Source organism: Amycolatopsis sp. NPDC051371 (assembly GCF_040682155.1).
In the GTDB taxonomy this organism is placed as follows: domain Bacteria; phylum Actinomycetota; class Actinomycetes; order Mycobacteriales; family Pseudonocardiaceae; genus Amycolatopsis.
Genome location: NZ_JBFBAG010000043.1, coordinates 1 through 54,462, shown reverse-complemented (window position 1 = coordinate 54,462; position 54,462 = coordinate 1). Strand labels below are relative to the sequence as shown.

General features: G+C 70.2%; 63 protein-coding genes (1 of these 63 only partly in view). 18 read left to right on the top strand and 45 right to left on the bottom strand.

The genetic code is table 11. The annotated features are described in order from the left end of the window. On the top strand, window positions 1-276 hold the 3' portion of the coding sequence (locus tag AB0M59_RS39815; RefSeq protein WP_364626075.1) for an Lrp/AsnC family transcriptional regulator. It extends 201 nt beyond the left edge of the window; the window shows 276 of its 477 coding nt (coding positions 202-477); its start codon lies off the left edge, out of view; its stop codon occupies window positions 274-276. Between the two features lie 2 nt (window positions 277-278). Here AB0M59_RS39815 and AB0M59_RS39810 read toward each other — a convergent pair whose 3' ends face one another. Further along, complete coding sequence (locus AB0M59_RS39810) at window positions 279-803, bottom strand: adenylate kinase (protein ID WP_364626072.1); 525 nt, start codon at window positions 801-803, stop codon at window positions 279-281. Beyond that, window positions 787-1,251, bottom strand: coding sequence for an Lrp/AsnC family transcriptional regulator (locus tag AB0M59_RS39805; RefSeq protein WP_364626069.1), 465 nt, complete (start codon window positions 1,249-1,251; stop codon window positions 787-789). The genes AB0M59_RS39810 and AB0M59_RS39805 overlap by 17 nt, the downstream gene beginning before the upstream one ends. A gap of 93 nt (window positions 1,252-1,344) precedes the next feature. Here AB0M59_RS39805 and AB0M59_RS39800 point away from each other — a divergent pair, with 93 nt between their 5' ends. From AB0M59_RS39800 to AB0M59_RS39785, 4 genes are all read left to right on the top strand, one after another. Then, window positions 1,345-2,184 (top strand): LLM class flavin-dependent oxidoreductase, encoded by an 840-nt coding sequence (locus tag AB0M59_RS39800; protein WP_364626067.1) that lies wholly within the window; start codon window positions 1,345-1,347, stop codon window positions 2,182-2,184. Next, window positions 2,181-2,609 carry a nucleoside deaminase gene (locus AB0M59_RS39795; RefSeq protein WP_364626064.1) on the top strand — a complete coding sequence of 143 codons (429 nt, stop codon included), beginning with the start codon at window positions 2,181-2,183 and terminating at the stop codon, window positions 2,607-2,609. The genes AB0M59_RS39800 and AB0M59_RS39795 overlap by 4 nt, the downstream gene beginning before the upstream one ends. Next, window positions 2,606-3,016, top strand: coding sequence for a tRNA (N6-threonylcarbamoyladenosine(37)-N6)-methyltransferase TrmO (gene tsaA, locus AB0M59_RS39790; protein ID WP_364626062.1), 411 nt, complete (start codon window positions 2,606-2,608; stop codon window positions 3,014-3,016). Before AB0M59_RS39795 ends, tsaA begins: the two co-directional genes overlap by 4 nt. 95 nt (window positions 3,017-3,111) lie before the next feature. Continuing rightward, window positions 3,112-3,633: a hypothetical protein gene (locus tag AB0M59_RS39785; protein ID WP_364626059.1), complete on the top strand. Its 522-nt coding sequence runs from the start codon at window positions 3,112-3,114 to the stop codon at window positions 3,631-3,633. On the opposite strand, the gene AB0M59_RS39780 is transcribed toward AB0M59_RS39785, so the two are convergent. The 8 genes from AB0M59_RS39780 to AB0M59_RS39745 all read right to left on the bottom strand — a co-directional run bounded on the left by AB0M59_RS39780 (window position 3,634) and on the right by AB0M59_RS39745 (window position 11,908). Beyond that, window positions 3,634-5,403 carry a 3-hydroxybutyryl-CoA dehydrogenase gene (locus AB0M59_RS39780; protein ID WP_364626057.1) on the bottom strand — a complete coding sequence of 590 codons (1,770 nt, stop codon included), beginning with the start codon at window positions 5,401-5,403 and terminating at the stop codon, window positions 3,634-3,636. It abuts the gene before it with no gap. Window positions 5,404-5,522: 119 nt separating this feature from the next. Then, complete coding sequence (gene dhaM / locus AB0M59_RS39775; RefSeq protein WP_364626054.1) at window positions 5,523-6,197, bottom strand: dihydroxyacetone kinase phosphoryl donor subunit DhaM; 675 nt, start codon at window positions 6,195-6,197, stop codon at window positions 5,523-5,525. After that, window positions 6,194-6,823 carry a dihydroxyacetone kinase subunit DhaL gene (dhaL, locus tag AB0M59_RS39770; RefSeq protein ID WP_364626051.1) on the bottom strand — a complete coding sequence of 210 codons (630 nt, stop codon included), beginning with the start codon at window positions 6,821-6,823 and terminating at the stop codon, window positions 6,194-6,196. Before dhaL ends, dhaM begins: the two co-directional genes overlap by 4 nt. Next, window positions 6,823-7,824: a dihydroxyacetone kinase subunit DhaK gene (gene dhaK, locus AB0M59_RS39765; RefSeq protein WP_364626048.1), complete on the bottom strand. Its 1,002-nt coding sequence runs from the start codon at window positions 7,822-7,824 to the stop codon at window positions 6,823-6,825. The genes dhaL and dhaK overlap by 1 nt, the downstream gene beginning before the upstream one ends. A 67-nt stretch (window positions 7,825-7,891) precedes the next feature. Next, window positions 7,892-8,896, bottom strand: a complete 1,005-nt coding sequence (locus AB0M59_RS39760) for a DUF3558 domain-containing protein (protein WP_364626045.1) — start codon at window positions 8,894-8,896, stop codon at window positions 7,892-7,894. A gap of 47 nt (window positions 8,897-8,943) precedes the next feature. Next, window positions 8,944-9,228: a hypothetical protein gene (locus AB0M59_RS39755; RefSeq protein WP_364626042.1), complete on the bottom strand. Its 285-nt coding sequence runs from the start codon at window positions 9,226-9,228 to the stop codon at window positions 8,944-8,946. Between the two features lie 10 nt (window positions 9,229-9,238). Beyond that, entirely contained in the window at window positions 9,239-10,936 is a 1,698-nt protein-coding gene (locus AB0M59_RS39750) for a sodium:solute symporter family protein (protein WP_364626039.1), read from the bottom strand. A 195-nt stretch (window positions 10,937-11,131) separates the two neighbouring features. After that, complete coding sequence (locus AB0M59_RS39745) at window positions 11,132-11,908, bottom strand: hypothetical protein (protein WP_364626036.1); 777 nt, start codon at window positions 11,906-11,908, stop codon at window positions 11,132-11,134. A gap of 413 nt (window positions 11,909-12,321) precedes the next feature. On the opposite strand from AB0M59_RS39745, the gene AB0M59_RS39740 reads away from it, so the two are divergent. Further along, window positions 12,322-12,912: a hypothetical protein gene (locus AB0M59_RS39740; protein ID WP_364626034.1), complete on the top strand. Its 591-nt coding sequence runs from the start codon at window positions 12,322-12,324 to the stop codon at window positions 12,910-12,912. Window positions 12,913-12,915: 3 nt separating this feature from the next. Here the strand turns inward: AB0M59_RS39740 and AB0M59_RS39735 are convergent, their stop codons facing one another. Continuing rightward, window positions 12,916-13,122, bottom strand: a complete 207-nt coding sequence (locus AB0M59_RS39735; RefSeq protein ID WP_364626031.1) for a DUF1653 domain-containing protein — start codon at window positions 13,120-13,122, stop codon at window positions 12,916-12,918. A gap of 1 nt (window position 13,123) precedes the next feature. Next, window positions 13,124-13,783 carry an endonuclease NucS gene (gene nucS, locus AB0M59_RS39730; RefSeq protein WP_328449579.1) on the bottom strand — a complete coding sequence of 220 codons (660 nt, stop codon included), beginning with the start codon at window positions 13,781-13,783 and terminating at the stop codon, window positions 13,124-13,126. A 37-nt stretch (window positions 13,784-13,820) separates the two neighbouring features. Here nucS and AB0M59_RS39725 point away from each other — a divergent pair, with 37 nt between their 5' ends. Then, complete coding sequence (locus AB0M59_RS39725; protein ID WP_364626028.1) at window positions 13,821-14,366, top strand: NUDIX hydrolase; 546 nt, start codon at window positions 13,821-13,823, stop codon at window positions 14,364-14,366. Here AB0M59_RS39725 and AB0M59_RS39720 read toward each other — a convergent pair. The 4 genes from AB0M59_RS39720 to AB0M59_RS39705 all read right to left on the bottom strand — a co-directional run bounded on the left by AB0M59_RS39720 (window position 14,338) and on the right by AB0M59_RS39705 (window position 17,114). Beyond that, window positions 14,338-14,808, bottom strand: coding sequence for a DUF2867 domain-containing protein (locus AB0M59_RS39720; protein WP_364626026.1), 471 nt, complete (start codon window positions 14,806-14,808; stop codon window positions 14,338-14,340). The two genes, AB0M59_RS39725 and AB0M59_RS39720, sit on opposite strands and share 29 nt — an antisense overlap. Continuing rightward, window positions 14,805-15,305 carry a TetR/AcrR family transcriptional regulator gene (locus AB0M59_RS39715; RefSeq protein ID WP_364626023.1) on the bottom strand — a complete coding sequence of 167 codons (501 nt, stop codon included), beginning with the start codon at window positions 15,303-15,305 and terminating at the stop codon, window positions 14,805-14,807. The genes AB0M59_RS39720 and AB0M59_RS39715 overlap by 4 nt, the downstream gene beginning before the upstream one ends. 76 nt (window positions 15,306-15,381) lie before the next feature. Next, window positions 15,382-16,155 (bottom strand): enoyl-CoA hydratase-related protein, encoded by a 774-nt coding sequence (locus AB0M59_RS39710; RefSeq protein ID WP_364626020.1) that lies wholly within the window; start codon window positions 16,153-16,155, stop codon window positions 15,382-15,384. Next, window positions 16,152-17,114: a helix-turn-helix domain-containing protein gene (locus tag AB0M59_RS39705; RefSeq protein WP_364626017.1), complete on the bottom strand. Its 963-nt coding sequence runs from the start codon at window positions 17,112-17,114 to the stop codon at window positions 16,152-16,154. The genes AB0M59_RS39710 and AB0M59_RS39705 overlap by 4 nt, the downstream gene beginning before the upstream one ends. Before the next feature lie 71 nt (window positions 17,115-17,185). On the opposite strand from AB0M59_RS39705, the gene AB0M59_RS39700 reads away from it, so the two are divergent. Further along, window positions 17,186-17,740: a cysteine hydrolase family protein gene (locus AB0M59_RS39700; RefSeq protein WP_364626015.1), complete on the top strand. Its 555-nt coding sequence runs from the start codon at window positions 17,186-17,188 to the stop codon at window positions 17,738-17,740. Here the strand turns inward: AB0M59_RS39700 and AB0M59_RS39695 are convergent. From AB0M59_RS39695 to AB0M59_RS39685, 3 genes are all read right to left on the bottom strand, one after another. Continuing rightward, window positions 17,733-19,748 (bottom strand): protein meaA, encoded by a 2,016-nt coding sequence (locus AB0M59_RS39695; RefSeq protein WP_364626013.1) that lies wholly within the window; start codon window positions 19,746-19,748, stop codon window positions 17,733-17,735. The two genes, AB0M59_RS39700 and AB0M59_RS39695, sit on opposite strands and share 8 nt — an antisense overlap. Window positions 19,749-19,833: 85 nt before the next feature. Then, window positions 19,834-20,361 (bottom strand): hypothetical protein, encoded by a 528-nt coding sequence (locus AB0M59_RS39690; RefSeq protein ID WP_364626010.1) that lies wholly within the window; start codon window positions 20,359-20,361, stop codon window positions 19,834-19,836. 57 nt (window positions 20,362-20,418) lie between these two features. Next, entirely contained in the window at window positions 20,419-20,949 is a 531-nt protein-coding gene (locus AB0M59_RS39685) for a PH domain-containing protein (RefSeq protein ID WP_364626007.1), read from the bottom strand. A 150-nt stretch (window positions 20,950-21,099) separates the two neighbouring features. Between AB0M59_RS39685 and AB0M59_RS39680 the strand changes: the two genes are divergently transcribed. Both AB0M59_RS39680 and AB0M59_RS39675 read left to right on the top strand, forming a co-directional pair. Beyond that, window positions 21,100-21,723, top strand: coding sequence for a LysE family translocator (locus tag AB0M59_RS39680; protein ID WP_364626004.1), 624 nt, complete (start codon window positions 21,100-21,102; stop codon window positions 21,721-21,723). Further along, window positions 21,723-22,346: a LysE family translocator gene (locus AB0M59_RS39675; protein WP_364626001.1), complete on the top strand. Its 624-nt coding sequence runs from the start codon at window positions 21,723-21,725 to the stop codon at window positions 22,344-22,346. Before AB0M59_RS39680 ends, AB0M59_RS39675 begins: the two co-directional genes overlap by 1 nt. On the opposite strand, the gene AB0M59_RS39670 is transcribed toward AB0M59_RS39675, so the two are convergent. The 3 genes from AB0M59_RS39670 to AB0M59_RS39660 are packed head-to-tail and all read right to left on the bottom strand — an operon-like array spanning window position 22,343 to window position 24,766. Next, window positions 22,343-23,533, bottom strand: coding sequence for an alpha/beta fold hydrolase (locus AB0M59_RS39670; protein ID WP_364625998.1), 1,191 nt, complete (start codon window positions 23,531-23,533; stop codon window positions 22,343-22,345). The two genes, AB0M59_RS39675 and AB0M59_RS39670, sit on opposite strands and share 4 nt — an antisense overlap. Continuing rightward, a complete protein-coding gene (locus AB0M59_RS39665) occupies window positions 23,530-24,348 on the bottom strand; it encodes an NmrA family NAD(P)-binding protein (RefSeq protein ID WP_364625995.1) in 819 nt (272 codons plus the stop codon). Before AB0M59_RS39665 ends, AB0M59_RS39670 begins: the two co-directional genes overlap by 4 nt. Further along, window positions 24,341-24,766, bottom strand: coding sequence for a nuclear transport factor 2 family protein (locus tag AB0M59_RS39660; RefSeq protein WP_364625993.1), 426 nt, complete (start codon window positions 24,764-24,766; stop codon window positions 24,341-24,343). Before AB0M59_RS39660 ends, AB0M59_RS39665 begins: the two co-directional genes overlap by 8 nt. Before the next feature lie 93 nt (window positions 24,767-24,859). On the opposite strand from AB0M59_RS39660, the gene AB0M59_RS39655 reads away from it, so the two are divergent. Beyond that, window positions 24,860-25,453 carry a TetR/AcrR family transcriptional regulator gene (locus AB0M59_RS39655; protein ID WP_364625990.1) on the top strand — a complete coding sequence of 198 codons (594 nt, stop codon included), beginning with the start codon at window positions 24,860-24,862 and terminating at the stop codon, window positions 25,451-25,453. 1 nt (window position 25,454) lies between these two features. Here AB0M59_RS39655 and murA read toward each other — a convergent pair whose 3' ends face one another. Next, window positions 25,455-26,729, bottom strand: a complete 1,275-nt coding sequence (murA, locus tag AB0M59_RS39650) for a UDP-N-acetylglucosamine 1-carboxyvinyltransferase (RefSeq protein ID WP_364625987.1) — start codon at window positions 26,727-26,729, stop codon at window positions 25,455-25,457. Between the two features lie 61 nt (window positions 26,730-26,790). Here murA and AB0M59_RS39645 point away from each other — a divergent pair, with 61 nt between their 5' ends. After that, window positions 26,791-27,363, top strand: a complete 573-nt coding sequence (locus AB0M59_RS39645; protein WP_364625984.1) for a cob(I)yrinic acid a,c-diamide adenosyltransferase — start codon at window positions 26,791-26,793, stop codon at window positions 27,361-27,363. Here the strand turns inward: AB0M59_RS39645 and aroA are convergent. The 14 genes from aroA to AB0M59_RS39575 form a co-directional block, all read right to left on the bottom strand. Beyond that, a complete protein-coding gene (aroA, locus tag AB0M59_RS39640) occupies window positions 27,360-28,598 on the bottom strand; it encodes a 3-phosphoshikimate 1-carboxyvinyltransferase (RefSeq protein WP_364625981.1) in 1,239 nt (412 codons plus the stop codon). The two genes, AB0M59_RS39645 and aroA, sit on opposite strands and share 4 nt — an antisense overlap. A 9-nt stretch (window positions 28,599-28,607) precedes the next feature. After that, complete coding sequence (locus tag AB0M59_RS39635) at window positions 28,608-28,928, bottom strand: putative quinol monooxygenase (RefSeq protein WP_364625978.1); 321 nt, start codon at window positions 28,926-28,928, stop codon at window positions 28,608-28,610. 81 nt (window positions 28,929-29,009) lie between these two features. After that, on the bottom strand, window positions 29,010-29,444 hold the full coding sequence (locus AB0M59_RS39630; RefSeq protein WP_364625975.1) for a DUF2550 domain-containing protein: 435 nt from the start codon (window positions 29,442-29,444) through the stop codon (window positions 29,010-29,012). A 25-nt stretch (window positions 29,445-29,469) separates the two neighbouring features. Continuing rightward, the gene (locus AB0M59_RS39625; protein ID WP_364625972.1) at window positions 29,470-29,835 is read right to left on the bottom strand and encodes a F0F1 ATP synthase subunit epsilon; all 366 of its coding nucleotides are present in this window, start codon (window positions 29,833-29,835) and stop codon (window positions 29,470-29,472) included. A 114-nt stretch (window positions 29,836-29,949) separates the two neighbouring features. Next, window positions 29,950-31,377, bottom strand: a complete 1,428-nt coding sequence (atpD, locus tag AB0M59_RS39620) for a F0F1 ATP synthase subunit beta (RefSeq protein WP_285476233.1) — start codon at window positions 31,375-31,377, stop codon at window positions 29,950-29,952. Beyond that, window positions 31,377-32,321: a F0F1 ATP synthase subunit gamma gene (locus AB0M59_RS39615; RefSeq protein ID WP_364625969.1), complete on the bottom strand. Its 945-nt coding sequence runs from the start codon at window positions 32,319-32,321 to the stop codon at window positions 31,377-31,379. Before AB0M59_RS39615 ends, atpD begins: the two co-directional genes overlap by 1 nt. Before the next feature lie 11 nt (window positions 32,322-32,332). Then, entirely contained in the window at window positions 32,333-33,973 is a 1,641-nt protein-coding gene (atpA, locus tag AB0M59_RS39610; protein ID WP_364625966.1) for a F0F1 ATP synthase subunit alpha, read from the bottom strand. Between the two features lie 57 nt (window positions 33,974-34,030). Beyond that, on the bottom strand, window positions 34,031-34,855 hold the full coding sequence (locus AB0M59_RS39605) for a F0F1 ATP synthase subunit delta (RefSeq protein WP_364625963.1): 825 nt from the start codon (window positions 34,853-34,855) through the stop codon (window positions 34,031-34,033). A 6-nt stretch (window positions 34,856-34,861) separates the two neighbouring features. After that, entirely contained in the window at window positions 34,862-35,419 is a 558-nt protein-coding gene (locus AB0M59_RS39600) for a F0F1 ATP synthase subunit B (protein ID WP_364625960.1), read from the bottom strand. A 30-nt stretch (window positions 35,420-35,449) separates the two neighbouring features. Beyond that, the gene (locus tag AB0M59_RS39595) at window positions 35,450-35,707 is read right to left on the bottom strand and encodes an ATP F0F1 synthase subunit C (protein WP_284744211.1); all 258 of its coding nucleotides are present in this window, start codon (window positions 35,705-35,707) and stop codon (window positions 35,450-35,452) included. Between the two features lie 55 nt (window positions 35,708-35,762). After that, entirely contained in the window at window positions 35,763-36,563 is an 801-nt protein-coding gene (gene atpB, locus AB0M59_RS39590; protein WP_364625957.1) for a F0F1 ATP synthase subunit A, read from the bottom strand. A gap of 531 nt (window positions 36,564-37,094) precedes the next feature. Beyond that, on the bottom strand, window positions 37,095-37,538 hold the full coding sequence (locus AB0M59_RS39585; RefSeq protein ID WP_364625954.1) for a hypothetical protein: 444 nt from the start codon (window positions 37,536-37,538) through the stop codon (window positions 37,095-37,097). A gap of 226 nt (window positions 37,539-37,764) precedes the next feature. Then, window positions 37,765-38,922, bottom strand: a complete 1,158-nt coding sequence (locus AB0M59_RS39580; RefSeq protein WP_364625951.1) for an MraY family glycosyltransferase — start codon at window positions 38,920-38,922, stop codon at window positions 37,765-37,767. A 74-nt stretch (window positions 38,923-38,996) separates the two neighbouring features. Then, window positions 38,997-39,647, bottom strand: a complete 651-nt coding sequence (locus AB0M59_RS39575; protein ID WP_364625948.1) for an L-threonylcarbamoyladenylate synthase — start codon at window positions 39,645-39,647, stop codon at window positions 38,997-38,999. A gap of 192 nt (window positions 39,648-39,839) precedes the next feature. Between AB0M59_RS39575 and AB0M59_RS39570 the strand changes: the two genes are divergently transcribed. Then, entirely contained in the window at window positions 39,840-41,813 is a 1,974-nt protein-coding gene (locus tag AB0M59_RS39570; protein ID WP_364625945.1) for a M6 family metalloprotease domain-containing protein, read from the top strand. Between the two features lie 279 nt (window positions 41,814-42,092). On the opposite strand, the gene prmC is transcribed toward AB0M59_RS39570, so the two are convergent. Then, the gene (gene prmC / locus AB0M59_RS39565; protein ID WP_364625942.1) at window positions 42,093-42,959 is read right to left on the bottom strand and encodes a peptide chain release factor N(5)-glutamine methyltransferase; all 867 of its coding nucleotides are present in this window, start codon (window positions 42,957-42,959) and stop codon (window positions 42,093-42,095) included. A 96-nt stretch (window positions 42,960-43,055) separates the two neighbouring features. Continuing rightward, window positions 43,056-43,403: a MerR family transcriptional regulator gene (locus AB0M59_RS39560; RefSeq protein WP_364625939.1), complete on the bottom strand. Its 348-nt coding sequence runs from the start codon at window positions 43,401-43,403 to the stop codon at window positions 43,056-43,058. 55 nt (window positions 43,404-43,458) lie between these two features. On the opposite strand from AB0M59_RS39560, the gene AB0M59_RS39555 reads away from it, so the two are divergent. Genes AB0M59_RS39555 through AB0M59_RS39540 form a run of 4 tightly spaced genes read left to right on the top strand, consistent with a single transcriptional unit; the run spans window position 43,459 to window position 47,176 of the window. After that, on the top strand, window positions 43,459-44,256 hold the full coding sequence (locus tag AB0M59_RS39555; protein WP_364625936.1) for a TIGR03619 family F420-dependent LLM class oxidoreductase: 798 nt from the start codon (window positions 43,459-43,461) through the stop codon (window positions 44,254-44,256). Window positions 44,257-44,288: 32 nt separating this feature from the next. After that, entirely contained in the window at window positions 44,289-45,281 is a 993-nt protein-coding gene (locus tag AB0M59_RS39550) for a glycosyltransferase (RefSeq protein ID WP_364625933.1), read from the top strand. Next, on the top strand, window positions 45,278-45,709 hold the full coding sequence (locus tag AB0M59_RS39545; RefSeq protein WP_364625930.1) for a GtrA family protein: 432 nt from the start codon (window positions 45,278-45,280) through the stop codon (window positions 45,707-45,709). Before AB0M59_RS39550 ends, AB0M59_RS39545 begins: the two co-directional genes overlap by 4 nt. 18 nt (window positions 45,710-45,727) lie before the next feature. Further along, the gene (locus tag AB0M59_RS39540; protein WP_364625927.1) at window positions 45,728-47,176 is read left to right on the top strand and encodes a hypothetical protein; all 1,449 of its coding nucleotides are present in this window, start codon (window positions 45,728-45,730) and stop codon (window positions 47,174-47,176) included. Between the two features lie 14 nt (window positions 47,177-47,190). Here AB0M59_RS39540 and AB0M59_RS39535 read toward each other — a convergent pair whose 3' ends face one another. After that, window positions 47,191-47,622, bottom strand: coding sequence for a hypothetical protein (locus AB0M59_RS39535; protein WP_364625924.1), 432 nt, complete (start codon window positions 47,620-47,622; stop codon window positions 47,191-47,193). Next, window positions 47,619-48,737, bottom strand: coding sequence for a serine hydrolase domain-containing protein (locus AB0M59_RS39530; RefSeq protein ID WP_364625921.1), 1,119 nt, complete (start codon window positions 48,735-48,737; stop codon window positions 47,619-47,621). The genes AB0M59_RS39535 and AB0M59_RS39530 overlap by 4 nt, the downstream gene beginning before the upstream one ends. 106 nt (window positions 48,738-48,843) lie before the next feature. On the opposite strand from AB0M59_RS39530, the gene AB0M59_RS39525 reads away from it, so the two are divergent. Further along, entirely contained in the window at window positions 48,844-49,497 is a 654-nt protein-coding gene (locus AB0M59_RS39525; RefSeq protein ID WP_364625918.1) for a TetR/AcrR family transcriptional regulator, read from the top strand. A 10-nt stretch (window positions 49,498-49,507) separates the two neighbouring features. Here AB0M59_RS39525 and prfA read toward each other — a convergent pair whose 3' ends face one another. The 4 genes from prfA to thrB form a co-directional block, all read right to left on the bottom strand. Continuing rightward, complete coding sequence (gene prfA / locus AB0M59_RS39520) at window positions 49,508-50,575, bottom strand: peptide chain release factor 1 (RefSeq protein ID WP_364625916.1); 1,068 nt, start codon at window positions 50,573-50,575, stop codon at window positions 49,508-49,510. Window positions 50,576-50,665: 90 nt separating this feature from the next. After that, window positions 50,666-50,896: a 50S ribosomal protein L31 gene (gene rpmE, locus AB0M59_RS39515; RefSeq protein ID WP_284744227.1), complete on the bottom strand. Its 231-nt coding sequence runs from the start codon at window positions 50,894-50,896 to the stop codon at window positions 50,666-50,668. A gap of 201 nt (window positions 50,897-51,097) precedes the next feature. Further along, window positions 51,098-53,101, bottom strand: a complete 2,004-nt coding sequence (gene rho / locus AB0M59_RS39510) for a transcription termination factor Rho (protein ID WP_364625914.1) — start codon at window positions 53,099-53,101, stop codon at window positions 51,098-51,100. A gap of 399 nt (window positions 53,102-53,500) precedes the next feature. Then, the gene (gene thrB / locus AB0M59_RS39505) at window positions 53,501-54,388 is read right to left on the bottom strand and encodes a homoserine kinase (protein WP_364625911.1); all 888 of its coding nucleotides are present in this window, start codon (window positions 54,386-54,388) and stop codon (window positions 53,501-53,503) included. Window positions 54,389-54,462 lie beyond the last annotated feature (74 nt).

The window sequence follows — 54,462 nt, the reverse complement described above, 5'->3', positions numbered from 1 at the left end:
CCGCTGGAGGCGTTCCTGTTCGTCCAGGTCCGCCCGCACCGGCGGCCGCTGGTCGACCCGTTCGTCGAGCACCTGCTGTCCCTGCCCGAGGTGCGCGCCGTCTACCACCTGACCGGGCCGGACGACTTCCTCGCGCACGTCGCGACCAGTTCCGCCGGCGAGCTGCAGCGCCTGGTGCTCGACGAGCTGACCGCCCGGGACGAGGTCGCCCGCGTGCACACGAACCTCGTCTTCCAGCACTGGAGCGGCGGACCGCTGCTGCCGCCGGGCGCCTGACGTCAAAGGTTCCCGAGCCAGCGGCGGGTCTCGCGCGGAGACGTCAGCCGGACGACCGCGGGGCACGGCGGTTCGGCGGCCCAGGCCCGGATGACCGCCCGCTTCTTCGCGAACGACGTGAAGTGCCAGCGGATGATCGAGTCCGCGGAGAACATCTGGCGGAACGACTCGACGTTGCCGTTGCAGATCCGCTCGCGGGTCGCCGCGCGCCGGGCGGTGCGGCGCAGCAGGCGGCCCAGCGAAAGCCAGCGCGGGTAGTCGAGGCCGACGATGAGCTGCGTGCGGGGCAGCACGACGTCGCTCCACCTGCTGTACGCGGCGTCGAGGACCCAGCGCTCCCCGGCGCACACCTCGGTGATCCGGCGGCGCTGCTCCTCGTCGGGCACCTCGACCCAGCCCGGCAGCCACGTGAGGTCGTCGGCCGAGTGGTACGGCAGACCGGTGCGCTCGGCGATCCGGGCCGCGAGCGTCGACTTGCCCGAGCCGGTCACGCCGTAGACGACGATGCGTTCAGGCGTCGAGGTCACGGGCGGGCTCCCGCGGCCCGCGGTAGGGCAGCGTCTGGCTGTAGACGACGTTCGTGGTCGTGCTGCCGAACTGCGCCAGCTCGTCCATCGTGTGCTCGAGGTGGGCCATCGAGGCCGCGGCGATCTTGAGCGTGTAGCAGTCGTCGCCGGTGGTGCGCAGGCATTCGAGGATCTCGAGGCGCTCACCGAGCAGCTTGTGCAGTGCCTCGTGCCGGCTGCCCGGGTACTTGAGCCGGACGACGGCGAGCACCGGGTAGCCGACCTTGCCGAGGTCGATGTCGGCGCGGTAGCCGGTGATCACGCCGGCCGCCTCGAGCCGCCGGAGCCGTTCGGTCGTGGCCGACGCGCTGAGGTTCACGCGGCGGCCGAGTTCGGTGAGCGGCAGCCGGGCGTCCTGCTGCAGCTCGACCAGGATGGCCCAGTCCGTCGAATCGAGAGTCTCGGTCATCCGCCGAATGTACCGCGAGATCCACGGCCGAAGCCGCCGAACGCCGTGATCGTTCCCTTCCGATCACGGCTTTGACCTCGATAGCCTTTCGTGGTGAAGATCGGCGTGAACGTCCCCAACTTCGGTCCCGGCACCGACCCCGGCGTGTTGCGCGCTTGGGCGCGGACCGTGGAAGGCCTCGGCTACGACCTGCTGATGGTGTCCGACCACGTCGCGATCACCCCGGACGTCGCCGGTCAGTACCCGGCGCCGTTCTACGAGCCGTTCACGACGCTGTCGTGGCTCGCGGGCATCACCGAGCGGGTGCGGCTCGGCACCACCGTGCTGGTCGTGCCGTACCGGCATCCCCTGCTGGTGGCCCGGATGGCGGCGAACCTCGACGCGCTCAGCGGCGGCCGGCTCGTCATCGGCGCCGGCATCGGCTGGGCGAAGCAGGAGTTCGACGCGCTCGGCGTGCCGTTCGAGCGGCGCGGAAAGCTCACCAGCGAATACCTTCGGACGATCCGCGCGGCCTGGACCGACCGCGACGACTACCGAGCCGGCCCGATCCCGTTGTGGCTGGGCGGGCACAGCGACGCCGGGCTGCGCCGCGCGCTGGAGCTCGGCGACGCGTGGCACCCGCTGCGGATGACCATGTCCGGGTTCCGGGAAGGCTTGGAGCGCTTGAAAAACCTGGCCGGCGACCGGCCGGTGCCGGCGTTCGCGCCGCGGATCCTGCTGCGGGTGACCGGAACCCCGGTGACCGGCCCGGACCGGCGCGCCGGCGAAGGCACCCTCGACCAGATCCTCGACGACCTGGCGCAGCTGCGGGCGCTGGGCGCGGAGACCGTCGTGCTCGACCCGTTCGATGCGGACCCCGCCGAGACCCTCAACCCGGAGGTCGCGTGGCGGGACCTGGCGGCCGTGGCCGCTTCCTGGAAGGAGAACCGGTGAAGGACACCGAGGAAACCCTGTTGCGGCGCGCGATCGAGCTCGCCCGCGAAGCACGCGAGGAACACGGCAACCCGCCGTTCGGCTCGCTGCTGGCCGACGCCGACGGCAATGTCCTGGCCGAGGACCGCAACACGTCGTTGACCGACAACGACATCACCGCGCACCCGGAGCTGAAGCTCGCCCGCTGGGCGGCGCAGAACCTCGACCCCGCGACCGCGGCGACGACCACGATGTTCACCAGCACCCAGCCGTGCGGGATGTGCACCGGCGCGATCGAGCGGTCCGGGCTCGGCCGGGTCGTCTACGCGCTGTCGACGGAACAGTTCCTCACGCTGCGCCCACCGGTCACGTGGGGCGGCCACCAGCTCGACGGCCCGGCGCTGTTCGACGAAGCCCGCGTGCCGGTCGAGGGGTATTACACGTGACGAGCTACGAAGTGCGTCCGGTGGCGCGCATCGAGTCGGCTCTCCGGGACCGCGCCACGGCCCCGAAGCAAGCCGACGAAGGCGCCCCACCGGCGCGGGTGGTGTTCGCATCGGAGTTCCACCCGGCGGCGGCCGACCTCCGCCCGGGCGACCGCCTGGTGCTGCTGACGTGGCTGCACGAAGCCGACCGCGAGGTCCAGTCGGTGCACCCGCGCAGCGACCCGGACCGCCCGCGCGAAGGGGTGTTCTCGACGCGCTCCCCGGACCGCCCGAACCCGATCGGCCTCCACACGGTGACGGTGACAGCAGTGGAGAACGGCACGCTCACGGTGACCGGCCTGGAAGCGATCGACGGCACCCCGGTTCTCGACGTGAAACCGGTCCTCGGGGAGGTGGCCGGCCGCTGATCACGATCGGGGCACCGGGGTAACGACCGCCGCCATCCGGACGACCTCCTACGCACAAACGGAGCAATCCCGGACGTGCCGACGGAGGTACCGCGATGATCAGTGCGTTGGAACCCGTGCTGCCGGTCCCGTGGGTGCCGCCGCAGCCTCCGCCGCCGGTCCGGACCGGGACGAATCCCTGGCACCTACTGCTCGCGGCAGCCGGCGGCGCGGCCCTGGTAGGCGCCCTGTGGGTCGGCCTGGACCTGGCCGATTCCGGCGCACCCACCGGCATACCCGGCACGTCCACGTCCGGCGAGGCGTTCGACCTCCGCGGTACGTTCACGCTGTTCAGCACCGGGTCCGGTTACAGCACCTGCGGTGGCTCCGGCGGCTATTCGGACATCACCACCGGGACGGCGGTCACCGTCTACAACGCCGCGGGAACCGTGCTCTCCCAAGGCGCACTCGGTACCGGGCACTCGGACGGCGCCGGCACGTGCGTGTTCTCCCTTTCCGCCCCGAACGTTCCATCGGGCGAGAAGTTCTACCTGGTGGAGGTCTCACATCGAGGCCGGATCATGGTGCAACCCGACGATGCGCGATATGGACGCGTCGCCTTGAGCCTGGGGCACTGATCAGTAGTCCTTGAAGCCCTTCCCGGTCTTCCGGCCCAGCCGCCCGGCCGTCACGAGGTGCTCCAGCAGCGGCGCCGGCGCGAAACCCTCCTCGCGGAACTCGTTGTACAGCGTGCGCTGAATGGCCAGCGAAACGTCCAACCCGACCACGTCCAGCAGCTCGAACGGACCCATCGGCAGGCCGCAGCCCACCTTCATCGCCGTGTCGATGTCGTTCGCCCCCGCGTAGTGGGCCTCCAGCATCTTCACCGCGTCGTTCAGGTACGGGAACAGCAGCGCGTTGACGATGAACCCCGCGCGGTCTCCACAGTGGACCGCGTGCTTGCCCACCGCGGCGCAGACCGCGCTCGCCGTCGCCACCACGTCCGGGGCGGTCGCGATCGTCGAGACCACCTCCACCAGCTTCATCACCGGGGCCGGGTTGAAGAAGTGGAGACCGATCACGTCGGACGGCCGGGAAGTCGCCGCCGCGCACTCGATCACCGGCAGCGAAGACGTCGTCGTCGCCAGCACCGCGCCCGGGCGGACCACCTCGTCCAGCGCCGCGAACACCGCCTGCTTCACCGACAGCTCCTCGGCCACCGCCTCGACGACCAGGTCGACGTCCGCCAAGGCCTCGAAATCAGTCACCGGGATGATCCGGGCCAGCGCCGCCGAAGCGTCCTCTTCGGACAGCTTCCCCTTCACCACGGCCTTGTCGAGTGACTTCTTCACCTTCGCCACGGACGCCTGCGCCTTCTCCAGGCTCCGGGCGCGCAGCACGACGTCGAGGCCGCGTTTCGCGAACACTTCCGCGATGCCGGTCGCCATGGTCCCGGTGCCGACCACGCCGACCCGGGCCACCGGCCGCGACGCCACACTCTCCACTGTGGACGAAACCGTCGCGTCCGCGACCATGTTCGGCGAGTCCGGCGCGTCGTAGGCGTAGAAGCCGCGGCCCGTCTTGCGCCCCAGCTGACCGGCCGTGATCATCTGCTTGAGCAGTGGCGCCGGCGCGTGCAGCCGGTTGCGGGACTGGTGGTACATCGTGTCGAGGATCTCGTACGCGGTGTCCAGCCCGATCAGGTCGAGCAGCGCGAGCGGGCCCATCGGGTACCCGCAGCCGAAGCGCATCGCGGCGTCGAGGTCCTCGCGCGTGGCGTAGCGCTGCTCGTACATCCGCACCGCGTGGTTGAGGTACCCGAACAGCAGCGCGTTCGCGATGAAGCCCGCCCGGTCGCCGATCACCACCGGCACCTTGCCGAGCCGCTCGGCGAACGCCACCACCTCGGTGACCACCTCCGGCTCGGTGACCACGGTCTTCACGATCTCGACGAGCTTCTGCACCGGCGCCGGGTTGAAGAAGTGCATGCCGACGACCTTGCCGGGACGCGTGGTGTGCACCCCGATCTCGGTGATCGACAGCGACGAGGTGTTGGACGCGAAGACCACTTCGGGCCGGGTGATTTTGTCCAGCTCGGTGAGAACGTCGGCCTTCAGCTCCAGGCTCTCCGGGATCGCCTCGACCACGAGGTCCACTTCGGACAGATCCGAGAGCGTGGTGCTGTACCGGATCCGGCCCAGCAGGGCGTCACGACCGGCGGGATCGAGCTTGCCACCGGAAAGAGCACGCTCGGTCGAGTGCTCGATGTGCCCACGGCCGCGGGCGACGCCGGTCTCGTCGAGCTCGACCGTCACGACGTCGAGCCCGCTGCGCGCGAGCACTTCGGCGATCCCGGCCCCCATCGTGCCCAGGCCGACCACTCCGACCGTCGAGATGTCCCGCGCCATTGAGGCCTCCAGAGATGTTACTCGCTGGTAATTGGCCCCGACTCTGCCACACGGAACGGCCGGAAGCCCAGACGGAATCGAGTCAGTACCGTGCAAGTCACCCGGTCGGCGAGCCGGGTTCACTCGCCGAAGTTGCCGTCCACCAGCTCTTTCGCCTTGTCCAGCGCGGCAGGTGCCTGGGGGCCGCGCGCTCGCACGCGGATCCGGTCGCCCTGGCGGGCGCCGAGCGACATCAGCGCCAGCACGCTGTGGCCGTCGGCCTCCTGGTCACCGAGCCGGACGGTGACCTCGGCGTCGAACGCGCTCAGCGCGCGCACCAGCACCGCGGCCGGCCGCGCGTGCAGCCCGACCTCGTTCCGCAGCACCAGCTCGACCTCGTCGTCACCCCCGGCGGCGGGTTCGGCCGCCGAAAGGTCCTCGGGCAGCCCCGCGGCCGCGGCGGCCTCCGCCACCGCCTTGCGGTCCCTGCCCGACTGCGCCGCGACCGCCGCGGCGATCGCGCCTTCGACCAGCGGGCCGTCCGCGACGACGGCGGCCGAGGGATCGGCCAGCGACTCGACGGCGAGCTCGGCGGTCATCTGGGCGCCGCCGAGGTCGTAGAGCAGCACGACGCCGTCGCCGGAGTCGGCGCGCTGGGTGGCCGCGACGACCTCGTCGTAGTCCGTGCCGATCGAGCCGTCGGAGAGGCCGCCGGCGGCCACGATCGTGACGTCCGGCGCCATCTGGGCGGCCAGCTCCGCCAGGCCTTCCGCGAGCTTCGCACTGTGCGAAACGAGCACGATGCCGACGCTCACCGGGCGGCCTCCGCGAACGCGCGCAGCAGCAGCGCCGACGACCGAGCGCCGGGATCCAGATGGCCCACCGCGCGCTCGCCCAGGTAGGACGCGCGACCCTTGCGCGGCACCAGGTCCACTGTGGACTCCGCGCCGCGGTCGGCCGCGTCGGCCGCCGCGGTCAGCACCGCGGCGACGTCCCCGCCGTCCTCGGCCGCCTTCTCCGCGGCCGACACCGCCGGGATCAGGGCGTCGACCATGGTCGCGTCGCCGCCCACCGCCTTCCCGCGGGCCTGGACGCCTTCGAGCCCGGCGCGCAGCGCGTCCAGCAGCGCCGGCACGTCCAAGTCCTCGGCGGTGCCGAGCTTGGCCGAAGCACGCAGGAAAGCCGTGCCGTACAACGGTCCCGCCGCCCCGCCGACCTTCGAGATCAACGTCGTCGCGACGAGCTTCAGGACCGCACCCGGCGTCTCCGGCGCACCCGCGTCGAGAGCCGCGACGACGGCGGTGAACCCGCGGTTCAGGTTCTCGCCGTGGTCGCCGTCGCCGATCGCGCGGTCGAGTTCGATCAGCTCGGCGCGGTGCTCGGCGACGACGGCCGCCGCGGCGCGCACGGCCGCCGCGACCCCGTCCGCCTTGCAGGTCATCAGACCCCCCACCGCAGCGCCGCGGTGTTCACCGGGGCGTCCCAGAGCTCGGTCAGCTCGTCGTCCAGTTTGAGCAACGTCAGACTCATCCCCTGCATCTCGAGGCTGGTGATGTACGGGCCGACCAGCCGGCGTTCGACCACGATCCCACGCTCGGCCAGCAGCCGCTCGGCGATGCCGTGCGCCAGGTAGAGCTCGACGAGCGGGGTCGCGCCCATCGAGTTGGTGAACAGCAGCACCCGGTCACCGGACTCGAACGGCAGGTCCTCCCGAACGGCATCGACCAGCCGCGCCACCAGCGCGTCGGCCGGTTCGAGCGGGATCCGTTCGCGGCCGGGCTCGCCGTGGATGCCGATGCCGAACTCGATCTCGCCGTCGCCGAGGTCGAAGCTGGGCGTGCCCGCGTGCGGCACGGTCGGCGCGGTCAGCGCGACGCCGATCGACCGCACCTGGCCGATCACCTTCTGCGCCAGCGCCGTCACCGCGTCGAGCGAGTCGCCGCGCTCGGCGGCCGCGCCGGTGATCTTCTCCAGCAGCACCGTTCCGCCGACCCCGCGGCGGCCCGCGGTGTACGTCGAGTCCTTGACCGCGACGTCGTCGTCGATCACGACGCTGCGCACCTCCAGGCCCTCGGCGGCGGCCAGCTCGGCGGCCGTCTCGAAGTTCAGCACGTCGCCGGTGTAGTTCTTCACGATGAGCAGGGCGCCCGCCTCGCCGGTGGTCGCGGTGACTGCCGCCTGCACGGCGTCCGGCGTCGGCGAGGTGAACACCGCGCCGGGTACGGCGGCGGCGAGCATGCCGAGGCCGACGAACCCGCCGTGCAGCGGCTCGTGCCCGGACCCGCCGCCGGAGATAACGGCGACCTTGCCGGCGACCGGCGCGTCGGCGCGGACCACGACGTCCGGATCCTCCTGGACGCGCAGGATGTCCGCGTGCGCGGCGGCGAGGCCCCGCAGCGACTCCGCGACGACGTTCGCCGGATCGTTGATGATCTTCTTCACGACAGCCTCCGGCACATCGGCGGGTGGGGTGTCCCCTTCCTACCTCTCCGCGCCGCCCACCGCCAGGTCAGGGTTTGGGGAGCTTCGTGACCACGTTCTTCGCGACGCTGACCGCCTTGCCGCACGGGTCGTCGGTGTCCGGCTTGGCGTTGTAGTTCTCGTAGTCCACTTGGGCCAGTTCGACGTCGTCGCCCTGCCACGGCCGGTGCTGCCACTCCACCGTGCAGCGCGACGCGCTCCCGTCGGCCTGCTTCCGGAACGCGGTGACGCCGGAGCCGAGGTCCACCTTGGAGTAACCGTCCCCGACGATCGGTGGCAGCCCCGGCAGGAACTCGACGGTCACGGTCGGGTTGGCGCCGTTGCTCTGCCACTGGCAGGAGTGCAGGCCCGAAGGCGCGGACTTCGCCGACGGCACGGTGGGGGCGACCACCGCGGTGTCGGCCATGGCGCACGGGTCGGCGGTCAGCAGGGTGCCCGTCGGCGTCGAGTACTTCTCCGGTGAGCTGTGCAGCTTCTGCACGATGGCGTCCATCAGCGTCTGGCCGGGCCGGCACGGGTCGCTCGGGTACGTCACCGAGACGGTGAGGGCCATGTCCGGGTTCAGCGCCGTCATCGTCGCGACCGTGCAGCTCGTGTCGTCGGTCTTGTTCACGCGCAACGGCAGCCCGCCGAGCTGCCCGGTCGTCTTGTCCGCGTGCGGGAGCAGGGTGCCGCCGATCTCGAAGTCGAGCCGGATCTCCTTGCCGCCGGGGTCCTTCACCTTGTTGCCGCACCGGTCGAAGGCGATCGACGACGGCGACGGGTCCTCCTCGACCGTGCCGAGCCCCAGCGCGCCGAGGGCCTCCTTGGTCAGGAACTGGCACGGCTTGATCGTGCGCAGCACGTTCGCCGCCACGGCGGCGTCGGTGATCGGCCCGTCGGAGACCTGGCCGGCACCGGCCGCCGCGGGCACCGTCGTCCGCGCGAAGTTGGACTTGCCGAGGTCCTGCCCGCACGCGGTCAGCGGCAGCGCCAGGGCGGTGACCAGCAGGAACAGCTTCGGGAGACGGCGGCGCCGAACGTCAGGGAGCACGCGGTGCACGGTAGCCGGAACCTCGCGCTCCTGTCCGGACAACCCGGCTATTCGGCCTGGGCAGGCGGTGTGTCGGTGCTCTCGGGCTCGGCCGGCACGACGAGCGGCCGGACCCGGGCCCAGATGATGAACGCCGCGGAGACCACCAGCATGCCGATGCCGGCCCACAGGTTGATGTTGACGTCGGCGGCCTTCTTCAGCTCGTCCTCGGTGGTGAAGCCGATGCCCATCACCGTGAGGATCACGCCGTAGACGCCGATCAGCAGGGCGATGATCAGCCGGATGTCGAAGGCGCCCGCCTTCTGCGGCCGCGCGCCGGACTCGGTAGCCATGACGGACCTCCTAGAAGATGGCGTTGAGGGCGATGGTCAGGATGAGCACGATGCCCGCGAGCAGGCCCGGCTTGCGGTACCAGCCCGCGTTCTCGCCGGTGTCGTCGTGCTTGCGCGTTTCCTTCGGCGTCAGCGAGTAGACCAGCCCCACCAGCTCTTCGTCCGGCTTCGGCTTGGTCGCCAGCGACACCACGACGCTCACCACGATGTCGACGACGAACGCGGTCCCCGCGGCGACGAAGCTGGTGCCCTGGCCGCTCAGCCCGATCACCCCGGCCTGCGACAGGCCCCAGACCGTGATCGCGGACGCGGTACCGAGCACCAGGCCGCTCCAGCCGGCGTGCGGCGTCATCCGCTTCCAGAACATGCCCAGGATGAACGTCGCGAACAGCGGCGCGTTGAAGAAGGAGAACAGGTCCTGCAGGTAGTTCAGGATGTTGCCGGAGTTCGACGCGATGAACGCGGTGCCGATGGCGAGGATCGTGCCGACCGACGTCACCACGCGCCCGAGGCGCAGGTAGTAGCCGTCCGGCTTGTCCTTCTTCACGTACGTCTGCCAGATGTCGTAAGTGAAGACCGTGTTGAACGAGCTGAGGTTCGCCGCCATGCCGGCCATGAACGAGGCCAGCAGACCGGCGATCGCGATGCCGAGCATTCCGTTCGGGAGCAGGTCGCGCATCAGCAGGAGCAGCGCGTTGTTGAACGTGACGCCGCTTTCCGCGGTGCCGCCGTCCAGCAGGACCTGCTTGTCCTTGACGTACTCGGACACGGTGACCGCGGCGATCATGCCCGGGATGATCACGATGAACGGGACCAGCATCTTCGGGAACGCGCCGATGATCGGCGTGCGCCGCGCGGCGGACATGCTCTTCGACGCCATCGCGCGCTGGACCTCGACGAAGTTCGTCGTCCAGTAGCCGAACGACAGCACGAAGCCCAGACCGAACACGATGCCGAGAATCGACAGGATGTTGTTGCCGAAGCCCGTCAGGTTGTCACCGGGCCACGAGTGCAGCTGCGCGGTGCCGCCCGGGCTGTTGGTGACCTTGTCGACCAGGCCCTGCCAGCCGCCGACCTTGACCAGGCCGATGATCGTCAGCGGCACCAGCGCGATGACGATCACGAAGAACTGCAGGACCTCGTTGTAGATCGCGGCGGAGAGGCCGCCGAGCGCGGTGTAGGAGAGGACGATCACGGCGGCGATGATGATCGACACCCACAGCGGCCAGCCGAGCAGCAGGTTCACCACGCTGGCCAGCAGGAACAGGTTCGCGCCCGCGATCAGGATCTGAGCGGCGGCGAAGCTGACGCCGTTGACGAGGTGGGCGGGCTTGCCGAAGCGCCGCCGCATGAACTCGGGGACGCTGCGGACCTTCGAGCCGTAGTAGAACGGCATCATCACGATGCCGAGGAACAGCATCGCCGGGATCGCGCCGATCCAGAAGTAGTGGACGGTCGGCAGGCCGTACTGGGCGCCGTTGGCCGACATGCCCATGACCTCGACCGCGCCGAGGTTCGCCGAGATGAACGCCAGGCCGGTGACCCAGGCGGGCAGCGAGCGGCCTGACAGGAAGAAGTCGAGACTGCTGGACACCTGACGTCGTGCCAAGTACCCGATGCCGAGCACCAGCACGAAGTAGAACGCCAACTCGATGTAGTCGATCGCGCTCGCGTCGAGTCGCAGGTTCGCATCGGCTAGGACGAGCACCCGACCCACCTCCGGCAGTATCTTCCAATTGGACAACAACCCACAGGAATCACCACTGTCCTGTCGGATCCGGACAGTACTGCATGGATTCAGGGTCGGCACGCTGACGTGTCCAAAGTGGCCAGAAGGCGCGCCTCCCCGGCCTTGAACTGGGGAAACGCGCCTTCTGTCGGACGCCGCGGGAGCGGCAGTGGATCACCGGTCGGTCGGGACCGCGATCTCGCCGTCTTCTTCGATCAGCTTGGCGAGCACGTCGTCGGGCAGGTAGGTGCGGTGCGGGTAGCCCGGGCCCCACGAGTTGAGCAGCGGCACGGCACCGAGCTCGTCGGCCCGCGGGTTGGCGAGCACGGAGTGCACGTCGTCGACCGACTTGGCCCAGCGGAACGCCTTGATGCCCTGCTTGGCCTCGGGCGTGTACTTCTCGCGCGCCTGCCAGTCGTCGTTCGCGTAGGAGTCGTCCCACAGGACGTGCCCGGCCTCCTTGAGCACCTCGGCGGCGGCGCGGACCGACGTGCCGTTGTCGTCGCCGGGGTTGGTTTCGTCCCACTCGTCGCGCTTCTTGGCCGAGTCCCACAGCCAGCGGGCGGTGTACTCGCTGCCGTTGAAGATCGACATGCAGCGCGACCAGCCGAAGCCGACGCAGGCGCCTTCTTTGCCCTGGTCGTAGAACGCGTACCAGGCGTCGGTGTCCGGCGTGCCGCCCGGCTCGAGGCAGACGCAGTGCCCGCCGCGGATCCGGCCCAGCTTCTTGACGCCGGCCTTGGCGATGAAGAACTCACCGGAGGCTTCGTCCTTCTCCGGGGTGTCGAAGGCGGAGTACCAGTTGACCCCGATCACGACCGGCGCCCGGGTGGGCCGGTCGGCGTCGGACAGCGCGCCGAGCGGATACCTTTCCACGTGCCGCCAGTCGTCCGGAATGAACCGGCCCAGACGCGGGTCGGCCGGATCGGAACCGAGTGGGCGATAACGCATGACTTCCTCCTCCGTGCAGGCGAAAACGCGCGCACACCGGCCGGACAGGCGCGCACACACGAGCTCGAAGGCAGACTGAAACGTTGGCACGGCAAAGAAAGACGGCCGAGCGCACCACCCTCCGGCCACGCCGGACCCACCGGCGGAACCCCTCGGAATAGAGTGTCCCACGGGTCGGCGCAATAGGATCCCGAACTCACCCGAACAGCGCATAAAGGCAGGTCAGAAAGGGGACGATCACTTCTCTGCCGCCTATCAGGTTAACGATTTCCTTGCGGAGTAATCACCCGGGAATCAGATACCGCAATTCGGCATCGTTTCAGTATCGGTACTTCAGGGCCCCGAGCTCGCGCGCACCTGAAACAACGGACGCGCTTCCCGCGATCTCCATCCCACGATCACGGAGGTGCCCGATGAAACGACCGATCGTCGCGACGATGGCCACGGCCTGCCTGCTGACCGGGTGCTCCGGCGGGACGACGGCACCCGTGACCACCACGACCGTGACCGTCACGAGCATCCAGGCCGCTCCTGAGCCGTCAACGGCCGGCGTCGCGGCGCCCGCGTCACCGGGGCGCATCACCAAGCAGGTCGGGGAGCAGATGGGCATCTACCCCGAGGCGCAGGGCTCGCCGACCGGTCCCGCCACCGCGACCGGCACGATCACCGAGATCAAGAAGGCGCGCAGCAAGTTCACCGGCGAGTTCGCCCTGCGCGTCTCCGCGACCGTTCGAACCGGCGACGACGACGGGACCAACGCGGACGCCATGCGCGTCTGGTGGTGCGGCTCGGGGGCGTGGTCCACTCTCGACCCGGATACCGGGGAGCAGCTGTCCGCCCGCGGCGGCATGATGATCAAGGGCGAGAACCACATCACGAGCTTCGCCCGCGGCAAGACCTACTCGTGCACCTTCGACGCCGACGGGCTGGCCGACCACGGCCTGCTCATCCTCGGCGACCTGTCGACGCCCGGCACGTACGCGATCCCCTTCGACGTGCGGTGAGTGTCAGTCCGATACGCGGCGGAACCGCGGCACCCGGCCGTCCGACGTCTCCACGGACTCCGCGAACATCGCCTCCGGCCGCACCCACAACCCGCGCGCGCCGTACAGCGCCCGGTACACGACCAGCTTCTCTTCCGTCTCGCTGTGCCGTGCGACCCCGAGAACCTCGTACTCGCCGCCCTTGTAGTGCACGTACCGCCCGGGTTCCACGTCAGAACAGCCTGAACTCGTCGGACTCGATGCCGCGCAGCTCGTCGTAGTCCAGGGTCAAGCAGCGGATTCCGCGGTCCTCCGCCAGCGTCCGCGCCTGCGGCTTGATGATCTGCGCCGCGAACACGCCCTGGACCGGGGCCAGCAGCGGGTCGCGGTTGAGCAGCTCCAGGTACCGCGTCAGCTGCTCGACCCCGTCGATCTCGCCGCGGCGCTTGATCTCCACCGCCACCGACTTGCCGTCGGCGTCGCGGGCCATGATGTCGACCGGGCCGATCGGCGTCGGGAACTCGCGGCGGACCAGAGTGTAGCCGTCGCCGAGGGTCTTGATGTGCTCGGCCAGCAGCTCCTGGAGGTGCGCCTCGACGCCGTCCTTCTGCAGGCCCGGCTCCGCGCCCAGCGCCTGGGAGTAGTCGTGGAAGATCTCCTCGATCGAGATCACCAGCTTCTCGCCCTGCTTGTTCTCGACGATCCAGATCTTGCCGTCCTCGATCAGCCAGCAGGGTGGGCTCATCCAGTTCAGCGGCTTGTACGCGCGGTCGTCGGAGTGGACGGACACCGACCCGTCGGACTTCACGAGCAACAGGCGGGTGGCCATCGGCAGGTGGGCGGTGAGCCGGCCGGCGTAGTCGACCTGGCACCGCGCGATCACGAGACGCACCCGAGGAGGGTAGGACAGGGTCGGTGATACTGGGCGCGTGGACCCCATTCAGCGTGTCGCGTCCCGCGAGGTGTACCGCAACAACTGGATGACCGTGCGGGAGGACGACATCCGCCGCCCGGACGGCTCGGCGGGCATCTACGGCGTGATCGACAAGCCGGACTACGCCCTCGTCATCGCCCGGGACGGCGACCGGTTCCGGCTGGTCGAGCAGTTCCGCTACCCGCTGGGCGAACGCCGCTGGGAGTTCCCGCAGGGCACCGCCCCGGGCCTCGCCGACGTGCCGCCCGCCGAGCTCGCCGCGCGGGAGCTGCGCGAAGAGACGGGCCTGCGCGCCGGCTCGATGGTGCCGCTCGGCAAGCTCGACGTCGCCGCCGGCATGAGCAGCCAGCGCGGCTGGGTGTTCCTCGCCACGGACATCACCGAGGGCGAACCCGAGCGCGAGATCGAAGAGCAGGACATGCGCAGCGCGTGGTTCGCGCGCGCGGACCTCGAGAAGATGATCCAGGCCGGCGAGATCACCGACGCGCAGTCGATCGCCGCGTGGGGGCAGCTCATGCTGTTCGAGCGGCACCGGCCCTGAGCATCCCGCGGATCACCAGGTGGTGGAACGGCTTGATGAGCGCGAAGTAGGCCGGGCCGACGCGGTTGTGGAAGTGCACGACCGTGCCGAGCCGGAAGCCACGGGCCACCGCTTCGACCGTCAGGTAGCCGCTCAGGTGACTGTCGTCCGCGCCCGCGACCAGGTAGCGCTCCGGGTCGCCGGCCCGGACGGTGAAGAACGCGACCCGGTCGCCGGGCGCGAACCCGACGTCCTCGGGCCGGAGCCGGCCGGTGCGCGGAACGGCCGCGGTTTCCAGCCGCAACGCCTTCGCGAGCAGGTATCGGGCACCGAACAGGACTTTCAGCCAGGCGGGCGACCAGCCGAACACACCCGCGACGAACTCGCGCAGAGTGTTCTCGCTTTCGATCTCCTTGAACTCGACGTAGTCGGCGCCGTCGAGAAAGGGCTCGAGTTCGGTCATTTCCTTCTCCCCAGAACGAGTTCCAACGCATTCTTGAGCTGCCGCCCGGACAGCGGCGGCACGACCTGCCCGGCGCCGACGACGACCAGGTACAGCGCCTGCGCCAGGCCCGCGTCGCCGCTGATCTCGGTCAGGTAGGCCACGCGGCTCCGGTCGACGCGCTCCTGGACCGCCCTCGCTTCGGCGTCCTGCAGGGCCCAGGCCCGGATGGCGATCTCGAGCCCGAGGCCGGGTCCGGGCGCGAGGACGAGCTTCAGCAACGTGCTCAGGCGGTCACCTTCGGCCGCCTCGGCCTGCTCGATGAAGCGGATCGTGCGCTCGGCCTCGAAGTGCTCCAGCAGGGCGGTCCGGAAGCCGGTCATGCCCTTGAAGTGGTGGTAGAAGGAGCCCTTCGACAGGCCGAGCCGCTCGGACAGCCGCTCGATGGTCACCGAAGGCGCGCCCTGCTCCGCCAGCAGCACCAACCCCGCGTCCAGCCAGTCCCGCTTGCTCGCCATGGCTCGACCATACCATACCGTACGGTACGGCCGACAGGCACAAGAACGGCACTTCCACGTGAAAGTGCCGTCCGGGTCAGTCGGGCCAGGAGGGCTTGCGCTTCTCCAGGAACGCCGCCATGCCTTCGCGGGCGCCGGGCAGCTGCGACGCCGAGGCCATGACCTCCAGTGCGATCGCGTAGGCGTCGGCCTCGGGCCGGTCGAGCTGGGCGTACAGCGTGACCTTGCCCATCGTCTTGCTGGCCCGGCTGCCGCGGGTCGCCCGCGCGAGCAGCTCCGCGACGGCGTCGTCCAGCTGGTCGTCGGGGACGACCCGGTTGACCAGACCCCAGTCCAGCGCGGTGGGCGCGTCGATGACGTCGCCGGTCAGCGCCAGCTCCATCAGGCGCTTGCGGCCGATCGAGCGCGCTACCGGGACCGCCGGCGTGTGGCAGAACCAGCCGCCCTTGCCACCCGGCAGCGCGAAGCCCGCCGATTCGGCGGCGATCGCGAGGTCGCACGACGCCACGAGCTGACACCCCGCGGCCGTGGCCAGGCCGTGCACCCGCGCGACGACGACCTGCGGCACCGACTGCATGGTCTTCATCAGGTCCGTGCACAGCGTGAGCAGCTCGCGCACGCCCATCAGGTCGCGCGCGGCGACGTCGCCGAAGTCGTGCCCGGCGGAGAACACCGGCCCGGCGCCGGCCAGCACGATGCCCGTCGCGTCGGACGTCCCCGCTTCGTGGAACGCGGCGAGCAGCTCGGCCAGGTGGTCCGCGGACAGCGAGTTGCGCCGTGCCGCGCGGTTCATGGTGATCGTGACGGTGTCGCCGTCCCGCTTGACCAGGATGTGCTCGTACTCGGTCATGCCTCGACGGTAACCCGCCGGAAGGTGCGCCGATAGCTGTCCGGGCCGACACCCACTTCGGCGCGCATCCGGCGTCGGAGGTTCGCCGCCGTCCCCAGGCCGGAACGTTGCGCGACGCGCTCGACCGGCAGCTCGGTCGTCTCCAGCAACCGCTGCGCGTACCGGACGCGCTGCACCCGCAGCCACCGCCCCGGCGTCACCCCGGCGGCCGCGGCGAACTCGCGGTGGAACGTCCGCTCGCTCATCCGCGCGTGCCCGACGAGGTCTTCGACGCCGATGCCGGAGCCGAGCCGCGCCAGCGCCCAGTCCATTGTGGACGCCATGCCGGGCTGGGAGGCCGCAGGGGGCAACGGGTTGTCGACGTACTGCCGCTGCCCCCCCTCCCGCGCCGGGGGCATCACCAGGCGGCGGGCGAGCGAAGCGGCGACTTCCGAGCCGTGGTCGCGCCGGACCAGGTGCAGGCAGAGGTCGAGGCCGCCGACGACGCCCGCCGACGTCAGGATGCCGCCGTCATCGGTGTAGAGGACGTCGCGCTGAAGGTCCGCGCGCGGCGCGACGCGGGTCAGGGCGTCGAAGTCACGCCAGTGCGTGGTCGCCGGGCGGCCGTCGAGCAGGCCCGCGGCCGCGAGCGTGAACGCGCCCGAGCACAACGCGGCGACGGTCGTCCCGGCCCGGTGTGCCCGCCGCAGCGCCGCGACGGCGGCCGGCGAGACGGGCGCGAGCGGGTCGTCGCGGCCCGGCGCCACGACGAGGTCGCAGCCGTCGAGGCCGGCGAGCCCGTGCGTCGCCGTGACGTCACCGAACGGCGACACGGCGGTGCGGATCCGGCCCTGGCTGCACAACCGCAGGGTGAACGGGCCGATCCCGCTGTCGGTGCGGTCCTGGCCCCAGACCTCACCGATCACCGCGAGGTCGAACATCCGGGTGCCCGGCAGCAGCAGAACGCCGATCGTGCGCATGGCAGAAAAGTACCGCATCGCGCGTCCTCTGCCACTCCCCGGCACTGAAGAAACCCGCGAAACTCGACGTCATGACCGAAACGGCACTCATCCTGATCGACGTCCAGCGCGGGTTCGACGAGCCCGGCTGGGGCCCGCGCAACAACCCCGGCGCGGAAGCGAACATGAAGGCCCTGCTCGACGCGTGGCAGGAGCGGCGGCTGCCGGTCGTGCTGGTGCACCACGACTCGACGGGGCCGACATCGCCGCTGCGGCCCGGCCGGCCCGGCAACGACTTCAAGCCCGAGCTCGACGGTGCGCGGCCGGACCTGGTGTTCGGCAAGAAGGTCAACTCGGCCTTCATCGGCGACGTCGACCTCGACGCGTGGCTGCGCAAGCGCGGCATCACGAGCTTCGTCCTGGCCGGGATCCAGACGAACTTCTGCTGCGAAACGACCGCGCGGATGGGCGGGAACCTGGGCTACGACGTGACTTTCGCGCTCGACGCGACGTTCACCTTCGACCTGCCGGGCATCGACGGCGACGTCGTCACGGCCGACGAGCTGTACCGCGTCACGGCGGCGAACCTGGCGAACCAGTTCGCCACCGTGAAGTCCACGAAGGAGATCCTGGCCGGGCTCAGCTGAGGCCGTTGCGCTCCCGGACCAGCGAGACGATGCCGTCCATGATCTCGGTCAGCTCGTAGTCCTTCGGCGTGAACACGCGGGCGATGCCGCGCTCGGTCAGCAGCGCGGCGTCGTCCGGCGGGATGATGCCGCCGACGATCACCGGGACGTCGCCCGCGCCCGCGGCGCGCAGGCCGTCGACGACGTTCGGGACGACCTCCAGGTGCGAGCCGGAGAGCACCGACAGCCCGACGACGTGCACGCCTTCCTGCACCGCGGCCGCGACGATCTGCTCGGGCGTCAGCCGGATGCCCTGGTAGACGACCTCGAAGCCGACGTCGCGCGCCCGGACGGCGACCTGCTCGGCGCCGTTGGAGTGCCCGTCGAGCCCCGGCTTGCCGACGAGGATCCGCAGCCGTTCGCCCAGTTCTGCTTCGGTTTCCCGGACCCGGGAGCGGACGCGCTCGATCCCCGGGTCGCCACCGCTCGCGGCGGCCGCGGAAACCCCCGTGGGCGCGCGGTATTCGCCGAACACCTCGCGCAGCGCGCCGGACCACTCGCCGGTGGTCACGCCGGCCCGCGCACAGTCCACAGTGGCCTCGAAGAGGTTTTCCGTGGTCCGCGCGCGTTCCTTCAGCACGGTCAGGGACCGTTCGACGGCGTCGTCGTCGCGCTGGGTACGCCACTCCTCGATCGCGGTGACGGCGGCCTTCTCGACGGCGGGATCGATCGTCTCGATCGCCTTCGCGCCTTCGGCCTGCAGCGGCGACGGCTCGGTCGTCTCGAACTTGTTGACGCCAACGAGGACGCGCTCGCCGTTTTCCATGCCCCGGCGGTATTCGGCGAGCGAACCGACCAGCTGCGACTTCATGTAGCCGCTCTCGACCGCGGCGACCGCGCCGCCGAGGTCCTGCACGCGGGCGATCTCCTCGCGCGCGCCGGTCATGATCTCGTCGACCTTGGCCTGGATGACGTGGGAGCCGTCGAAGATGTCCTCGTACTCCAGCAGGTCCGTCTCGAACGCGAGCACCTGCTGCATCCGCAGCGCCCACTGCTGGTCCCACGGCCGCGGCAGGCCGAGTGCCTCGTTCCAGGCGGGCAGCTGGATCGCGCGGGCGCGGGCGCCGCGGCTGAGCGAAACCGCCAGCATCTCCAGCACGATCCGCTGGACGTTGTTCTCCGGCTGGGCTTCGGTGAGGCCCAGCGAGTTGACCTGGACGCCGTAGCGCAGGCGCCGCGCCTTCGGATCCGTTACGCCGTAACGGTCTCGCGTGATTTCGTCCCAGAGCGCGGTGAACGCGCGCATCTTGGACATCTCCTCGACGAAGCGGACGCCGGCGTTGACGAAGAACGAGATCCGCGCGACGACCTTGGCCATGTCGGCCGCGTCGACCTGCCCGGAGTCGCGGACGGCGTCGAGCACGGCGATCGCGGTGCACAGCGCGTAGGCGACCTCCTGCGTCGGCGTCGCGCCGGCTTCCTGCAGGTGGTAGCTGCAGATGTTGATCGGGTTCCACTTCGGCACGTGGTGCACGGTCCACGCGATCATGTCGGTGATCAGCCGCAGGCTCGGCCCCGGCGGGAAGATGTAGGTCCCGCGGGACAGGTACTCCTTGATGATGTCGTTCTGCGTGGTGCCGGTGAGCTTCGCGAGGACTTCGTCGACGTCCCGGCCCTCGGCTTCGGCCTGCTCGCGCGCCACGGAGACGTACAGCGCGAGCAGCCACATGGCCGGCGCGTTGATCGTCATCGACGTGTTCGCCTCGGCGAGCGGGATGCCGTCGAAGAGCCGCCGCATGTCGCCGATGTGCGACACGGGCACGCCGACCTTGCCGACCTCGCCGCGGCTGAGCTGGTGGTCCGGGTCGTAACCGGTCTGCGTCGGCAGGTCGAAGGCGACCGAAAGGCCGGTCTGCCCCTTGGCGAGGTTCCGCCGGTAGAGCTCGTTCGACGCGGCGGCCGAGGAGTGCCCGGCGTAGGTCCGCATCACCCACGGTCGGTCTCGCTCACGGTCCGTTGGGTACGGCACAGGGCACCTCCGGCGGTGGACGTTTCGCCGAGTGTACCGAGCGGTAACTTATGGTGGCAGTGCGATGGGACACGTCCGGGTGACCTCAGTCCGCGGTTTGCGCCTCCTCGATCAGCTCGCGGATCCGCTCGGGCTCCGCCACGGCGACGAACTTGATCGGGCTCCGCCGGCCCTGGAACCGCACCGGCACGGAATAGCCGAGGATGTCGAGGACCACGTCGGGGTCGGTGAAAGTGAGCGTGGCGAGACCGCCCCGGCCGAGCCAGGTGATCGACGGCGGGTACGCACCCAGGTCCGCCGCGGTGAGGATGCGGCCCGACACGCGGTCGGCCACCAGGACCCGCTGATCGGTCACCGCGTACACCGAGCGCCTGGCCGCCCACATCCGCGTGAGCACCACCCCCCAGGCGCCCGCGAAGGTCAGGACCGCCACGATCACGTTGACGAACGGGAATTCCTGGTCCGGAACGGGCTCCACCAAGGCGAAAAATCCCGCCGCCACCGTGCCGGCGGCGGGGAGGAACCACTCGATTCCCGTCGGGGCCACCCGCTGCGGCTGCCCCGACCACACCAGTCTTTCCCCCGGCAGCAAAGCGATGAACGGCTCGTACACGGCGCCCTCCCCAGCTCTTTGCCCGGCTGACGCTCCGGAAGGCCGCGCCGGTTGCCTTCAGGCGGCCGAAGTGCCCGACGTGCCCGCTTCCGGCGGCGCCTGGCGCGCCTTGGCTTCGTCGATGGCCTTGGTCAGGAGGTCGCGGACGCGCTTGGGCTCGCCGACACCCATCAGCGTCACCGAGCCGGATTCCGCGAAGGAGAGGGTGCCGGTGCGCGACGGTCCCGGCTTGAGGACCGGCGCCGAGAGACCGGCCAGCTCGCTCGCGCGTTCCTTCTGCCGGAACAACCCCGACCGCGCGATGACCCGGCTGTCGGTCACGGCGTACGTGGTGCGCCCGAGCGCGAGGTACCGGACGGCCGACCGGCCGACGGCACCGTACAAGCCGATCACCAGCACCACGACGGCCCCGGTCATGGCGCCCCCGCTGGGCTGCTTCGCGAGCAGGAACCAGAACGCGGCGACGGCGATGATGAGTCCGGCAGGGGCGATCACCCCGTCCGCGGCGACGTAGAACGGGCGCTGGACCGGCTCCCCGGCCCAGAGCACGCGCTCACCGGGTAGAAGATCGATTTCCCCTGCTGACATGGCCGAACACTACTCTGTGGACGCTTCTCCCGCCGAGTCCCGCGCGCGCCGCACATGTTCGCGCACTCTCAGTGCCCTCCGGTACAGCGCCGGCGGTGTGACGGGAATCCGCGAGACCCGACCTGTACCCGTCGATTAGCGTGGGCAGCCGTGACGTGGAGTGCTTACGGAAGTTACCTGCTCATCGTGGTCCTGATCGTGCTCGCACCGGGCCCGGACACGATGGTGATGCTGAAGAACGCGCTGTCCGGCGGGTTCCGCGGCGGGCTCCTCGCGTCGCTGGGCATCTTCGCCGGCAACGCCGTCCAAGGAAGTGCCGCGGCGCTCGGGCTCGGCGTCCTCATCGCGCGGTCGCAGCCGGTGTTCCTCGCGCTCAAGTGGGTCGGCGCGGCCTACCTCGTCTTCCTCGGCTTCCAGGCGCTGCGCGGGGCGTTCCGCGGGAACTACGACGTCGTCGAGCAGGTCCAGCGGCGCCGCGGCGGCGGGTTCCGGCGGTTCCGCGAGGGGTTCCTCTCCAACATCACGAACCCGAAGGTGCTGGTGCTGTACCTGTCCGTGCTGCCGCAGTTCCTGACGGCCGAGTCGAGCATCGGGGACTCGCTGGTGCTGGCCTACACCGTCGCGGTGCTCGGCGGGCTGTGGCTGCTGGTGCTGCTGGTGTTCGTGCACCGCGTCCGCGCGTGGCTGGGCCGCCGCCGGGTGCGCCGCACGCTGGACGGGGTCACCGGCACCGCGCTGCTCGGCTTCGGCGCCGCCCTCGCCCTGGAGTCCTGATGACGTGGAGCACCTACCTCGGGTTCGCCGGGATGATGGCGTTCCTGGCGATGATGCCGGGCCCGGACACCATGGTGGTGCTGAAGAACGCCCTCACGGGCGGCGCCCGCGGCGGCGGCTGGGCGTGCGCGGGGATCAGTGTGGCGAACTTCCTGCAGGGCACGGCGGTGGCGCTCGGCCTGGGCGCGGTGATCACGCGCTACCAGCCGTTGTTCGAGACGGTGAAGTGGCTGGGCGCGGCCTATCTCGTCTTCCTGGGGATCCAGGCATTGCGTGGCGCTTGGCGCGGGAACTACGAAGCTCTGGACGACGTCCGCCGCGTTCGCGGTACGCGGGGACGCCGGTTCCGTGAGGGGTTCCTGTCGAACATCACCAACCCGAAGGTGATCGTGCTGTACCTGTCGGTGCTGCCGCAGTTCCTCACGCCGGCGTCGACGTTCGCCGATTCGCTGCTGCTGGCGTACACCGTCGCGGCGCTCGGCGTCGTGTGGCAGGTGCTGCTGCTGGTGTTCGTGCACCGGGTGCGCGGGTGGCTGGAGCGGCGCCGGGTCCGCCGGACCCTCGACGGCATCACCGGCACCGCCTTGCTCGGCTTCGGCGCCGCGCTCGCCGTCGAAAGCTAGAGCGTCCGGTCCAGCCAGTCGTAGATCCGGCCGGCCGCGAGCCGCTGGGCGCCGACGTGGCAGTGCGCGTCCGCGCCCTCCTCCGCCGTGAACGTCATCAGCGTCTTGGGCGCGTTCAGGTGGTCGTACAGCCGACGCGGCTCGGTTTCCGTCTCTCCGGCGAAGAACAGGTCGTCCGCCGCCTCGCACACGAGCGTCGGGCACTCGATCTTCTCCGCGACACCGTCTTCGAGCGTGTACTCGAGGTACTTCGCGATGAACTCGCGGTCGGTAGCCGCGCCCAGGACGTACCGGCCGTGGTCGCACGCCCAGCGCAACGTCGAACTGGCTTCGCGGCCGGCCGCGAGGATCGCGTCGAACTCCGGGTCCTCTGCGGCCTGCGCCCGGCGGACGATTTCCGCGCGGTCCCAAGGCAAAAGACCCGTCACCGCCGCACCCGCGTCGTACACGCCATCCACCGCGACGACCGCCGCCAAGCGGGACTCGAACGCCGCCGCGCGCGGGGCGAGCATGCCGCCGAGGCTGATGCCGAGCAGCGCCACGCGCGACGGATCCACGCCGTCGAGGCCTAACGCGAAGTCCACCACCGGCGTGACGACGTGCTCCCAGTCCGGCCGGAACACGAGCTTCTCGCGCCGGATCGCGCTCGGCTGACCCGGGCCGTCGAACGTCAGCACGTGGTAGCCGTGCTCGGCACCGGCCGCCGCGCCCATGTAGTGGCATTCCTCGGCGCTGCCGTCGAAACCGTTGTGCATGATCAGCAACGGCTTCGGGCCGTCGCCCGGCGCGCGGTAGAAGTAGCCCTGCAGAACCGTTCCGTCGTAAGGGATTTCGACCGGCTCCGCGACGCCCGCGCGCCGGAAGCATTCGACGCTGCGGTCGTACGCCGCCGCGATCCGCGGGTCCGCCGGGTCGCCGTGGAGGAAGAACTCCGACGAAAAGTAGTACGTCGACGCGCGCAGCAGCAGGTCCCGCGCGGTGACGGGCCCGGCGTCGGCGGCCTCGGCGTAGAGCCGGTCGGCCAGGGCGCGGTAGGCGTCGTGCCAGCTGTCGTAGTCGCCGGCCGTCACGGTCGACGCGGCCGCGACCACCTCGCCGAAGTCCGAGCCGCCGTAGGACGCGTGGCCGAACAGGCGCAGCGTCTCGAACCAGAACTGCGGGTCTTCGGTGAACATGATCTGCTTCATCGGATCTCCTCCTCCACGAAGGTTTCGAACGAGCGGGCGGGCCGGCCGGTGACCTCTTCGACGGCCGGGGTGACGCGGTCTTCGGCGCCGCGCCGGATGTCCTCGTCGAGCGCGGCGAGCACCGCGGCGAAGGAAGCGGGAATCCCGGACGCGGTCACGCGAGCCGCGAACTCGGCGGTGCTCACGGCTCGGTGCCGCACCGGACGTCCGGTGCGCGCGGTGATGATCGACGCCGCTTCGGAGTAGCTCACCGCGGCCGGACCGGTGAGGACGTGTTCGGTGTTGTGCGGTTCGGGGTCGGTCAGCGCGCGAACGGCGACCGCCGCGATGTCACCGGCGTCGACGAACGCGACCCGCGCGTCCCCGGTGGCGGTGACGATCTCGCCGTCCCGGACGCCCTGGGCGACCAGGTGCTCGCCGGTGAAGTTCTGCATGAACCAGGACGGCCGCAGCACGGCCCATTCCGGCACCACGCGCACCAGCCGTTGCAGGTCGCCGAGCCCGGGCGTGTCCACGGTGACGGCCGACGAGCTGAGCAGGACGACGCGGCGGACGCCCGCGGCCAGGGCGTCGTCCAGGAAGGGCTCGACCACCCCGATCGGCGAGGCCTCGCCGATCGGCGGCAGCAGGTACACCGCGGAGACGCCACGCAGTGCGTCGGCGTGGGTCGAGCGGTCGGTCCAGTCGAACCGGACCTGACCGGGTTCGCCCGGCTTGCGCGTGGCGGCCCGCGCCGGGAATCCCGTGTCACGCAGGCCCGCGACGACCCGGCGGCCGGTGGTGCCGGTGCCGCCGAGGACCAGGAAGTCACCCACCGAAGGCCGCCGTCAGCTCGTCGACGCCGCCGAGGAGCTCGGCCGCGGCGAGCGGGCTCCAGTAGTCGCGGTAGTGGCGGATCTCGCCGTCCTCGACGGTGATCACGGCGATGTACGAAAGCTCGTACGGCTTCTGCGACGCGACGACGACACCCGCGACCGTCATCTCCACGACGACCACGGCCGGGTCCGCCGTTTCGTGCACGGTCTTCGCGACGATCTCGCGGATGTCCAGCAGGTTCGGGTAGTCGCGCAGGTACTCGCGGATCGCGTCGCGCCCTTCGACGCGCTTCGGGTAGCCCGGGCCGGCGAACGGGAACTCGAGGACGCCGTCCTCGGTCCAGAGCCCGGCGAACCCGGCCATGTCGTGTTCTAGGAGCAGGTCGAGGCCCTGCTGAACGAGGTCTCGTGGCTGCATCGCAGTCCCCTTCGCCGTTCGGACGAGACGGTACCGTCCCGACGTCACTGTAGACGGGACGGTACCGTCTCGTCCACCCGTTACACTGCGCTCATGGCACGCACCCCGACCGGCGCCGCGGTCCTCCAGCCCGAGGTCACGCAGGCGATCACCGAAGCCGTCATGTGGGAACTCGCCGAACAGGGTTACGGGCGGCTGTCGATGGAAGCGGTGGCGAAACGCGCCGGCGTCGGCAAGAGCGCGCTGTACCGGCGGTGGGCGTCGAAGGACCACATGATCGCCTCCGTGGTGACGGAGTTCAGCGTGACCCGCGCGGCGGAGGCCGACACGGGCTCACTGCGCGGAGATCTGCGCGAGACGATGCAGGCCCTGATCGACTGGCTCACGCACCCGCTGTTCTCGCGGATCCTGCCGGACCTGGTCGCGGAGGACGCCCGCAAGCCGGACCGCGGCCGCGGCTTGCGCGAGGCCATCGGCGGGCCCCGCCGCGAGGTCGGCGAGGCGATGCTGCGCCGCGCGATCACCCGCGGCGAGCTGCCCGAGGACCTGGACATGGAGATGGCGCTCGACATCTTGGCCGCGCCGATCTACTGGCGCCTGGTGGTCCGCCTGGCGGAAGCGGAGCCGGACTACGTGGACCGGCTGGTGGAGTTCGCCCTGCGCGCACTCGGCGCGCAGGGCGCTTGACTCACGTGCGAGCAGGCTCGCCGGCGACGCGCTCGATGTTGGCGCCCAGGCGGTTCAGGTTCTCCACGAAGTGCGGGTAGCCGCGGTCGATGTGGAAGACGTCCCAGACTTCGGTGACGCCGTCCGCGCACAGGCCCGCCAGCACCAGGCCCGCGCCCGCGCGGATGTCGGACGCCCACACCGGCGCGCTCGACAGCGTCTTGACGCCGCGGACCACCGCGTGGTGGCCGTCTGTGCGCGCGTCGCCGGACAGGCGGACCATCTCCTCGATGAAGCGGAAGCGCGCCTCGTAGACGTTCTCCGTGATCATCGACGTGCCCTCGGACACCGCCGAAAGCGCCACCGCGAAGGGCTGCAGGTCGGTCGCGAAGCCGGGGTACGGCAGCGTCACCCAGTCGACCGCCTTCGGGCGCTCCGGCTGGACCACGCGGAAACCCTTGTCGCCGAACGTCTGGACGTCCGCGCCGGCCAGCTGCAGCTTGTTCAGGATCAGGTCGAGGTGGTGCGGGTTGACGCCGCGGACCGTGATGTCGCCGCGGGTCATCGACGCCGCGAACGCCCAGGTCGCGCCGACGATCCGGTCGCCGATCACGCTGTGCTCGGTCGGGTGCAGCTGCTCCACACCGTGCACGGTCAGCGTCGACGTCCCGGCGCCCTCGATCTTCGCGCCCATCTCGGTGAGCATCGTGCAGATGTCGACGATCTCGGGCTCGCGCGCGCAGTTGTCGATGACCGTGGTGCCCTCGGCCAGGACGGCCGCCATCAGGATGTTCTCGGTCGCGCCGACGCTCGGGAAGTCGAGCCAGATCTGTGCGCCGACCAGCGTCTCGGCCTTCGCGACGACGCAGCCGTGCTCGATGGTGCTCGTCGCGCCCAGCTTGCGCAGGCCGTTCTGGTGCATGTCCAGCGGGCGCGAGCCGATGGCGTCGCCGCCCGGCAGCGCGACGACGGCCTGCTTCAGCCGGCCGACCAGCGGGCCCAGCACGCAGACGGACGCGCGCAGCTTGCCCATCGCGGCCGAGTCCGCGCGGTGCGACAGCTCGGCCGGCGTCGTGATGGTGGCGGTGTCACCCTCGATGACGACCTCGCAGCCGACGCTCCGCAGCACGTCGCCCATCAGCGGGACGTCCAGGATCTGCGGGCAGTTCGTGATGGTCGTGGTGCCCTCGGCCAGCAGTGCCGCGGCCATCAGTTTCAGCACACTGTTCTTCGCGCCGACCACGTCGACCTCGCCGACCAGCCGGGCTCCGCCATGCACGTCGAAGTGCTCGCTCATGGCCGCCAATCATGCCCTCTCGCCCGGATTCGGCCCGGGCGGGGGCCGCTATGGTGGGTTCATGGTCGTTCGCATCAACCGCGTCTACACGAAGGTCGGCGACAGCGGCACGACCGCGCTCGGCGACGGGTCCCGCGTGCCGAAGACGTCCCCGCGGTTGGGCGCGTACGCCGACACCGACGAGACGAACTCCGTGCTGGGCTTGGCGATCGCGGTCGGCGCGCTGCCGAGCGAAGTCACGGATGTGCTGCGTGCGGTGCAGAACGATCTCTTCGACGTCGGCGCGGACCTGTGCCTGCCGATTTCCGATGACCCGCCGTACCCGCCGCTGCGGATCACGGAGAAGTACGTCGAGCGGCTCGAGGGCTGGTGCGACGAGTTCAACGAGCACCTGCCGAAGCTGACGTCGTTCATCCTGCCGGGCGGGACGCCGGGGGCGGCGTTCCTGCACCAGGCTCGCACAGTGTCCCGGCGCGCGGAGCGGAGCGCGTGGGCGCTGCACGAGGCCGAGCCGGAGACGACGAACCCGATCGCGGTGAAGTACCTGAACCGGCTGTCGGACCTGCTGTTCATCCTCGCCCGGCTGGCGAACCCCGACGGTGACGTCCTGTGGGCCCCGGGTGGGCAGCCCTAGATCCCCCAGCTCGCCCGCAGCGACCCCAGCGCCTGGTGGAAGCCGGGGAACGTCTTCTTCACGCACTCCGGGTCGTCCAGGGTGATGCCCGGCGTCCGCAGGCCCGTGATGCTGAACGCCATCGCGATCCGGTGGTCACGACGGCACTTGACCAGCGCACCGGTCGGCTCCCCCGGCTGGATCTCGATCCAGTCGCGGCCCGTCTCGACGGCGACGCCCATCGCCCGCAGGTTCTCCTCGCACGCGTCCAGCCGGTCGCACTCCTTGATGCGCGTGTTGTAGACGTCCTCGATGCGCACCGGGCCCGAAGCGAACGGCGCGATCGCCGCCAGCGTCGGGACCGTGTCCGAGATGTCGCGCATGTTCACCGTAATCCCGCGCAGGCCGTCCGACGGGCCCGCGACCGTCACCGAGTCCGGCCCCAGCTCCACGTGCGCGCCCATCTGTTCCAGCACCGAGACGAACTGGACGTCGCCCTGCAGAGCCGAGGACCCCAGCCCCGGGATCGTCACCGTCCGGCCCGTGACCGCCGCCGCGGCGAGGAAGTAGCTGGCCGTCGACGCGTCCGGCTCCACCGGGTACTCGCACGCCTGGTACGGCTGCGGCGGCACCACGAACGTCTTGCCCTCGCGCCGGACGTCCACGCCGAACTGCCGCATCATCGAAAGCGTGATCTCGACGTACGGCACCGACACCAGGTCCGTCACCGTGATCCGCAGCCCCTCCGCCGTCAGCGGGCCGAGCAGCAGCAACGCCGTCAGAAACTGGGACGACAACCCCGCGTCCAGGGTCAGCGAACCGCCCTTGACGCCGTTCGCGCGGATCGTCAGCGGGTCGTGCCCCGGCGCACCCTCGAAGGTCAGGTCGACGCCGAGCTCCTGCAGCGCGTCGGTCAGCGGGCCGAGCGGGCGCCGGCGCATCTGGTCGGAGGCGTCGAAGTGGAACGTCCCGGTGCCGGCCGCGGCCAGCGCGGGCAGGAACCGGGCCGTCGTGGCGCCGTCGCGGCAGAAGACGTCCGCTTCGGCGACGCCGGGGCCCGCCGGACGGCCCTCGATGGTCCACGCGCCCGGCTGCCGGTCGACGCGGTAACCCAGCTTGACGAGGCCCTCGGCGAAGCCCTCGGTGTCGTCCGAGTGCAGCGGACGGCCGAGGGTCGTGGTGCCGTGCGCGGCGGCGGCCAGGAACAGGCCGCGGGCGGTGACGGACTTGGAGCCGGGGATCTCGACGAGGGTCACCCCCCGAGTTTAGTGCGGCGCGATCTCGGCCATCGGGCCCCAGTCGGAGGCGTCCTGCACGTTGATGATCCGCGGATTGTCCGAGATGTACTCGCCCAGCGTCGCGACGGCCGTCTTGAAGTGCTCGGAACCGACGTGCGCGACCGCGGCGTCCTGGCCTTCGAAGCCCTCGACCAGCACGTAGGTGTTGCGGTCCTCGACGCTGCGGGACCACTCGAAGAACTTGTTGCCCGCCTCGCCGCGCGTGCCCTTGGTGAAGTCGGCGACGATGTCCGGCCACGAGTCCGCGTACTCCGGCTTCACCGGGAACTTGACCACGATGAAAATCATGGGCTCAACGGTAGGGCAACGCCGCGGTTCCGGCTGTCTCGGTTTGAGACAGGGTTGGAACAGCGGCCGAGACGGCGGGTGTCAGGAAGCGCGCGGAAGACGTCGCCCCGGCGGGGCGGATTCGAGCCAGGAAAGGAAGCCCGTGAGCGCACCCGGCCCCATCGCGATCTCGATCGCTTCCTGGGTCTCCGACTCACAGCGCAGCACAGTCGAACCCTCGGGAACGGCGTAGGCCTCGGACCCGGACGGGTCTCGCCGGTCGGCGATCTGCATGCTTTCCCGCTGGAAGACGCGGTCCGGGCCGGTCCGCAGGCTCCACACGCGGTACCAGACGAACTCGTCGCCCTCGTAGCGGCCCAGCCCCAGGTGCCAGCTGGACCGCGCGGCGTCCGGACGCCACCGCAGCGCGACGCTCACGCCCCCGCCGCGGCGCATCCGGATCCACCGCTGGCCGTACCAGGCGACCAGCGCGACGAGCACGATCAGGAGCCCCACTACGACCACGGTGATCTTCACGGCCCGGCTCCTGCCCGTCTCCCGCTCAGGCCGACTGACCTGCCGCGCGGAGCTGGGCCGTGGCCCTCGTCCGCTCGGTCTCGTCGTCGGCGCTCAGTGCCGCCTTCGCCGCGTTGACATCGATTTCGTCGGACAGCTCGGCGCTCTCGGCGAGAATGCTCACCCCGGTGCCGGTCACGGAAAGGAATCCGCCGTGCACGGCCGCGCAGACCGTCTCCCCGTCGGTGGTCGTCACCTTGACCACGCCACCCTCGACGAGCTGCCCGAGCACGGGTTCGTGGCCGGCCATGATGCCGATCTCGCCCTCGGTGGTCTGGGCCACCACGAAAGTGGCGGTACCCGACCAGAGACGGCGCTCGACGGCCACCAGCTCCACGGACATCTCAGCCACGTAGCACTCCTTAGCTCGGGGTGTTGATCCCGAGTGTAATAGGTCTGTATCCCGGTATGAGAACGGCGGGGGCGCGCATCCACATAGGACACTGCCCCCGCCGTGCTCACGGAATCACTTCTTGGTGATTTCCTTGTACTTCTTCTCGAGGTCCTCGAGGCCACCGATGCCCAGGAACGCCTGCTCCGGGTAGTGGTCGAAGTCACCCTTCGAGATGCGGTCGAACGACTCGATGGTCTCCGAGAGCGGCACCGTCGAGCCCGGGATCTGCGTGAACGCCTCGGCGACCAGCATGTTCTGCGACAGGAACCGCTCGATGCGGCGCGCGCGCTGAACGGTCAGCTTGTCCTCTTCCGACAGCTCGTCCATGCCGAGGATCGCGATGATGTCCTGCAGTTCCTTGTACTTCTGCAGGATCCGGATGACCTCGGAAGCCACGCGGTAGTGGTCCTCACCGACGATGGCCGGGTCGAGGATCGTCGACGTCGACGCCAGCGGGTCCACCGCCGGGAAGATGCCCTTCTGGAAGACACCACGCGAGAGCTCGGTGGTGGCGTCCAGGTGGGCGAACGTCGCGGCCGGGGCCGGGTCGGTGTAGTCGTCCGCGGGGACGTAGATCGCCTGCATCGAGGTGATCGACCGGCCTCGGGTCGAGGTGATCCGCTCCTGCAGCTGGCCCATCTCGTCAGCCAGCGTCGGCTGGTAACCCACGGCCGACGGCATGCGGCCCAGCAGGGTCGACACCTCGGAACCGGCCTGGGTGAACCGGAAGATGTTGTCGATGAACAGCAGCACGTCCTGGTTCTGCACATCGCGGAAGTACTCCGCCATGGTCAGCGCGGACAGCGCGACGCGCATACGCGTGCCGGGCGGCTCGTCCATCTGGCCGAACACGAGGGCGGTGTCGTTGATGACGCCGTCTTCGCTCATCTCCAGGAAGAGGTCGTTGCCCTCACGGGTGCGCTCGCCGACCCCGGCGAACACCGACGTACCACCGAAGTTCCGGGCGACACGGGTGATCATCTCCTTGATGAGCACCGTCTTGCCGACGCCGGCGCCGCCGAAGAGGCCGATCTTGCCACCCTGGACGTACGGGGTGAGCAGGTCGACGACCTTCAGGCCGGTCTCCAGCATCTCCGTCTTGCCCTCGAGCTGGTCGAAGGACGGCGGGTTGCGGTGGATGCCCCAGCGCTCGAGGTCGTCGCCGTAGCCGGGTTCGTCGAGGCACTCGCCGAGCGCGTTGTAGACGTGACCCTTGACCTTGTCGCCCACCGGCACGGTGATCGGCTTGCCGGTGTCGGTGACCTCGGCGCCCCGGACCAGGCCGTCCTGCGGCTGGAGCGAGATGGTGCGGACGAGGTTGTCACCCAGGTGGGAGGCGACCTCGAGGGTCACCGTCTTGCGGAGCTGCTCGAACTCGATCTCGACCTTGAGGGCGTTGAACTGGTCGGGCACGGAACCGCGCGGGAACTCGACGTCGACGACCGGACCGGTCACCGACACGATGCGCCCCTTGGCGCGCGGGGCTTCAGTACTGGTCATCAATCATCACTTCCTGCTGCGGTGAGCGCGTTCGCGCCACCGACGATTTCGGAGATCTCCTGGGTGATCTGGGCCTGGCGGGCCTGGTTCATCTCCCGGGTCAGGTTGCCGACCAGCTCGTTCGCGTTGTCCGACGCGGCCTTCATCGCCGTCCGGCGGGCGGCCAGCTCGGACGCCGCCGACTCGAGCATGGCCGCGTAGAGCCGCGTGTTGATGTACTTCGGCAGGAGCGCGTCCAGCAGCTTGTCGGCACTCGGCTCGAACTCGTAGCTGGGGAGCAGCTCGCCCGCGGGCTTCTGCTCCTCCTCGCCGTCGGTGTACTCGACCTCGAGCGGCGCGACGCGCTTGGCGACCGGCCGCTGGGTCAGCATCGACACGAACTCGGTATAGACGATGTGGATCTCGTCGACACCCTCGACGCCGTCGGCGTTGCCGTGCTCGTCGTCGACGCCGGCCATGAACGACTGGACGAGGGCCTCGCCGGCCGTGACCGCGGCGGCGTAGGTCGGCTGGTCGGAGAAGCCCGTCCAGCCGTCCTGGACCGGGCGGTCGCGGAACCGGTAGTAGTTCAGGCCCTTGTTGCCGGTGACGTAGATCTGGGCTTCCTTGCCCTCGGAGCGGAGCAGGGAGAGCAGCTCTTCGGTCGCCCGCAGCACGTTCGAGTTGTACCCACCGGCCTGGCCCTTGTCACTGGTCACGACCAGGACCGCGGCCCGCTTCGGGTTCGGGCGCTCGACCAGCATGGGGTGGTCGAGGTTGGCCGCCGCACCGGCCAGCGCCGAGAGCACCTTGGTGATCTCGTCCGCGTACGGCCGGGAAGCGGCGACCTTCGCCCGCGCCTTGGTGATGCGCGCGGTGGCGATGAGCTCCATCGCCTTGGTGATCTTGCCGATCGACTTGGTCGCCTTGATGCGCGACCGGAGTTCCCGGAGTTGTGCGGCCATGAGCTATCAGCTCACTTCTTCGGGGCGGGCTTGTTGACCTTGACGGTCTCGTGCCCGACCTTGTCGGCGTCCATGGCGTCGGCGTCCGCCTCGACGAGGGACTTGCCCTCGGACGTGGTGAACTCCTTCTTGAACTCGTTGACCGCGTTGACCACGTTCTCCCGGGTCTCCTCGGGGAACTTGCCGGACTCGCGGATGCCGTTGAGCAGGTCCGCGTGCTTGCGGCGGGCCGAGTCGAGGAACTCGTGGTTGAAGCGGCGGACGTCCTCGGTCGGGACCGAGTCGTAGTGGCCGTTCGTGCCCAGGTACACCGTGAGGACCTGCTCCTCGACCGGGACCGGCGAGTACTGCGGCTGCTTGAGCACCTCGTACAGCCGGGCACCGCGCTCGAGCTGCGCCTTCGAGGCGTCGTCGAGGTCCGAGGCGAAGGCGGCGAACGCCTCCAGCTCGCGGTACTGCGACAGGTCGATCCGGAGCGAGCCCGCGACGTCCTTCATCGCCTTGACCTGCGCGGCACCACCCACGCGGGACACCGAGATGCCCACGTCGATGGCCGGGCGCTGGCCGGCGTTGAACAGGTCCGACTGGAAGAAGCACTGGCCGTCGGTGATCGAGATGACGTTCGTCGGGATGTAGGCCGACACGTCGTTGGCCTTCGTCTCGATGATCGGCAGCCCGGTCAGCGAACCCGCGCCCAGCTCGTCCGAGAGCTTCGCGCACCGCTCCAGCAGACGGGAGTGCAAGTAGAAGACGTCGCCGGGGAACGCTTCGCGGCCCGGCGGGCGGCGCAGCAGCAGCGAGATCGCGCGGTACGCGTCGGCCTGCTTGGTCAGGTCGTCGAACACGATGAGGACGTGCTTGCCCTCGAACATCCAGTGCTGGCCGATGGCCGAGCCGGTGTACGGCGCGATCCACTTGAAGCCGGCGGAGTCCGAAGCCGGAGCCGCGACGATGGTCGTGTACTCCATCGCGCCCGCGTCCTCGAGGGACTTCTTGACCGCGGCGATCGTCGAGCCCTTCTGGCCGATCGCGACGTAGATGCAGCGAACCTGCTTCTTCTCGTCGCCGGTCTCCCAGTTGGACTTCTGGTTGATGATCGTGTCCACCGCGACGGCCGTCTTGCCCGTCTTGCGGTCACCGATGATCAGCTGACGCTGGCCGCGGCCGATCGGGGTCATCGCGTCGATCGCGGTGATGCCGGTCTGCAGCGGCTCCGACACCGGCTGGCGCTCGACCACCGAAGCGGCCTTGACCTCCAGCGGGCGGCGGTCGGTGGTCTCGATCTCGCCGAGGCCGTCGATCGGGGCGCCCAGCGGGTTGACGACGCGGCCGAGGTAGCCGTCGCCGACCGGCACCGACAGGACCTGGCCGGTGCGCTTGACCTGCTGGCCCTCTTCGATGCTTTCGAAGTCGCCGAGGATCGCGGTACCGATGGAGCGCGCGTCCAGGTTCAGTGCGACGCCCAGGACGCCGCCGGGGAACTCGAGCAGCTCGTTGGCCATGGCCGACGGAAGGCCTTCGACGTGGGCGATGCCGTCGCCGGCGTCGATCACGGTGCCAACTTCTTCCCGGCTCACGTCCGGGGCGTAACTCGAGACGTAGTTCTCGATCGCGCTACGGATCTCATCCGAGGAGATCGTCAGCTCGGCCATGTCTTTCCCGCTCTCGCTTCGTTCTTGCCAGTATGCAAAGTCTTGTGTGACCTGGGGCTATGCCCGGGCCAGCCGCCTGCGCAAGGCCGCCAGCCGACCCGCGGCGCTCCCGTCGATGACCTCGTCCCCGACGCGGACCACGAGCCCGCCGCCGAGATCGGGGTCGACCTCGACGTGCAGCGCGATCGGCCGCCCGTAGATGTCGTTCAGCTTCGCGCCCAGCCGGGCGGTCTGCTCGTCGGTCAGGGCGCTCGCGCTGGTCACGTAGGCGACCGAGCGCTCACGGCGTTCCGCGGCCAGCTTGACCAGCGCGTCGAGCCCGACGCCGACACCGCGGCCCTTGGCCCGGCGGACGACCTGCTCGACGAGGGTTTCGGTGACCACGTCCACCTTGTCGGCGAACAGCCCGCGCACCAGCGTCCGCTTGGCGTCCGCGGGGCCGGCCAGGTCCGAAAGCGCCGTCTCGAGCTCCGGGTGGTTGGCCACGACCCGCGAGACCTGGAACAGCTGGGTCTCGACGGCGTCGATGTTGCCGGTCTTCTCGGCCGCGGTGAGCAGCGCGGAGTGCCCGAGCGACTCGAGTCCGTCGACCAGCTGACGGGGGCTGGACCAGCGGCTGCCCGCCACGGCGTCGAGCACCTTCAGGGCCGGTTCGGACAGCTTGCCGTCGAACAGCCGGCGCACCAGCGCGGTGCGCGCCTCCGGCGTCGCCGACGCGTCGCTCACCGCCCGGCGCAGGCCGATCTCCCGGTCCAGCAGGTCGACGACCGAGAGCAGCTCGTCGCCGACCGTGGCGGAGTCGGCTCCCGCGTCGGCCAGAACCTCGCCGAGGCGTTCCTCGGCGAGGCCGAGCGCTTCACGGCTCGCAGCATGCAGCGTCATCCCGGTCTACTTCCCCGCTCCACCAGCGGCACCGGCGGTGTCCAGCTCCGCGAGGAACCGGTCGACGGTGCCACGACGGCGCGCCTCGTCTTCGAGCGACTCGCCGACGATGCGGCTGGCCAGCTCCACGGCGTTGCGGCCCATGTCGGCCCGCAGCTCGGCGATGATCTGCGCCTTCTGAGCCTGCAGCTGAGCCTGGCCCTGGGCGACGATCCGCTGGGACTCGGCTTCGGCGTCGGCGCGCAGCTCCGCCTTGATCTGCTCGGCTTCGAGCCGGGCGTCGTCGCGGATCTTCGCGGCCTCGCTGCGAGCCTCGTGCAGCTGGGCCCGGTACTTGGCCAGAGCGTCTTCGGCTTCGGCCTGGGCCCTTTCGGCCTTCTCGATCCCGCCCTCGATCATCTGGGCGCGCTCTTCGTACGCGGCCTCGAAGCGAGGAACGACGTACTTCTTCAGAACGAGCAGCAGGATCACGAAGGCGACGATCCCGAGGATGACCTCGGGAATGTGCGGGATGATCGGGTTGGGCGCCTCTTCGGCGGCCAACACCAATTCAGTCTTCAGCACGACGTCTCCTTAAGCGATGAGCTGGCTAACTCAGGCAGCGGAGGCGATGAAGTAGATGACGATACCGATCAGGGCGAGCACCTCGGTCAGAACGAAGGTCGAGAAGCCGATGCCCTGCAGCTTGCCCTGCGCCTCCGGCTGACGCGCCGTGCCGTTGATGACGGCGGCGAAGATCAGACCCACACCGATGCCCGGGCCGATCGCGCCGAGGCCGTAACCGATGGCCGCGAGGCCCGGGTTGATGTTGACGGCGTCAGCGGCGGCCTGGGCCAGAACGATGTTGCTCACGTGCATTTCCCTTCACTTCGGTCCACGCGCTCGCGTGAATCGGGGGCTGGTGTTCTCAGTGCTCCGACGCCAGCGCGGCGCCGATGTACCCGGCTGACAGCAGGGCGAAGATGTAGGCCTGCAGCACCTGGATGAAGGCTTCGAGGAAGGTCATCATGATCGCGAAGATGAACGCCACCGGCGAAACGAGCTTCAGCCCGAAACCGTCGGTCTCGGTCAGCAGGAAGCTGCCGCCGAGGGTGAACACCATGATGATGAGGTGACCGGCGAACATCGCGGAGAACACTCGGATGGCGAGCGTCGCCGGCGCGATGAAGAACTTCTGCGCGAACTCGATGGTCGAGAACAGCGGCAGCACGAAACCCGGGACTCCGGCCGGCGCGAGCTCCTTCTTCAGGTAGCCCTTGAAGCCGTAGCGCTTGAAGCCGACGTAGTGGTAGACCGGGTAAACCACCAGCACCGAAAGCGCGAGCGGGAAACCGATCCGCGCCATGGTCGGGAACTGGAAGAACGGGATGATCCCGAACAGGTTGTTCACCAGTACGAAGGTGAACAGGCCGAGGATCAGCGGGATGAACGGCTTGAAGTCCTTCGAGCCGATCTGTTCCCTGGCGATGTTGTTGCGGCCGAAGTTGTAGAGCGACTCGGCGATGAACTGCGACTTGCCGGGGACGACCTTCAGCTTCCGCGACGCCAGCATGAAGTAGGCGACGATGATGATCAGCGAGATCACCACGAGCAGCATGGGCTTGGTGAAGCTTCCCCAATAACCCGAGCCGAAGAGCGGCGGCAGGTTGAAGTCCGCCACACCGGGGGGCATGAAAGTGCCGCCCTCGGTCAGTACCAGCGCGCCCACTGGGCTCCTTCCGGTTCTCCCGGCCGGCGTTCACTCCGCCGGGGGAATCGTCACGATCTGGACTTAACGTACCCGATACGTATCGGGCCGCTGGAGGCGGCTACCCCACGGTCAGCAGAACACACCTTCACGTTCTGCACACGGGGTTGTCTCGCGTGAACACTGCCCTGCGGTCTACTTCGGACCAGCGGCGGAGAGGCGGAACCACACGGTCGCCACACTGCTGATCGCGGTTGTCTCAGGGAGCGTGCGGCCGAGGCCGCCACCCTTGACGCGGACCATACCAGCAGGTCAATCAGTGCCGTACAGGCGTACTCCATACCAACCGATCAGCCCAGGACCTAAGTCCCGGGTCGACCCGGGACCCTGGTCCGGTGGGCGCGGGACCCCCCGCTCCATCGCTCCCGGTGAGAGCGCGACGGGGGTCCCGGTGGGTCCGTCGCAGAATTCGACTGTGGCCCCGGTCACACTCGTGCGGCCGCAGCCCGGTTCACCGTGAGTAACGGAAGTCCACGGCGAAACAGACCGGCGTCAGGAGGGAATGATCGTCGGGATCTTGGTCTTGCGGAAGGCGGCGAACTCTGCCGCGGCGGCCAGCAGGATGGCCACGATCATGGTGATGCCGAGCGACATCGGGTGCAGCGCGGTGACGCCCTTGAGCAACGTGAGCGCGCCGAACAGCAGGACGACCTTCACGACGTACCCGCCGAGCGCGATGACCATGACGAACATCGGGTCCTGGCCGGCGCTGAACTTCATCAGGCCCAGCGTGGACAGCGACGCCAGCATGGCGAGCACGCCGCCGACGAGCGAGCCGAGGAAGCCGGGCATGCCGTTCAGGATGCTGAAGAGCGCGATGCAGACGATCACCGCGGGCGGGGTGACGAGCAGCGAAGCCTTCGTCATCGCGCGGGCAGCCTGCAGCACCACCTTGGCGTGCGGGTTCTCCTGCTCGTGCGTTTCGGTTTCGCTCACACCTGGCTCCCTGCTCGGTTCAGCACGCCAGTGTAGAGAACGCGCCCGGTCAGGTTCCGGGCTGGTTGCGAACGCAGGCGCGGCGCGCGGTTCGGCGGCGGTTCCGGCAAGGTTGCCGCGGCTCGGGTGCCGGCGGTTCGGCAAAGGTCTTGAATGAGTCATTCAAGACCTCCCAAGACCTGAATGACTCATTCAAGACGTTCGGCCGGCGGCTCGCGGGCCCGGCTCAGGTTCCGGGCTGATTGCGCGAACGCAGGCGCGGCACGATCGAGACCACCACCGCGAACAGCAGCCCGACCCCGATGATCCACAGCGCCGCCGCGTCGTCGAACAACGTCACCGAGACCGCGCCGAACGCCAGGATCCCGGCCCACAAGTAGATCAGCAGCACCGCTCGGCGCTGGGAGTGCCCGATCTCCAGCAGCCGGTGGTGCAGGTGCATCTTGTCCGCCGCGAACGGGCTCTCGCCGCGGCGCGTGCGCCTGATGACCGCCATGATCAGGTCCAGCAGCGGCACGAACAGCACCGCCGCCACGACGACCAGCGGCGACAGCAGCGCGATCGCGTCCTTGCCGCTGAACTGCGGGTACGGCACGCGCCCGGACGCCGAGGTCGTCGCGCCCGCGAGCATCAGGCCGATCATCATCGACCCGGAGTCGCCCATGAAGATCTTCGCGGGCTGGAAGTTGTACGGCAGGAACCCCAGACACGCGCCGGCGAGCGTGGCCGCGATCAGCGCCGGCGGGTAGGTGCCGACGTCGCCGCCGGAGCTGTCGAGCAGGCCCAGTGAGAACGCGCACGTCGCCGCCGCCGCGATGAACCCGAGGCCACCGGCCAGCCCGTCCAGGCCGTCGACGAAGTTCATCGCGTTGACCATCACCACGACCATCACGACCGTCAGCAGCGCACCCTGGTTCTTGTCGAGCACCAGGACCGAGCCGAACGAGGCACCGGTGCCGCCCCACGGCACCCAGAACGACACCCACTGCACGCCGAAGATGACCAGGATCCCGGCGCACATGACCTGGCCGGCCAGCTTCGTCCAGGCGTCCAGCTCGAACCGGTCGTCGAGCGCGCCGATCAGCGAGATGACCCCCGCCGCGAGCAGCACGCCGACCGAGTCGAACGAGGCGTCGAAGCCGTGCGACAGCGCGGGCAGCTGGTGGGCGAGGCCCATCGCGCCCGCGACGCCGAGGAAGATGCCGATGCCGCCCATCCGCGGGATCGGCGCGACGTGGACGTCGCGCGCCCGCGGGTTGGCGATCGCGCCGACGCGGATCGCGAGCCGGCGCACGACGCCGGTGAGCAGGTACGTCACCGCCGTCGCGGTCAGCGCGACGAGGATGTATTCCCGGATGGGGAGAAGACCGGATGTGGGCGGCACGGGGGCGTCACGCTCGCGGGGTCGGGGTCACCCGCGACACGCTATCGTGCCGCGGAAGACCGCTTGATCCGGCTTCAGGCCAACGATTCCGCGGGTACACCGAGCACCTCCGCGATGGCGTCCTTGCTCACCGCGCCCTCGCGCAGCACCACCGGCTCGGTGCCGGTGAGGTCCACGATGCTCGACGCGACGGCCTCGCCGCTCGACCCGCCGTCGAGGTACACCGCGACCGAGTCGCCGAGCTGCTCCTGCGCCTCCTGCGCGGTGCTGGCCGGCGGCCGGCCCGAGACGTTCGCGCTCGACACGGCCATCGGGCCGACGTCGCGCAGCAGCTCCAGGGCCACCGGGTGCAGCGGCATCCGGAGCATCACGGTGCCGCGGGCGTCGCCGAGGTTCCACTGCAGACTCGGCGCGTGCGGGAGCACGATGGACAGATCGCCCGGCCAGAACGCTTCGATGAGCGCCCGCGCCTGCGGGGGCACGCCGAGCACCAGACCGTCCACAGTGGACCAGGAGCCGACGAGCACGCCGACCGGCATGTCCGGGCCGCGGTTCTTCGCGCGCAGCAGCGCCTGGACGGCGCCCGCGTCGAACGCGTCGGCGCCGATGCCGTAGACCGTGTCGGTCGGCAGGACGACCAGCCTGCTCGACCGCACCGCGCCCGCGGCCGCCGTCAGTCCGTCGGCCCGGGACTCCCGCTTGCTGCAGTCGTAGACCACGCTCATGAGCGCCAAGCGTAGTCCGGCCGCCGGAGCGGGCGTTCGCCGCGTCACACCGGAGCACTGACAACCGGCCAGACTTTCGTCGTGGGGCAAGCGGGTAAACCTCGCCGCGAGGCAGAACTCCGGCAGCGCGGCTCAATACGGTCGATCATCGGGAACCACGACGCCCGTGGGTTCCCAGTGAAGGAGCCGCAGATGCGCCCCAGAACCCCGAAAGCGCTCGCCCTGCTCGCCGCGGTCACCGTCCTCACCGGGCTCGGCGCCGGCACCGCCGCCGCCGAGCCGCTGACCCGTGGCTGGCCGGCGCCGATCGACACCGCGCACTGGGAGGACCAGGACCACATGACCTGGTCCGACTACAAGAAGGTGCCCGGGACGAACTGGGCCGATCCGTCGCTGAAGCCCACTCAGCGCACCTTCAAGGGCGCCGTCGTCCTCGCCGACTACCCCGACCAGGACTTCGTCGTCACGCAGCCGGCGAACTCGACGGTCTTCGGCAACCCCGCGCCGACCGCCGCGAACATCCCGCGGGCGGGCGTCGCGCAGTACTACCAGGACTTCCTCAACAAGCCCGAAGCGCTCAACAACGGGCACACCATCAACGAGTACTGGATGGAGGACTCCGGCGGCCGGTTCGGCGTCCAGCTGACCGCGTTCGGGCCGTACCGGATGCCCGGGCAGTCCTACGAGTACGGCATGGAGTTCCAGCCGAACGCCTGCCCGCCCGGCGCGAACTGCAACCGCGACATCCGCAAGGACGCCGGCGACGCCTGGCGCGCCGACGTCGGGGACACCGCGAACCAGTTCGACTTCGTCTTCTACCTCTCCGCGGGTCAGGACGAGAGCTCGACCTGGCAGGAGTTCGGCGAGATGAAGTTCGGCGCCAAGGAGAGCGTGCCGGACGCGTTCGGCCCGCCGAACCACGACCTGCCCAACTACGCGGCGACCCGGTACGTGCCGTGGACGTCGTGGAAGTCGGCCGCCAGCATCTGGCCGAACGCCCAGGACGGCAGCTCGGTGCAGGCCGAAAGCTCGGGCCAGTCGACCTACGCCCACGAGTTCAGCCACATCCTGGGCATCGGCGACAACTACAACAACCCGTTCGGCGTCCCGCCGTCGCGCAGCTACAGCGGGCCGTGGGACATGCTGTCGCGCGGCACGTTCAACGGACCCGGCGGGCCGCACACGCGCTGGCAGATCCCGGCGACGCAGGGCAGTTCGATGGGCGCCCAGCACCAGCTGCGCAACAAGCTGAAGCTCGGCATCGTCGACCCGGCGGACGTCCTGCAGCTGGACCGCGACGCGCTGGCCACGTCCGGTCCGGTGTCTGCCCGCCTGACCGCGCGTGAGACCGAAGCGCAGCCCGGCGCGTTCACCGGCCTGAACATCAAGCTCACCGGCGGGGACAAGGCACCGAAGTGCGACCGCGCCAAGGACCCGTTCTGCGACGGCGGCGGCTACGACAACTACACGGTCGAGGTCGTCGACCGGATGGGCGCGGACTCCTTCGCGCCGGACTCCGGCGTCATGATCACCAAGACGAAGAACAATGACAACGCGCCCTTCGACTGGGTGATCGACGCGAACCCGCAGGACATCGGCATCACCGACTACACCAAGCCGGACGGCACGCCGGTGGAGATCACCATCGGTGACTACCGGCAGCTCAACGATGCCCTGTTCAAGGCGGGCACCGAGGCGTCCAGCCCGTACGAGTACACCGACCAGGCGAACCGGCTGCGGTTCCTGATCACCGACCTGGCCCGCGACCGTCGCGGTGTCCTGTCGTACGCGGTGACGGTGGCCTCGCTGGACGGCTCGGGCAGCCAGGCCCGCGGCGCGGCGGTGACCCCGGCGCTGCCGGCGTTCGCCCGCGGCGGCCTCGCGACCTGCGACTTCGGCCTGCTCAACACGGGTTCGGCTCGCGGCGCGAAGGCACCGTACGACACGGACACGTACCGGCTGAGCGTGTCGACGGACGCCCGCGGCTGGGAGGTCCGGCTGCCGAACGAGCTGGCGACGGCGAAGTTCGGCGGGCACGTGAAGGTGCCGGCGTACGCGAAGCGCGGGCCGGGCGGTGATCTGGCGGCGAGGGTCAAGCTGACGGCGACGTCGGTGAGCGACCCGTCGAAGACCGCGACGGCGAGCTGCACGGCGTTCGGCTTCTAGCGGTTCCGGAGGGGCCTGCCGGCGGGGCAGGCCCCAAGCGCCCCAATGTGGCGTTGGTTGCGTCCGACGCACCGAACGCCACATTGGGTGCGCTGGACGCACCGAACGCCACATTGGGGCGCGCGAGGCGGCGAGTTTCCACAGCCCGGTGGGGATGTGGACAACCCGGCCGCGGTGGCGGCTTTCCCGGCTTTTGGTCGGCGGGAGCCGATACGATGGACCTGGGACGCCCCCCTGGGAGTGGCGGGGGCTGCTTCCGGGTCTCGTGAGTGGGGCTGCTCAGCCCAGCCGGCGAGCCGTGACGAACCGGGCCCGTCCCGTCAGGTCCGCGTGGCCCTCGACCCCCGTCAGCACCCGCCGGGCCCGCACCAGCGCCGGCACCGCCGAGCCGTGCGTGTCGTCGTGCTCGATCGCCAGTCCGCCTCCCGGGCGCAGCAGCCGGGCGCCCGCCGCGATCGCGTGGCGGATCACCGCCAGCCCGCTCTCCTCCGCGAACACCGCGCGGGGCGGGTCGTGCTCCGCGACCTCCGGGGGCACCGGGGTGCCCTCCGGGACGTACGGCGGGTTGCACAGCACCAGGTCGACCAGGCCGTCGAGCTCGGCGAACATCGTCGGGTCGCCGATGTCACCGGAATACAGGCGGATCGGGGTGTTGCCCGCGTCCGCGTGGACGTCCGCGTTGTGGCGCGCCCAGGCCAGCGCCTGCGGGTCGACGTCCACCGCGTAGACGACGGCGTCCGGCCGGGCATGAGCGACCGCCAACGCCAGTGCCCCGGACCCGGTGCACAGGTCCACCACCACCGGGAACTCGCGCCCCTGCAGGAACTTGACGCCCCACTCGAGCAGCAGCTCGGTCTCCGGCCGCGGCACGAACACCCCCGCGCCGACCGCGACCGTGATGTCCCCCAGCGCCGCCCAGCCGGTCAGGTACTGCAGCGGGATCCGCTTCGCGCGTTGCTGGACGAGCTGGCCGATGGCCTCGATGACCGGCGGGTCGACCAGCGGCACCATCGGCAGCCGGCCGCGTTCGACCCCCAGGACGTGCGCCGCGATCACCTCGGCGTCGAACCGCGGCGAAGCGACGCCGGCGCGTTCGAGAATCCGGGTGGCCTCGATGATGGCCAGGCGCAGCGGCTGCCGATTCACTCGTCGTCCTTCACCTCGTCAAGCCTGGCACACCAGGCGGAACTCCCCCGTCAGGACACGCGCCGGTCCCACGCCGTCCAGCGTATCGAGACGTCCTCAGCCCTCGGCGGACAAGTACCCGGCCAGCGCGCTCCGGCGCCGCTGCAGCGCGCCGATCCGGTCGTCCATCGCGGTCAGCTCGCGGTGCAGCAGACCGGCCAGCTCCGGGCACAGGGCGAGGTGCGCCTCCTCGCCCCGGGCGCACTGCAGCGCGGACGCGATGACCTCCGTGGTCAGCCCGGCCCCGAGCAGCCGCCGGATCTGCCGCACCCGCACGACGGCGTCCTCGTCGTAGGCCCGGTAGCCGTTGCCGTCGCGCGAGGCCGTCAGCAGGCCCTGCTCTTCGTAGTAGCGCAGCAGCCGCGTGCTGACGCCGGTTTGTCCCGCGAGCTCGCCGATCCGCATCCGACCCCCTGGCAGGTTGACCTTCACACCGATGTGAAGATCTAACGTCGCCGGCATGAGCGAACATTTCCTCGAAGTCGTCCTGCCGAACGAGCAGCCGGACCTCGACCCCGCGCGTCCCGCCGAACTCGCCCGGCTCGCCGAGGACCTCGGCTACCACGCCGCCTGGCTGCCCGACCACCTCATCCCGCCCGGCGCGTACGGGCAGATGTTCGGCGGCGTCTACGAACCGCTCGTCACGCTGGCCCACGTCGCCGCCCGCACGGACCGGATCCGGCTCGGGACCTCGGTGCTGATCGTGCCGCTGCGGGAGCCGTTCGCGCTGGCCAAGCAGGTCGCGACGCTCGACCGGCTCTCCGGGCACCGGTTCGACCTCGGGGTCGGCAGCGGCTGGAACGAGCCCGAGTTCGCCGAGGTCGGCGCGGACTTCACCACCCGCGGCAAGCGGATCGACGCGACCCTCGACCTGCTCGCCGAACTCTTCCGCACCGGCCGCGGCCCCGGCGGCGGCTACTTCGAGCCGCGGCCGGCCGGGCCGATCCCGATCACCGTCGGCGGCAACTCGGACGTCGCGCTGCGCCGGGCCGCGCGGATCGGTTCGGGCTGGATGAGCGCCGGCCTCTCCCCCGCCGAGGTCGGCGAGCGCGCCGGAAAGCTCACCGGCATGACAAACGGCCGCGAAACACGGGTCACCGCCAGAATGGAATGGAACGGCGGCGATCTCGCGGCCGCCATCGCGCGATTCCGGGCGTATATCCTGGCCGGGGCGGACGCGGTGGCCGTCCACTTCGGCCCGGCCGAGGACTACGGCCGGCGGATGACCGTGTTCGCCGAGGGCGTCGCCGATCTCTAGGATGCCCGAGACGCCGACCCCCGGGAGCGCCAGTGCCGACCGAGCCGACCACGCGCCGCCGGGTCGCGTTCATCTTCCCCATCTACAACGAGGAAGCGAACATCGACGTGCTGCACCGCACGGTCGACGAGGTCACCGCGCCGCTGGCCGGGCGGTACGACTTCAGCTTCATCTACGTCGACGACGGCAGCCGCGACGCCTCCCTGGACCGGCTCACCGAGCTGGGCGCGCGCGACCCCCGTGTCACGGTCGTCGAGCTGTCGCGCAACTTCGGCCACCAGATGGCCGTCACCGCCGGGCTCGACCTGGTGGACGCCGACGCCACGATCATCATGGACAGCGACCTGCAGGACCCGCCGCGGGTCGCCCTCGAGCTGCTCGAGAAGTGGGAAGAGGGCTACGAGGTCGTCTACGCACAACGCCGCTCGCGCCGGGATTCGCCGTTCAAGCGCTTCACCGCGAGCGCGTTCTACTGGTTCCTCCAGAAGATGGCCGCGGTCGAGATCCCGAAGAACACCGGCGACTTCCGGCTGGTCGACCGCAAGGTCGTCGACGAGCTGCGCAAGTACCGCGAGCGCGACCGGTTCCTGCGCGGCCTCGTCAGCTACGTCGGGTTCCGGCAGACGGCGGTGCTGTTCGACCGCGACCAGCGCCACGCCGGCGTCACCGGCTACCCGCTGACGAAGATGCTGCGCTTCGCCGCCGACGGCATCCTCGGCTTCTCGACGACGCCGCTGCGGATGATCACGCGGATGGGGTACCTGATCTCGATGCTGAGCTTCCTCGGCGTGCTCTACGTCGTCGGCGTGAAACTGTTCGCGCCGGAGACCGCGGTGCCCGGCTGGGCGTTCATCACCATCGCGATGTTCTTCCTCGGCGGCATCCAGATCATCATGCTGGGCGTGCTCGGCAGCTACATCGGCCGCACGTACTCCCAGGTCCAGAACCGGCCGCTGTACACGGTCGCGTCGGTGCGCACGGGCGTCCCCGAGACCGCCGAGGACAACCGGAGCGCCGCCCGATGAGGTTCGTCACGGCCACGCAGGTGCGCTTCGGGATCGTCGGGATCGGCAACACGCTCGTCGACGCGCTGGGGTACGCGCTGCTGGCGACGCTGGGCGTGCCGACGTTCGTCGCCAACTTCATCTCGACGACGGCGGGCATGCTGCTGTCGTTCACGCTGAACCGGAACTTCACGTTCCGCGCGAAGGACGGCGACATCCGCAAGCAGGCGCTGCTGTTCTTCGGCGTGACGGCGTTCGGGCTCTGGGTGATCCAGTTCGGCGTCATCACGCTGGTGAGCCACCTGTTCCCGGGGATCAACCTGCTCGTGCCGAAGGGCGCGGCGATCGTCGTCGGGCTGTTCTGGAACTACCTGCTCTACCACTACGTGGTGTTCCGGAACGCGTCCGTTTCGCCCGTTCCCGGTGCAGCGCCGGCCGACTCCAAGTGATCTCGTACGCTGTTCCGGGTGCGATCCCGTGAACTGCGCTTCGGCCTGGGCGTCTTCGTCCTCTCCCTAGGCGTCCTGCTGATCCGGTTCCTCGTGCCGAGGCCGGTCGGGATGGCCGACAACGGCGACGGCTGGCGCCTGCTGTGCGACCTCGGCGGCCGGCACACCGAGATCAAGCCCGAGTTCTACGTGCACTTCAGCTACGGGCCGGGCCAGGCGTGCCGCAGCGACTACATCTCGAGCCAGGCGTGGTTCGACTGGTTCGCGAGCAAGCTGGGGAAGGTGCTCGGCTCGTCGGCGGAGCTCAACCTGCTGGTGCTCGGCGCGATCACGTGCGTGCTGGTCGCGGCCGGCGTCGCGGCGACGGTCCTCGGCCTGGAGCTGAGCCGCCGCAACCGCGTCATCGCGGCGGCGCTGCTGCTGCTCGTGATGGCCGATTCGGCGTTCTTCGGCTACTTCGCGTCGGTGCTCAGCGAAGGCGCCGGGTTCGTCGGGATCCTGCTGACGGCCGGCGGCCTGCTGCTGATGAACCGCACGGGCGCGGGGCGGTACTGGGGTGCCGCACTGACCGTGGTGGGCGCGCTGATCGGCATCAACGCGAAGTCGCAGACGCTGCTGCTGATCCCGCTGTTCGTGGTGGCGCTGGCGCTGATCCGGCCGGCCGGCGCGCGAGGCCGCGCCCGGTGGCTGCTGCCGCTGGGCGTCCTGGTGATCGTGGGCGCGGGGACGGCGGCGGTGCAGTCCCACGGCGACCCCGCCAACGCCGAGTACCGCGAAGCGAACATGTACCACGTGGTGTTCGACAGCATCGTGGACGGCAAGCACGACACGGACGCCGACCTGGCGGCGCTGGGCCTGCCGCCGAGCGCGAAGAAGTTCATCGGCACCGACTGGTGGGGGGCGAACCCCTGGAAGGACGCGGACTACAACGGCTTCCGCGACAAGATCAGCCGCCGCAACGTCGTGCGGTACTACGCGTCCCATCCGGCGCGCACGCTGCAGATCCTCCAGCGGGGCGCGGTCGACACCCTGACGGCGCGCCCGTCCCGGCTGGGCAGCTTCGCCGAGTCGGCCGGGTTCCCGCGGATGACCCAGGAGTACCGGGTGCCGGTGTTCTCCGGGCTGTCCGCGCTGGCCGCGCCGCTGGGGCTGTTCGTGCTGGTGCCGTTCTGGCTGCTGATCGGCTGGGCCGGGGTGCGGGCGTTCCGGCGCCGCGCCCGCGAGTACGGCGTCGTCGTGTTCTTCCTGCTGCTGTTCGCGGTGGGCCAGTTCGGGCTGTCGGCGCTGGGCGAGGGCGTCGAGGGCGTGAAGCACCAGCTGCTGACGCTGTTCCCGACGTTCCTGGCGTTCGTGTTCGCGGTGCTGAGCCTGTTCCCGCGGCCGGTGCGCGAGGAAGCGCCGTCAGAGGAGCCTGCGACCGAAATCTTCGACGCCTTCCGGGAGCCGGAGAAGCCCACCGTCCACTGACACCGCCGCGGCTGTCACACCGTGCGCGGCCTCGTCCACAGCCAGGCGACCGCCAGGACGCCGGCCAGGCAGGGCACCAGCCCGGCCCAGCCGACCGCCGGCGGCAGGCCGGTGCCGCCGGCGGTGTCGCGGACGAGCAGCCCCGTCAGGCCGACACCGGCGCCGAGCGCCAGCCCCGCGGTCGCGACGGCGCGGGCCCACCGCTTGCCCGCCCTTACCGCCAGGATCGTCGCGAGCCAGGTGAGCACACCCAGGCCACCGATGACCGACAGCAAGATCAGGTAGGTGGCGACGGCCGAGCCGATCTGAGCCGGGGTGTAAGCGGGGTAGCCGGCACGGAGGTGGTCGGCCAGCAGGTGGGTGGCGGCGAACGGGACGGCCGCCGCGAGGACGGTCAGGACGAGTCCGGCCCACAACGCCGCCAGCACCCGGGGCGGGGCGGTCATCCGTACATCGCCACCTGCTGGAACGCCGCGAGCGCCCGGTCGATGGGATGCGGCTGCGGCACGCCCGCGGCGTCGAGCCGGTTCCACCTCTGCAGGTTCAGCGCGACCGCCAGCTGCCGCTCGCCGTCGGCCCGGATCACGGCGATCGCCCCGCCGCCCCAGACCGTGCCGCCGTGGCCCCAGAAGGTCGCCTGGCCGGGCGCCTCCACGGGGTGCAGGCCGAGGCCGTAGTCGATCAGCTTGCCCTCCTGGGAGATGACCGGGACGGTGCGGCGCATCTGCTCGAGCGACGACCGGCTGACGATTTCGCCCGCGTGCAGCAGGCGGAAGAACCGGTTGAGGTCCGCGACGGTCGAGACCAGCGAGGCCGCCGGCCCCACCCACGACATGTCGAAGACGCTGTAGTCGCGCGGCGGGTCGATCATGCCGAACCACGCCTCGTAGAGCCGCGAGTGCGGCCCGTCGACGTGCGTTCCCGCGGGGAATCCGGTGTCCTGGAGACCGGCGCGCTCGATGATGTCCTGGGTGATGTGCTTCTCGGCCGCGATGCCGGTGACGTGCTCCAGGAGTTCGCCCAGGAGCAGGTAGTTGGTGTTCGAGTACACCCCCGGCGCGCCACCCGGGGTGCCGACGGCGGGCGCCGCGACGCCCATCCCGATCAGGTCGACGGGGTCGAACCGGGTGAACCGGTGGTCTTCGAAGCTTTCGGGCCCGGTCTTCGCCAGGTCCGGGAACGCCCGCAGCGAGGGGTAGGCGAAGGGCAGGTACTCGGCGAGCCCGCTGGTGTGGTCGAGCAGCATCCGGACCGTGATCGCGTCCCCGCGTTCGCCGGGAACCAGCCTCGGCAGGTAGTGGCCGATCGGGGTGTCGAGCCCGATCCGGCCGTTCTCGACCTTCCGCAGCACCGCGGCGGCCGTGAAGGTCTTGGTGATGCTGCCGACGCGGTGCCGCAGGCCGGCGGTGACCGGACGGCCGGTGTCGACGTCGGCGACTCCGGCGGCGCCGCGCCAGACCCGGTTGCCGGCCCGCACCTCGGCGAACAAGCCCGGCATCCCGGCGCGGTGGACGTTCTCGAGGGCGGCGTCCAGTTCGGCGGTGTCCAGTGGTTTCTGCACGTCAAGTGTCCCTTCCCCAGTGTCTTCCAGCGATGTCCTCATTATGCACGCACCGCGTGCAACGGCAAGTGCATAAGCTAGACTGGCGTCGGACGAGAGGGGCGAGATGACGGGCCGAAGGCGTTGGTCGACCGAAGAGATCCTGGATACGGCGGCGGAGCTCCTGCGCACCGGTGACGCGGACTCGTTCAGCGTGCGCAAGCTCGCCGCGGCGCTCGGGACCGACTCCTCCAGCCTGTACCGGCACTTCCGCAACAAGACCGAACTGCTGCGCGCGGTCGCGGACCGGATCCTCGTGTCCGCCATGGCCGGCTACCGTCCCGAGGGCGACTGGAAGGAGCGCCTCACGGCCACGGCGATGCGCTTGCGGGAGGCCTTCGGCCAACATCCGCAGATCGCCGCGATCTGGGGCCGCTACGCGTCAGGCGGCGCCGGGTCCCGGCTCGTCATGGAAGAGGTGCTGCAGGCCCTGCGGACGTCGGGGCTGCCCGACGAAGAGATCCCGGCGCGCTACCACCGGCTGGCGATTCTCATCGCCGCGTTGATCGCCTCCGAGGCCGGCGTCAGCACCGTCACCCCCACGGAACACGAACAAGGCATGGAACAGTTCCGCGTCGCGGTACTGGGCGCCGACCCCGAGCGCTTCCCGGCCTTGTCCCACTTCGCCCGCGAAGTGCGTCCCCTCGGGGCGGACCGCCGCGCGGCGTTCGAAGAGCTCCTCGCCGCCCAGCTCGCACAGATCGAAGCCGGGATCCCCTGACCGGAGCCGATCAGCCGGCCGAAGCGGCGAGACGCTCTTCGCGGTCCGCCGTCGCCAGCGCGTCCAAGACGCCGTCCAGTTCGCCGTCGAGGACCTGGTCGAGGTTGTACGACTTGTAGTTCACGCGGTGGTCCGAGATCCGGTTCTCCGGGAAGTTGTACGTCCGGATCCGCTCCGACCGGTCGACCGTGCGGATCTGGGACTTGCGGGCGTCGGACGCCTTCGCCGCCGCCTCCTCCTCAGCGATCGCCTGGAGGCGGGCCTGCAGCACCTGCAGGGCCCGCGCGCGGTTCTGGATCTGGGACTTCTCGTTCTGGCACGACACGACGATGCCGGTCGGCAGGTGGGTGATCCGCACCGCCGAGTCGGTCGTGTTGACGCTCTGGCCGCCGGGGCCCGACGAGCGGAACACGTCGATGCGCAGGTCGTTCGGGTCGATCTCGACCTCGACCTCCTCTGGCTCCGGGTAGATCAGCACCCCGGACGCCGACGTGTGGATCCGGCCCTGCGACTCGGTCGCCGGCACGCGCTGGACGCGGTGCACGCCGCCCTCGAACTTCAGCCGGGACCAGACGCCGTCGACGACGGCCGACTTCGTCTTGATCGAGAGCGTGACGTCCTTGAAGCCGCCCAGGTCGGAGTCCACCGAGTCGAGGACCTCGGCCTTCCAGCCGTGGCGCTCGGCGTAGCGCAGGTACATCCGCAGCAGGTCGCCGGCGAACAGGGCCGACTCCTCGCCGCCCTCCCCCGACTTGATCTCCATCACGACGTCGGAGCCGTCGTACGGGTCACGCGGCAGCAGCAGCTCGGTGAGCTTCGACTCCAGCTCGGGGATCTTCGCGCTCAGCGCGTCGGCCTCCGCGGCGAACTCCGGGTCTTCCGCCAGTTCGCGAGCGGTCGTGAGGTCGCCACGGGTGGAGTCCAGCTCCTGGACGGCGCGCACCACCGGCGTCAGCTCGGCGTAGCGGCGGCCGAGCTTGCGGGCGCGCGCCTGGTCGGCGTGCACCGCCGGGTCCGCCAGCTGGGTCTCCAGGTCCGCGTGTTCGGCGAGCAGCCCCTTGAGCGAGCTCGAATCCACCTCTGCCACCTCTCAGCCCGGGAAACAACGCCGTGTCCGTACAAAGCGACGGCGCCCACCCGCGCGTGCGGGTGGGCGCCGTCGAAAAAGCTACTTGGCGTCGGCGTCCTTCTTCTGACGCTTGCCGTAGCGAGCCTCGAAGCGCGCGACCCGGCCACCGGTGTCCATGATCTTCTGCTTGCCCGTGTAGAACGGGTGGCAGTTCGAGCAGATCTCGACGTGGATGTCGCCACTGGTCTTGGTGCTGCGCGTGGTGAAGCTGTTTCCGCAGTCGCAGTTCACGTTCGTGACCACGTACTCGGGGTGAATACCGCTCTTCATGGTGTCCTCTCTCGTTGGCTCCGGGTCCCCAGTCGTTCTCGCGGGGTGAACCGGCGCCGGACTTCAGCGGGTAATTCTGCCAGACAGGCTGACGATCACTGGAACGCACCCCGCTGACCAGGTATTCCGAACGACGTGAAGGCCTCCTTACCGGCTCTTATGGCCGGCAAGGAGGCCTTCACGGTCTTGCCTGGGTGACGCTCAGTCGTCCTCGTTGCCGCCGAGGGCGGTCTTCGACACCTGCATCAGGAACTCGGTGTTCGTCTTCGTCTTGCGCAGCCGCGAGATCAGCAGGTCGATGGCCTGCTGCGAGTCGAGCGCGTGCAGCACCCGGCTCAGCTTCACGGTCACGGCCAGCTCGTCCGGGTTCAGCAGCAGCTCGTCCTTGCGAGTACCGGACGGGTTGACGTCGACGGCCGGGAACACGCGGCGCTCGGCGATCTTGCGGTCGAGCTTGAGCTCCGCGTTACCGGTGCCCTTGAACTCTTCGAAGATGACCGTGTCCATCGTCGAGCCGGTCTCGACCATCGCCGTGGCGAAGATGGTCAGCGAGCCGCCGTTCTCGATGTTGCGCGCCGCGCCGAGGAACCGCTTCGGCGGGTAGAGCGCGGTCGAGTCGACACCACCGGACAGGATCCGGCCGGACGCCGGGGCCGCCAGGTTGTACGCGCGGCCGAGGCGGGTGATCGAGTCGAGCAGCACGACGACGTCGTGGCCCATCTCGACCAGGCGCTTGGCCCGCTCGATCGACAGCTCCGCGACCGAGGTGTGGTCCGCCGGCGGCCGGTCGAAGGTGGAGGCGATGACCTCACCCTTCACCGACCGCTGCATGTCCGTGACCTCTTCCGGACGCTCGTCCACCAGGACGACCATCAGGTGGCACTCGGGGTTGTTCGTGGAGATCGCGTTCGCGATGTCCTGCATGATCGTGGTCTTACCGGCCTTCGGCGGCGACACGATCAGGGCGCGCTGCCCCTTGCCGACCGGCATGATCAGGTCGATCACGCGGGTCGTGAGCTTGTGCGACTCGGTCTCGAGGCGCAGCCGCTCGTTCGGGTACAGCGGGGTCAGCTTGGTGAAGTCGGGGCGGCGCTTGGCCTCGTCCGGCTCCAGGCCGTTGATCGAGTCGACGCGCACCAGCGGGTTGAACTTCTGCCGCTGCTGCTCGCCCTCGCGCGGCTGGCGCACGCTGCCGGTGATGGCGTCACCGCGGCGCAGGCCGTACTTGCGGACCAGCGAAAGCGAGACGTACACGTCGTTCGGGCCGGCGAGGTAGCCGGAAGTGCGCACGAACGCGTAGTTGTCCAGCACGTCCAGGATGCCCGCGACGGGCAGCAGGACGTCGTCCTCGCGGATCTCGGTGTCCGGCGAACCGCCGTCACGCTGGCCGCCACCGGTGCCCCGGCGACGACGGTCGCGGAAGCGACGGCCGCGGCGGCCGCCTTCCTCGTCGTCGTCCTGCTGCTGGGCGCGGTTGTCGCGGTTGTCCTGGCCGCGGCTGCCGCCGTCCTGCTGCTGGTTGCGCTGGCGGTTGCCGTCCTGACGGTTGCCGTCCTGGCGGTTGTCGTTGCGGCCGCCGCCCTGGCGCTGCTGGTCGCGGTTGCTCCCGCCACCCTGCTGGCGGTCGCCCTGCTGACGGTCGCCACCGCCCTGACGGTCACCCTGCTGACGGTCACCGCTCTGCTGACGGTCGCCCCCGATCTGACCGTCGGGCGACCCGGCGGCGCGGTTCGAACCACGGCGACGCCGGCCTCGGCCACCCTCCTCGGGCTGGCCGTCCTGGCCCTGCTGGCCGTCCTGCTTGTCCTGCTGCGGGCGCTCGGCCTGCGGCGGGGCGTCCACTGCCGGGGCGCTCGCCACCGGGGCTTCGGCCTTCGGCTTGGTCTCGACCGGCGCCGCGGACGCCTCGGCCTTGCGCTCGGCCTTCGGGGCCGACGCCTTCACCGGCTCGCCGACGCCCTCGAGGGGCAGCGTCTCGGCGGCCGGACGCTTGCGCGACTTGCCCTGACGCTCGCGGATCGCGGCGATCAGATCGCCCTTGCGCATGCCCGTCGTCTCGCCGACGCCGAGCTCCCCAGCCAGCGAACGCAGTTCCGCCACGGTCTTCCCGGTCAACCCGCCGACCGTCTTCTTGGGAGCGGGGGTGGTGCCGTTCGACTCCGCGGCGCTGCTACCCACGTCGCTCAAAAGATCGGTGTTGCTCACACATGTCCTTCCTGACCGATCCACGCCTCCAGGCGGATCAGCGGACTGCCGCTCGCTTCTGATCGCGAACCGGCGTATCTGCCCCCCGATACGGGAGATGAGCTCTTCGGCCGTGCGGAACACAGCTGGAGCGCCTCCACCACAGGGGTTTGCGTCCTCCATTCGGAGGACACGGAATTCGGCACCGCCGAAACCGGAAACCCGCCTACGTTCCTCCGCGTTACCCCGCTTGCCAGGCGGTGCGGATTCGGCGGATCAACGAAGGATGCGATCCGGGGACCGGCATCGGGTGCGGAAACGCACGGTGATCGAACGCCCCCGAGGGTAGACCGCGCCGGTGCCGGGTGCAACAACCACCCCCCGCGTGGCGGGCCCGACGACGGGCACGTGACCCAGCCTTTACTGAGCCGCAACCCGCACACCCGCGAGATCCACGGGCAGCTCGAAGACGTCGAAGCCCTCAACGTCGACCCCTGGTGGCAATATTCCCGTCGTGGTCAGCGCGAGCACCGTGGGACCCGCGCCGGAGACGGCGGCAGCTACTCCGCGTGCACGCAGAGTCGTCACCAGCTCGCCGCTCGCCGGGTACGCGGGGGCCCGGTAGTGCTGGTGCAGCCGGTCTTCGGTGGCCGCGAGCAGCAGCTCCGGCTTCGCCGTCAGAGCGTGCACGGCGAGCGCCGCGCGGCCGGCGTTGTGCGCGGCGTCGGCGTGCGGCACGGTCGCCGGCAGCAGGCCGCGCGTGGTCGCGGTGGCCGAGCGCACCGACGGCACCGCCACGACCGGCCGGATCGACGGGTGCGGTACGAGCCGCTCGGCGTGGAATTCCACACCTTCGCACCAGGCCACGACGAGGCCGCCGAACAGGCTCGCCGCGGCGTTGTCCGCGTGGCCTTCGAAGCCGGCGGCCAGCTGAAGCGCGCCGAACGCGTCGAGCTCCCGCCCCGCCAGGGCGTACCCGGCGGCGACGCCGGACACCACCGCGGCCGCCGACGACCCGAGCCCGCGCGCGTGCGGAATGGCGTTGGAGCAGCGCAGGTGCAGGCCGGGCAGCTCGACGCCGAGGTGCTCGCAGGTCCGCCGGATGGCGCGCACGACGAGGTGGGTTTCATCGGTGGGGACGTCGTCGACCCCGCCCGCGCCGGCGTCGGCGACCTCGACCTTGAGCCCGGCGTCGGTGACCCGCACCTCGACGACGTCGTGCAGGCCCAGGGCCATGCCGAAGGCGTCGAAGCCCGGCCCGAGGTTCGCGGTCGACGCCGGGACGGTGACCTTGAACCCGGTGCTCACGAGCGCGCCCCGATGTGGCGTTGGTTGCGTCTCACGCACCCAATGTGGCGTTCGGTGCGTCCCACGCACCGAAC

What these genes read in the sequence shown, in the direction of transcription:
- AB0M59_RS39805 (WP_364626069.1), bottom strand. Translation starts at nt 1,251, where the DNA reads ATGACCGAGACTCTCGATTCGACGGACTGGGCCATCCTGGTCGAGCTG.
- AB0M59_RS39785 (WP_364626059.1), top strand. Translation starts at nt 3,112, where the DNA reads ATGATCAGTGCGTTGGAACCCGTGCTGCCGGTCCCGTGGGTGCCGCCG.
- AB0M59_RS39780 (WP_364626057.1), bottom strand. Translation starts at nt 5,403, where the DNA reads ATGGCGCGGGACATCTCGACGGTCGGAGTGGTCGGCCTGGGCACGATG.
- dhaL (WP_364626051.1), bottom strand. Translation starts at nt 6,823, where the DNA reads ATGACCTGCAAGGCGGACGGGGTCGCGGCGGCCGTGCGCGCCGCGGCG.
- AB0M59_RS39755 (WP_364626042.1), bottom strand. Translation starts at nt 9,228, where the DNA reads ATGGCTACCGAGTCCGGCGCGCGGCCGCAGAAGGCGGGCGCCTTCGAC.
- AB0M59_RS39745 (WP_364626036.1), bottom strand. Translation starts at nt 11,908, where the DNA reads ATGCGTTATCGCCCACTCGGTTCCGATCCGGCCGACCCGCGTCTGGGC.
- AB0M59_RS39740 (WP_364626034.1), top strand. Translation starts at nt 12,322, where the DNA reads ATGAAACGACCGATCGTCGCGACGATGGCCACGGCCTGCCTGCTGACC.
- AB0M59_RS39720 (WP_364626026.1), bottom strand. Translation starts at nt 14,808, where the DNA reads ATGACCGAACTCGAGCCCTTTCTCGACGGCGCCGACTACGTCGAGTTC.
- AB0M59_RS39715 (WP_364626023.1), bottom strand. Translation starts at nt 15,305, where the DNA reads ATGGCGAGCAAGCGGGACTGGCTGGACGCGGGGTTGGTGCTGCTGGCG.
- AB0M59_RS39710 (WP_364626020.1), bottom strand. Translation starts at nt 16,155, where the DNA reads ATGACCGAGTACGAGCACATCCTGGTCAAGCGGGACGGCGACACCGTC.
- AB0M59_RS39705 (WP_364626017.1), bottom strand. Translation starts at nt 17,114, where the DNA reads ATGCGCACGATCGGCGTTCTGCTGCTGCCGGGCACCCGGATGTTCGAC.
- AB0M59_RS39700 (WP_364626015.1), top strand. Translation starts at nt 17,186, where the DNA reads ATGACCGAAACGGCACTCATCCTGATCGACGTCCAGCGCGGGTTCGAC.
- AB0M59_RS39685 (WP_364626007.1), bottom strand. Translation starts at nt 20,949, where the DNA reads ATGTCAGCAGGGGAAATCGATCTTCTACCCGGTGAGCGCGTGCTCTGG.
- AB0M59_RS39675 (WP_364626001.1), top strand. Translation starts at nt 21,723, where the DNA reads ATGACGTGGAGCACCTACCTCGGGTTCGCCGGGATGATGGCGTTCCTG.
- AB0M59_RS39670 (WP_364625998.1), bottom strand. Translation starts at nt 23,533, where the DNA reads ATGAAGCAGATCATGTTCACCGAAGACCCGCAGTTCTGGTTCGAGACG.
- AB0M59_RS39660 (WP_364625993.1), bottom strand. Translation starts at nt 24,766, where the DNA reads ATGCAGCCACGAGACCTCGTTCAGCAGGGCCTCGACCTGCTCCTAGAA.
- AB0M59_RS39655 (WP_364625990.1), top strand. Translation starts at nt 24,860, where the DNA reads ATGGCACGCACCCCGACCGGCGCCGCGGTCCTCCAGCCCGAGGTCACG.
- murA (WP_364625987.1), bottom strand. Translation starts at nt 26,729, where the DNA reads ATGAGCGAGCACTTCGACGTGCATGGCGGAGCCCGGCTGGTCGGCGAG.
- AB0M59_RS39645 (WP_364625984.1), top strand. Translation starts at nt 26,791, where the DNA reads ATGGTCGTTCGCATCAACCGCGTCTACACGAAGGTCGGCGACAGCGGC.
- AB0M59_RS39635 (WP_364625978.1), bottom strand. Translation starts at nt 28,928, where the DNA reads ATGATTTTCATCGTGGTCAAGTTCCCGGTGAAGCCGGAGTACGCGGAC.
- atpD (WP_285476233.1), bottom strand. Translation starts at nt 31,377, where the DNA reads ATGACCAGTACTGAAGCCCCGCGCGCCAAGGGGCGCATCGTGTCGGTG.
- AB0M59_RS39615 (WP_364625969.1), bottom strand. Translation starts at nt 32,321, where the DNA reads ATGGCCGCACAACTCCGGGAACTCCGGTCGCGCATCAAGGCGACCAAG.
- atpA (WP_364625966.1), bottom strand. Translation starts at nt 33,973, where the DNA reads ATGGCCGAGCTGACGATCTCCTCGGATGAGATCCGTAGCGCGATCGAG.
- AB0M59_RS39605 (WP_364625963.1), bottom strand. Translation starts at nt 34,855, where the DNA reads ATGACGCTGCATGCTGCGAGCCGTGAAGCGCTCGGCCTCGCCGAGGAA.
- AB0M59_RS39575 (WP_364625948.1), bottom strand. Translation starts at nt 39,647, where the DNA reads ATGAGCGTGGTCTACGACTGCAGCAAGCGGGAGTCCCGGGCCGACGGA.
- AB0M59_RS39570 (WP_364625945.1), top strand. Translation starts at nt 39,840, where the DNA reads ATGCGCCCCAGAACCCCGAAAGCGCTCGCCCTGCTCGCCGCGGTCACC.
- AB0M59_RS39560 (WP_364625939.1), bottom strand. Translation starts at nt 43,403, where the DNA reads ATGCGGATCGGCGAGCTCGCGGGACAAACCGGCGTCAGCACGCGGCTG.
- AB0M59_RS39555 (WP_364625936.1), top strand. Translation starts at nt 43,459, where the DNA reads ATGAGCGAACATTTCCTCGAAGTCGTCCTGCCGAACGAGCAGCCGGAC.
- AB0M59_RS39545 (WP_364625930.1), top strand. Translation starts at nt 45,278, where the DNA reads ATGAGGTTCGTCACGGCCACGCAGGTGCGCTTCGGGATCGTCGGGATC.
- AB0M59_RS39535 (WP_364625924.1), bottom strand. Translation starts at nt 47,622, where the DNA reads ATGACCGCCCCGCCCCGGGTGCTGGCGGCGTTGTGGGCCGGACTCGTC.
- AB0M59_RS39525 (WP_364625918.1), top strand. Translation starts at nt 48,844, where the DNA reads ATGACGGGCCGAAGGCGTTGGTCGACCGAAGAGATCCTGGATACGGCG.
- rpmE (WP_284744227.1), bottom strand. Translation starts at nt 50,896, where the DNA reads ATGAAGAGCGGTATTCACCCCGAGTACGTGGTCACGAACGTGAACTGC.